Raw genomic sequence first — 56,742 nt, forward strand, 5'->3', positions numbered from 1 at the left:
CGCCGTCGCGGTGCAATCCCTCGTGCTGCTTGAGGAGGGAGGCCGGGCGGGCGAGGTGGAAGGCCGCCTGCGGTAGCGACACGGTCGCTGCTTGATGCGCACGGTCGACGTCGACCTCGAATCCGGACACGATTCCCCCTGGTGTTTCGGGCTGCCGGACCCAGAATGTAGCGACGTGGATGCGTTATGTACGCCGAACGCGGATATGTAGATCGATTGGGCTAACGGCGAACTGCGCGGCCGGGGGCTGGTGGAGGGTCGGGTTCGTCCGCTCCCCGGATGCGGCCACAATAACCGGATGAGCTCTGCGGAGACTGACATCGCGGCCCGGCTGTACCTGGCGATCGGGCGGCTGTCGCGGTCGCTGCGGCGGTCCGGCAGTGCCGGGCTCGGCCACGGGTCGATCTCGGCTTTGTCCACTTTGGTCACATCGGGCGAGCAGCGGCTCGGTGACCTCGCCGCGCGGGAGAACGTGGCCGCGCCGACGATGTCGCGGATCGTGGCCGCGCTCGTGGAGGCGGGCTACGTCGGGCGCGAGCCCGATCCGGCCGACCGGCGGGCATGGCTGGTGAAGGCCACCGAGGAGGGCGCGCGGATCGTCTCCGGCGTGCGCTCCAACCGGGTGCGCGACCTCGGCAAGCGGCTCGACCGGCTCACCGAGGCCGAGCTGGCCACCCTGGTCGCCGCTATCCCCGTGCTGGAGTCGCTGCTGGCGGAGTGAGGAACGCCGCCGCGTCCGGCAGCCGCCACAGCGGCGACACCGGGCCGACGCCCGCCCCCAGCGGGTACGCGTGCCGCACCGACTCCACGATGAACGCCTTCGCCGCGCGCACGGCGTCCGGCAGCGTGTTGCCCTTCGCCAGCGCCGAGGTGACCACCGACGCCAGCGTGTCACCGCTGCCGTGGGTGTGGCGCACGTCGAAGCGCGGACCGTCCAGCTCGACGAACTCCGATCCGTCGTAAAGAAGGTCCACACAGGACGGGTCGGTCCACAGGTGCCCGCCCTTGACCAGCACCCACTCCGGGCCGAACGCGTGCAGCGCCCTGGCCGCCTCCCGCTGCCCGGCCCGGTCGGTCACGTCGATGCCGGTCAGCAGCCGGACCTCGTCGAGGTTCGGGGTGATCAGGGTCGCGCGCGGGAACAGCAGCGTCTTCAGCGCGTCCAGCGCCTCGTCGCGCAGCAGCTGGTCGCCGTGCATCGACGCGGCCACCGGATCGACCACGAGCGGTCCGATGTGGACTTCGTCGACAGCGGCGGCCACCGCGGCGATGGTCTCCGCGGTGGCCAGCATGCCCGTCTTCGCCGCCTGCACGCCGATGTCGGTGGCGACCGCGCGGATCTGCGCGGCCACCACCTCCGGCGGGATCACCGTATAGCCGCTGACGCCCACGGAGTTCTGCACCGTCACCGCGGTCACGGCGGTCATGCCGTGCACGCCGCAGGCGAAGAACGTGCGCAGGTCGGCCTGCAGCCCGGCGCCGCCGCCGGAGTCCGACCCGGCGATCGTGAGCGCCCGCGGCGGGGTCACTTGACCACCGGCAGGTACACCTTGCCGCCCTGGTCGGCGAACTCCTCGGACTTGGCGGCCATGCCCGCCTCGATGGCCTCCGCGGAGTCGAGCCCGTGCTCCTCGGCGTAGCGGCGCACGTCCTGGGTGATCTTCATCGAGCAGAACTTCGGCCCGCACATCGAGCAGAAGTGCGCGGTCTTGGCGGGCTCGGCGGGCAGCGTCTCGTCGTGGAACGAGCGCGCGGTGTCCGGGTCGAGCGAGAGGTTGAACTGGTCGGTCCAGCGGAACTCGAAGCGCGCCTTGGACAGCGCGTCGTCGCGCTCCTGCGCGCGCCGGTGGCCCTTGGCCAGGTCGGCGCTGTGCGCGGCGATCTTGTAGGTGATGACGCCGGTCTTGACGTCATCGCGGTTGGGCAGGCCCAGGTGCTCCTTGGGCGTGACGTAGCACAGCATCGCCGTGCCCAGCCAGCCGATCTGCGCCGCGCCGATGGCCGAGGTGATGTGGTCGTAGCCGGGCGCCACGTCCGTCGCGAGTGGACCGAGGGTGTAGAACGGCGCCTCGCCGCACAGCTCCTCCTCCAGCCGCACGTTCTCGGCGATCTTGTGCATCGGCACGTGCCCGGGTCCCTCGATCATCACCTGGACGTCCTTGGCCCTGGCGATGTGCGTCAGCTCACCGAGGGTGCGCAGCTCGGCGAACTGGGCCTCGTCGTTGGCGTCGGCGATCGAGCCGGGGCGCAGGCCGTCGCCGAGGGAGAAGGTCACGTCGTAGGCGCGCAGGATGTCGCAGAGCTCCTCGAAGTGCGTGTAGAGGAACGACTCCTTGTGGTGGGCCAGGCACCACGCCGCCATGATCGAGCCGCCGCGGGAGACGATGCCGGTGACGCGCCGCGCGGTGAGCGGCACGTACCGCAGCAGCACGCCCGCGTGCACCGTCATGTAGTCGACGCCCTGCTCGCACTGCTCGATCACGGTGTCGCGGTAGACCTCCCAGCTGAGCTTGGCCGGGTCGCCGTTCACCTTCTCCAGCGCCTGGTAGATCGGCACGGTGCCGACCGGCACGGGGGAGTTGCGCATGATCCACTCGCGGGTCTCGTGGATGCGCTTGCCGGTGGACAGGTCCATGATCGTGTCGGCGCCCCAGCGGGTCGCCCACACCATCTTCTCCACCTCCTCCTCGATCGAGGAGGTCACCGCCGAGTTGCCGATGTTGGCGTTGATCTTGACAAGGAACTTCTTGCCGATGATCGCGGGCTCGACCTCGGGGTGGCGGCGGTTGACCGGGATCACCGCCCGGCCGATCGCCACCTCCTGCCGCACGAACTCGGGGTCCATGCCCTCGCGCGCGGCGACGAAGCGCATCTCCTTGGTGATGATCCCGGCCTTGGCGTACGCCAGCTGGGTGACGGCGCCGTTCACCGGCTCACGCTCGGCGATCCAGGACTCGCGCAGCCGCGGGAGTCCGGAGTGGACGTCGATGTGGGCATCGGCGTCGGTGTACGGGCCGGAGGTGTCGTAGAGGTCGAGGTGTTCGCCGTTGGTCAGCTCGACCCGGCGCACGGGGACGCGCAGGCCGTCCACCTCGGTGTAGCGCTTGTGCGAGCCCTCGATGGGCCCGGTGGTGACGGCAGGACGCACGGAACGGTCGTCAAGAGCGGTCACGGGGACGCTGTCCTTCCTACGCCGGCATTACCCGGTCAGGTTCAGCGGTCGGCGACACCGGTGTCGGTCGCCCTCTCAGCCCGCCTTGGCGCGAGCTCCCGCGTTCTGGGTTTTCTCCGAGGCCGACCCTAGCCGGCGGGGGGCGTGGCTGCCAAGTGAGCATTAGGGTTGTCGACCATGGCGCGGCCGTACCCGCCGGGAGCGCGGCTCCTGGCCCGACCCGATGCGGTGCGGCCGTGCGCGGGCTGCGGCGACCCGCTCGGCCGGGGCTACCCGACGTGCGCCACCTGCGCCGATGCCGTCGACGCGTACTGGAAGGCCGACTGGGAGGCCCTGCGCGGCGACGACACCGCCGACCGCGACCTGGCCGCCGACGTGCTCGCCGAGCCAGCCGGGGTGTACCCGTGGACGTGCACCGACTGGGCGCTGCGGCTGATCCCGTGCCCGGCCTGCCGCGCCGAACTCGGCACCGGCGACCCGGGCTGCCTGACCTGCGCCCGCGCCGACCAGTCCCGCTGGGCGTGGGACCACGGCGGCATGCCGGTGGCGATGACGCAGAACGAGCACACCCTGCGGGTGGCCGTCGCCGCACTGCGCGCTGCCGACCGCCACCGCGACACCGTGGTCGCGTTCTGGCGGCTGACGCTGCCGTTCCTGCTCGTCGGCGAGACGTTCACCGCGGCGCAGGCCCGGCGCATCCGCGTCCTGCTGCTGGCCGGGCGGGCCGAGGAACTGGCCGAGTCGCCCGGCTACGCCGCGATGACGGCCCTCCCCGACCTGCCCTGGCGCGCCTAGCCCTCGACGGCGAGCTTGATCCCGAGGCCGACCAGGGCGACCCCGGAGATGCGCTCCAGGACCGTCCGCACCCGGGGCCGCTTCAGGGCGTCCATCACCCGCGTGAGCAGGGCGAGGACGAGCAGGTACCAGATCGTGTCGATGACGACCCAGGCGGCGGCCAGCAGCACCAGCACCCACCGCCCGGCGTCCGGCTCGACGAACTGCGGCAGGAACGACACCGCGAACACGGCGAGCTTCGGGTTGGCGAGGTTCACCACCAGCCCCGACCGGAAGCCGCTCCCGCCCGGCGCCTCCCCCAGCTCCCCGGCACCCCGAGCGAGCAGCGCCTTGATCCCGAACCCAATGAGCACGACCACCCCGGCGATCCGCAACCCCTGGTAGGCGATCTCAGAGGCCACCAACAACACCGACAGCCCCAACGCCGCCGCCAACGCCCACACGGCGACCCCGACCTCCATCCCCACCACGGTCGCCACCGCCGCCTTCCGGCCCCCGCGCACGGACTGTCGCAGCAGCATCGCCGTCCCCACCCCAGGCACCATGGCCAGGGTGAACGACGCGACGAGGAAGGCGACGATGCTGGAACCGGTCATACCCGCAGATGGTGCGTGCGTCGGCCGGTCGGGGGAAAGCGGTTTTCACCGACCCCTCAGAACCACGCCGTCCGCACCGAAACCTCGATGACCTCGGGCGAACCATCGGACTGGAAGAACAGCGTCCAGATCTTCGCGCTCTGCTCGACGTCGCCGTATCCGTAACCGTCATCGCAGGCGTAGTTCATGCGCATCCCGCTGAGCGTGGTCGTCGCGCCGCCCATCATCCCGCAGCGCTGGCCGTCCTCCAGCTCGAGGAACCACGGGTTGCCCGAGGGGGGAGCGTCACCGGGCGGCCCTGACGCATCGGACGTGATGACGATTCTGACCGCGTCGCCGCCCGTGGGGTCCGACAGGCAAAGCGCCTCGTCCGATCCGGCGAAGGGCGACACGTAGCAAGGGTCGAGGACCTGCGAGTCCTCCGTGAAGCACCGGCGGGCCCGGGAGTTCGCCGGGCTGATGCTCGACGAGTGGCAGTCGCCTACCGCCTCCTCGGTGATCCGCCACCGCGCCGTGTCCTCCGGGGCGGACATGGGACTGAGGAGGATGACCTCGGTTGCGCGCAGGGGTTCAGATGACGGGTGCCCGACCACTGCGGTGGAGCAGCCGGAGGCACCGAGCAGGACCATCAGCAGAATCACCACACCGCGCACGCAGGCCCCTTGGTCGTCGGACCTGCTGTGCGTCGTCGGTGAAGCGGTAGGCGTTACCCGTTATCGCCGGGCCTTCGACAGCCTCAGCCCTTGCTTGGGGCGCGCTCGGCCCAGTCCTTGGTGACGATGACGATGACGCCGGGGCTGGCGTTCTCGATGCCTGCGAAGCGGGGTTCCACGCGGATCTTGAAGGCGGCGGCGAGGGCGCGGGCGGCGGCCTCCTCGTCGGTGCCGGGGCGGAAGTACACCGTCGTCTCGTGGAGCCTGCCCTGGTGGTTGCCGACCTCCACGACGTTCCAGCCCGCTGCCCTGAGGTCGGCGGCGGCGCGGTCGGCGAGGCCGCTGATGGTGCTGTTGTTGTAGACCCGGACCTGCATGTCCGGATAGGACGGCCGGTTGTCGGGGGAGCCGGGGGCGCCCGGGCCGCCGGTGGTGCCGGGGCCGCCGCCGGGGGCGGTGGGCACGGCGCTGGGCTCGGTGGTGGCCGTGGGGGGCTGGGTCGCGCCGGTCGTCGGGGGGAGCGGGGTGGTGGTGCCGGGGCCGGAGATCTCCGTGGTGGCGCCGGTCGGCGGGGTGGTGCTGCCCGCGGGCAGGGTGATGCTCGTCTGACCGGCGCTGGGCTCGCCGTTGCCGCCGAGCAGCGTGACGACGCCCAGCACGGTGGCGACCGCCGCCACGCCGAGCAGCGCCAGTCCCGCTATCCGCGCGGGGCGCATCGGTTCGGTGGTCATCGGGGCTCCAATCCCAGCCGTCGGGCGCGTCGGGTGGCTCGTAGCCTGCGCAGCCGCTTGACCAGCATGGGGTCGGCCGCCATGGCCTCCTGCGTCTCGAGGAGGGCGTTGAGCAGCTGGTAGTAGCGGGTGCTGGACAGGCCGAAGGTCTCGCGGATCGCCTTGTCCTTCGCGCCCGCGGCCTTCCACCACTGGCGCTCGAAGGCGAGGAAGGCTCGGTCCCGGTCGCTGAGACCGGGGGCCTCGGCTGGCACTTCGGCGGCGTCCATCTGCTCCTCGCGGGCGACTTCGCTGGCGCGTGCGGTCATTACACCACGTGAGCGGGCCAGGTGATCGTCACGTCCCCCGGCGCGTCCCGGTCATCTCCTTCTACCCTGCGGGTATGACAGTTCACCCGATCCGGATCGTCGGCGAGCCGGTGCTGCACCAGCCCACCAAGCCGGTCGAGGCGTTCGACGCCGAGCTCAAGGCCCTCGTCGACGACATGTTCGAGACCATGGCCGCCGCCAGAGGGGTCGGCCTCGCCGCGAACCAGATCGGGATCGGCCTGCGCGTGTTCGTCTACGACTGCCCCGACGACGAGGGCACCCGCCACTACGGGCACGTGGTCAACCCGGTGCTGACCACCAGTGAGGTCCCCGAGGGCATGCCGGACCCGGAGGACGACCTGGAGGGCTGCCTGTCCGTGCCCGGCGAGGCGTTCCCGACGGGCCGCGCGTCCTGGGCCAAGGTGACCGGGCAGGACGTCGACGGCAACCCGATCGAGGTCGAGGGCACCGGCTTCTTCGCCCGGTGCCTGCAGCACGAGACCGACCACCTCGACGGCCTCCTCTACCTCAACCGCCTGGTCGGCCGGAACTCCCGCGATGCCAAGCGCATGCTCAAGGCCAACAAGTGGGGCACCCCCGGCCTGTCATGGGACCCCGCCACCAGCGACGACCCCTTCGCCTGACCACCCGGATGGTCGCATCATCCGGATGATCTGACCATCCCGATGACGCCGTCATATGACGCGATCATCTGGATGGCCTGATCATATGATCGCATCATCTGGCGCGGTCGATCGGATGATGGCATCATCTGACATGACCGCCCAGATGATGCCGTCATCTGGAATTGACTACGCGCGGCTTTGGGCGTATGCCTCCAGGGCTGCCAGCTGCGCGGGGTCCAGTGACGGGCGGACCCGGTCGCGGGCCGTCGCCAGGTGGGCGGCGGTGACGATCTTGGCGTCCAGGGACTCGCGCATCGCGGTGAGCGCGGCCTCGCGGATCAGGGCGGCGCAGTCGGCGGCCGAGTAGCCCTCCAGCTCCTCGGCGTACGCCGCCAGGTCCACGTCCTCCGCCAGCGGCGTGTTGCGCGCCGTGGCCGCCAGGATCGCCGCGCGCGCCTCGGTGTCCGGCGGCGGGACGTAGATCAGCCGCTCCAGCCGTCCCGGCCGCAGCAGGGCCGGGTCGACCAGCTCGGGCCGGTTGGTCGCGCCCACCACGATTACGTCCCGCAGCGGCTCCACACCGTCCAGTTCGGTCAGCAGGGCCGCCACGACGCGGTCGGCGACGCCGGAGTCCGACGACTGCCCGCGCCGGGGCGCCAGCGCGTCGACCTCGTCGAGGAAGATCAGCGCGGGGGCGGCGTCCGCGGCCCTGCGGAACAGGTCGCGCACCGCCCGCTCGGACTCGCCGACCCACTTGTCCATCAGCTCGGCGCCCTTGACCGCGAGCACGTTCAGCTGGCCCGTGCCCGCCATCGCGCGCAGCAGGAACGTCTTGCCGCCGCCGGGCGGCCCGTACAGCAGCACCCCGCGCGGCGGGGCCACGCCGAGGCGGGCGAAGGAGTCCGGGTAGCGCAGCGGCCACAGGACGGCCTCGGTCAGCGCCTGCTTGGTCTCGGCCATGTCGCCGACGTCGTCCAGGGTGATCCCGCCGGTGTTCAGGCTCGACGACATCGACGTCGGCCGGATCGTCTGCACGGCCCCCATCAGGTCGTCCTGCACCACCCGGGGCTCGTCGGCGTCGCGGTCGCGCAGGGCGGCGCGGATCGCGGCCTCCCGGCGCACGGCGATCAGGTCGGCGGCGACGAAGCCGGGCGTGCGCGCGGCCAGCGCGCCGAAGTCCACATCGGATTCCACCGGCACGTCCCGGAACAGCACACGCAGCAGCTCGGTGCGCCCGCGCGCGTCCGGCAGCGGCACGGACAGCTCGCGGTCGATCAGGTCCGGCCCGCGCAGCCGCCGGTCGACGCCCTCCGGGTGCGCGGTCGTGGCCACCAGCGCCAGCCGGGGGTGCTCGACCGCGGCCCGCAGCGCGTCCAGCACGACCGGCGCGACCGGCGGCTGGTCGGCGGCGGGCAGCAGCGCGTCGACGTCGGTGATCAGCAGCACCGACGGCGTCGCGGCCTGCGCGGCCTCGATCGCCGAGCGCACCCGGGCCGCGGCCGCGTTGGGCTCCAGCACGGCCACCGTCGGCGCGGTCAGCTCCACCACCCGGGCCTCCGCGGCGTCGGCCACCGACCGGACCAGCGTCGCCTTGCCCACACCCTCCGGGCCCGTCACCAGCACCCCGAGCCGGGCCGCCGCGCCCAGCCGCGCCAGCAGCTCCGGCCGGGTGAACGCCAGCTCGAACCACTCGCCGAGGGTCCGCGCTGCCTCCCGGGCGCCCACCAGGTCGGTCAGGGGGACCGGGGTCTCGGTCCGCTCCGGCGCCACCACCTCGGCGTCGATCACCTGCTCGGCGGCGCGCGACACCGGCGCGCTCCCGCCCACGGCCACCGCGGCCCGCTCGCCCGTGCGGGCGCCGTCGCGCCAGCCCACGACCGTCGTCGGGTGGACGGTGACCGCGCCGGTCGGCTCGGTCGCGGTGATCGTGAGCAGCTCGTTGGTCCAGGTCATCCCGATGGCGCGGGACAGCTTGCCGCGCACGGCGCCGACGTCCGCGCCCGGCGGCGGGGCCAGGTCCTGCGGCAGCAGCGACACCGCGTCGCCGACGGTGAGGACCTTGCCCATCAGCGCCGACCGCACCGTCTCCGGGGACAGCGCCGTGCCCGCCAGCCGCGACCCCGCGACCGTGACCGAGCGCGCGGGCGCGACCTCGACCGGCGCGACGACGACCTCGCCGCCCTCGGTGACGCCCACGTTGGACATGGTGATGTCATCGAGCAGGACAACCCCGGTCGGACCGTCCACACCGGCCTCGGCGGCGAGGGCGGCGCTGACCCGGGCGCCGGTCAGCCGCACCCCGTCCCACGGCCGCAGGCCCAGCGCGTCGAGCACTTCCGGGTGCAGCCGGACGACACCGCGCCTGCTGTCGAGAGCGGACGGGGACAACCGGACGGTCAGGGTGATCTGAGGGCTCACGCGCCCAGGCTATTGCTCCCGCGAGCGCTGCGTCCGGCGAAGTCCCGTACGCCGCCACGACCGGGCCATCGGCGCGCGCGCCTCGCGCAGCCGCTCGCCGCGCCTGCCGACCGCGCGCCGGGCCGCGCCCGCGACCTTGCCGAACCCCGGCGGCCGCAGCCCCAGGCGTCGACCGTGGGCGCGGCGAATCGCCCGGCGCTCGCGCGGCGGGACGTCCCACGCCTCCGGGTGCTTGGCCAGCCAGTGCTTGCGGCGCACCGCGTACGGGATGTGCAGCAGGTACAGCACCAGCGCGACCGACAGCGCCAGCCACGGGTAGGTGATCACCGCGGCCGCCAGCAGGCCGACACCGACCAGCAGCGGCGCGACGGCGCGCGCGGGTACCCGCACGGTCTTGAGCGACATCGTCGGGATGCGGCTGATCAGCAGCGCCGACACCGCGACCATCCAGACGCTGACCACGGCCTCGGACTGCCACCACTGGCCGTCCCCGCCGACCTGGATGGCCACGATCAGCGGCAGCAGCGCCAGCAGGCCGCCTGCGGGCGCGGGCACGCCGACGAAGAACTCCTTGGCGTACGGCGGCTGCTCGGCGTCGTCGAGCAGGGTGTTGAACCGCGCCAGGCGCAGGATCATGCACACCGCGAAGATCAGCGCGATGACCCAGCCGAAGCGGTTGGCGCTGTCGAACTTCCAGACGTAGAGCACCAGCGCGGGCGCGACGCCGAAGGAGATCGCGTCGGCCAGCGAGTCCAGCTCCGCGCCCATCTTGCTGGTGGCGTCGAGCAGGCGGGCGATGCGGCCGTCGAGGCTGTCGAGCACCGCGGCCACGCCGATCGCGGCGATCGCGCCCGCGGGCTGGCCGTTGAGCGCGAAGTGCACCGCCGACAGGCCCGCGCACACCGCGAGCACGGTGATCGCGTTGGGCAGCAGGCGGACGCCGGGCCCGGCGGGGGCCATCAGGAGGCCAGTTCGGCGAGCACGGTCTCCCCGCCGATCGTGCGCTGCCCCGGCTCGACCAGCACGCGGCTGCCCGTCGGGACGTAGAGGTCGACCCGGGAGCCGAAGCGGATCAGCCCGTAGGTCTGGCCAGCGAGCACCTTGTCGCCGTCGTTGACCGAGCAGATGATCCGGCGCGCGACCAGGCCTGCGATCTGCACGACGGCGAGGTCGTGGCCGTCGTCGGTGCGCAGGTGGACGCTGGTGCGCTCGTTGACCTCGCTGGCCTCGTCGAGGTCGGCGGAGAGGAACTTGCCGGGAACGTGCACGGCGCTGACGACCACGCCGGTGGCGGGGGTGCGCTGGACGTGCACGTCGAAGACCGACAGGAAGACGCTCACCCGCAGCATGGGGGTCTCGCCCAGGCCGAGCTCGGCGGGCGGGACGGCCTCGACGACGTGCGACACCGTGCCGTCGGCCGGGGCGACGGCGATGCCGGGCCGCTTCGGCGTGACCCGCCTCGGCTCGCGGAAGAACCAGGCCAGCCAGGCGGTGAAGATCCCGGCGAGCACGCCTGCGCGGCGGGACTTCGCCCGGACGAGCAGCGCGGCGAGCGCACCGCCCGCGACGAACGGCCTGCCTGCGGGGTGCAGCGGCGGGATGATGCTCTTGGTCAGCGCGACCGCGTGGGCCAGCGCGCCGGGCTTCTCGGGTGCGGCGCTCATCGGATGCGTGGTTCCCCAACGTCTCGACAGGGTTTGCGGCACACGCTACGCCTGCCAGGGCCCGGACAACGCGTGCGCCCCCGACGTCGCACGCGGTGCCCGGACGGCAGCCTGATCCTACGCTTTGCGAACAACCGAATCACTTCCGCTGACCAGCATCTGGACGCCCGCCGCCCCCGCCACAGTCAGATGATCTGAACATATGACGCCATCATCTGGATGATGCGATCATATGACGGCATCATTCGAGCTGACGCTCCAGATGGTGCCATCATATGTTCAGGTCATCTGACCGGGGAGTTCAGTCGAGCAGGACCAGATCGACCTCGTCGCCCGCGGCGATCTCGGCCACGCCGACCGGCAGCTCGATCAGGCAGTTGGACTCGGCGAACGAGGCCAGCAGATGGGAGCCCGGCCCGCCCACCGGAACCACCTCGACCACCCCCGCGTCGTGACGGCCGCGCCGGTACTGTACCTTGTCCGACGGCGACCGCAACGCCTCCGTCGTACGCGCCCTGGCCCGCGGCCGGTCCACAACGGCGTGCCCCGCCGCCCGCAGCAGGGCGGGCCGGACGAACAACTCGAACGACAGCGCCGCGCTCACCGGGTTGCCCGGAAGGGTCACCACCGCCAGCCCGCCCCCGGAATCCCCGGCACCCGACCCAGCCGCGGCGGACCCCAGCGCAGCCGCCCCGCCCGCCCCCCGATCCGGACCAGCCGACTCAGCCGCAGCGTGATTCAGCGCGGCCGACCCAGCCGCCCGGTGGTCCGAGTCGGCTGATCCGGCTGCGGCCGGACCCTCCAGGGCCTGCCTGACCTCGGCCCCGCGATTCGGAGCTGTCGGCCCAGCTGCGGTGGGGCTCAGCGCGGCCGACCCGGCCGCTGTCCCGCGGTCAGGAGCAGCTGGCCCGACCGCTGCCGACCCAGCTGCCGTCGCGCGGTCCGGACCTGTCGGCTCGGTCGCGCCTGTGTGGTGGAAGGCAGTCGAGTCAGCCGGGAACCGGATCCGGCCGCAGCCCTGGGGGCCGCCCGGCTGCATCGCGACCCTGACGAACTCCACGCCGCGGTCGGACAGTGCGTCCCTCACCACCTCGTACGCGCCCGCGCTCACCCCTCCCGAGGTGATCAGCAGGTCGGCGTCGCGGTAGGGCTCGATGGCGGACAGGAAGGCGGGCACGTCGTCCGGCACGAACCGCAGGACGGTCGCCTCGCCGCCTGCCTCGTGCACGGCGGCGGCCAGGAGCACGCTGTTGGACTCGTAGATGCGGCCCGGGGCCAGCGGCTCGCCCGGCGGGGTCAGTTCCGTGCCGGTGGACAGCACGACCACCCGGGGGCGCCGCCGGACCGGCAGCTCGCCCAGGCCGACCGCGGCGGCCAGGCCCAGCCGCGCCGAGCCCAGGACCGTCCCCGCCCGCAGCACGACCGTCCCGGCGACGACGTCCTCGCCCGCGCGCCGGATGTGCTTGCCCGGCTCGACCCGGCCGCGCAGGGTCACCGTGTCCATGCCGCCGTCGGTCAGCTCGACCTGCACGACCGCGTCCGCGCCCGGCGGCAGCGGGGCGCCGGTCATGATCCGCTGGGCCGTCCCCGGCTCCAGCGGCCGCACGTCGGTGCGCCCGGCCGGGATGTCGTCGGCCACCGGCAGCACGGTCGTCTCGCCGAGGTCCGCCGCCCGCACGGCGTAGCCGTCCATCGCGGAGTTGTCGAACGGCGGCAGCGACACCCCCGCCACCACGTCGGCGGCCAGCACCAGGCCGAGGCAGTCGGCCAGCGGCGCGGACACCACCGGCAGGGGCGGCACCAGGGCGGCGACCCGGTCCCGGTAGTCCGAAGCGCTCCACATCACGGGCCCATCTTGCCCGCGTGCGAGACTCCACGGCGCATTCGCTCGGGGGAGGGAACACGATGCAGGTCCGCACGCGGCACACGCAGGCGTTCGCGGTGGCGCGGCTGGTGCTCGCGCCCGGCGAGGCCGTCCAGGCCGAGTACGCCGCCATGGTCGCCACCAGCTACGGCGTGGTCATCGACTCCGGCAGGGGCCGGGGCCGGGCGCGTCCCGCGGTGTTCACCGCGCCCGCCGAGGGCGGCTGGGTCGACCTCGCGCCCGCGCACGCAGGCGACGCGCACGTGCTGGAGCTGGACGGCTCGCAGGGCTGGTGCGTGGCCCGCGGCGCCCGGCTCGCCCTGCCCGTGACGCTGCGCGCCGACCCCGGCTGGGCGGGCTTCCACCCGCTGTTCGGCGTCGAGCACGGCTTCCTCGAACACCTCTCCGGCATGGGCGTGACCGTGCTGGCCTGCGGCGGCGCCCTCGACGCCATCGCGCTCGACCCGGGCGAGGCGATCACCGTCGAGCCCGCGCACCTGCTCGCCTACTCCGACACCACCCAGGTGCGGCTGCGGGCCGTCGACCCGTCCGGACCGCAGTCGCTGCGCACCGGGGACGGCCTGCTGCTCGACCTCGCCGGGCCGGGTCAGGTTCTGGTGCAAACCCGCAGGCCGCGCCCAGCGGCCGGGCGTTGACCGTTACGCTGCCGAGCGTGTCGGAGGATCTCACCGGGCGGCGTCTGGGTCATTACCGCATCGACGGCGTGCTCGGTAAGGGCGGGATGAGCGTGATGTACCGCGCCACCGACGTCCGGCTGGGGCGCAAGGTCGCGCTGAAAATCATCGCCGAGCACCTGACCGCCGACCCCGAGTTCCGCGAGCGCTTCGTCGACGAGGCCCGCAACACCTCCGCCATCGACCACGCGAACGTCGTCCCGCTGTACGACTTCGGCGAGGTCGACGGCCTGCTCTACATCGCCATGCGGCTGGTCGACGGCTCGGACATGGCCAGCCTGATCGCCGACGGCCCGATGTCGCCGCAGCGCACGCTGGCCCTGCTCGCCCAGGTCGCCGAGGCCCTGGACAACCTGCACGACCGCGGTCTGGTGCACCTCGACGTCAAGCCCGCGAACGTGCTGGTCACCGCGCGCGAGTCGACCGCAGAGCACGTCTACCTCGCCGACTTCGGCCTGACCAGGCGCGGCGCGACCGGCCACCGCACGCGCGGCGGGGACTTCCTCGGCTCGCCGACCTACGCCGCGCCCGAGCACCTGCGCGGCGAGCCCGTCGACGGCCGCACCGACGCGTACTCGCTGGCCTGCGTGCTGTTCGCCTGCCTGACCGGCCGCCCGCCGTTCACCGGGCAGGTGCCCGACGTGATCCAGGGCCACCTGCACCGCGAGGTGCCCGCCGTGACCGACCAGGTCGTGCTGCCCCCGGCCATCGACGACATCGTGCGCCGGGGCATGGCCAAGACGCCGGGGCAGCGCTTCGCCAACTGCCGCGAGCTCGTCGCCGCCGCCCGCCAGGCGCTCGGCGCCGCCGCGCAGTCCACCGCCCCGCCCGCGCGCCGCCCCGCAGGGCCGCGCCCGCCGCAGGGCCAGCCGATGCGCGCGCCCCAGCCGCCGCCCCGGCCGCCGCACCGCCCCGCGGAGCCGGTCCGGCTGCGCCCGCCGACGCCCATCGGCGCGTCGGCCTTCCGCGAGGAGAAGACCCGCGCCCGCTGGGTCGCGCCGGTCGCCGTCGGCGCCGTCGCCATCGGCGTGATCGTCGCGGTCGTGCTCATCCTGACCTCATCCGACGGCGGCACCGAGCCCGGTCCGAGCACCACGGCGCCGTCGATCCAGGTCGGTCCGGGCGGGGAGAGCGCGGAGCAGACGACCACCACCACCCCGCGCGCCACGCTGCCCGACATCTCCATCGTCACCCGCACGCCCTGACCCGTTGGCTTGCACTCGCCGTCGGAGAGTGCTAAACACGACGTTGGCACTCGGGCTCATCGAGTGCCAACGAGGTCGGGACGGTGAGGCAGGCCAAAGTCGCCTGTCGTCCGTCGCGGGCACCGAGCCTGGCCACTCGTGTTTCCACCCGACGGAGGACTACACCGCAATGGCCAAGTTGATCGCGTTTGACGAGGAAGCGCGCCGCGGCCTCGAGCGCGGCCTGAACACCCTCGCCGACGCCGTCAAGGTGACGCTCGGCCCCCGTGGCCGCAACGTCGTGCTCGAGAAGAAGTGGGGCGCGCCGACCATCACCAACGATGGCGTGTCGATCGCCAAGGAGATCGAGCTCGAGGACCCGTGGGAGAAGATCGGGGCCGAGCTCGTCAAAGAGGTCGCCAAGAAGACCGACGACGTCGCCGGTGACGGCACCACCACCGCAACGGTGCTGGCCCAGGCGCTGGTCCGCGAGGGCCTGCGCAACGTGGCCGCCGGTGCGGACCCGCTGTCGCTGAAGCGCGGCATCGAGCAGGCCGTCGAGGCCGTGATCGAGCAGCTGCACAAGAGCGCCTCCGAGGTCGAGACCAAGGAGCAGATCGCCGCCACCGCGTCGATCTCCGCTGGCGACACCACGATCGGCGAGCTGATCGCCGAGGCGCTGGACAAGGTCGGCAAGGAAGGCGTCATCACCGTCGAGGAGAGCAACGCGCTCGGCATGGAGCTTGAGCTCACCGAGGGCATGCGCTTCGACAAGGGCTACATCTCCGGTTACTTCGTGACCGACCCCGAGCGCCAGGAAGCGGTCCTGGAGGACCCGTACATCCTGCTGTTCGGCTCCAAGATCTCGTCGGTCAAGGACCTGCTCCCGCTGCTGGAGAAGGTCATGCAGGCCGGTAAGCCGCTGCTGATCATCGCCGAGGACGTCGAGGGCGAGGCCCTGGCGACCCTGGTGGTCAACAAGATCCGCGGCACCTTCAAGTCGGTCGCCGTCAAGGCGCCCGGCTTCGGCGACCGCCGCAAGGCGATGCTGCAGGACATGGCCATCCTGACCGGCGGCCAGGTCATCAGCGAGGACGTGGGCCTCAAGCTCGACAACGCCGACATCTCGCTGCTGGGCCGCGCCCGCAAGGTCGTGGTGACCAAGGACGAGACCACGATCGTCGAGGGCTCCGGCGACGCCGAGCAGATCGAGGGCCGGGTCAACCAGATCCGCGCCGAGATCGACAAGTCGGACTCCGACTACGACCGCGAGAAGCTGCAGGAGCGCCTGGCCAAGCTGGCCGGTGGCGTGGCGGTCATCAAGGCCGGTGCGGCGACCGAGGTCGAGCTCAAGGAGCGCAAGCACCGCATCGAGGACGCGGTGCGCAACGCCAAGGCCGCCGTCGAGGAGGGCATCGTCGCCGGTGGTGGCGTCGCCCTGCTGCAGGCGTCCAAGACCGCGTTCGAGGGCCTCAAGCTGACCGGTGACGAGGCCACCGGCGCCAACATCGTCAAGGTCGCCGTCGAGGCCCCGCTCAAGCAGATCGCCGTCAACAGCGGTCTCGAGGGCGGCGTCGTCGTGGAGAAGGTCAAGAACCTCCCCGCAGGCCACGGCCTCAACGCCGCCACCGGCGAGTACGAGGACCTGGTCAAGGCGGGCGTCCTCGACCCGACCAAGGTGACCCGCTCGGCGCTGCAGAACGCCGCCTCCATCGCGGCGCTGTTCCTCACCACCGAGGCCGTCGTCGCCGACAAGCCGGAGAAGGCCTCCGCCGCCCCCGGCGGCGGCGACCCGACCGGCGGCATGGACTTCTGATCCACGCCTCCAGCACCACGGCGAAGGCCCGGTCCACTCGGACCGGGCCTTCGCCCTTTCCGGGTCAGCGGCTTCGCGGTGGGCAGTCCGCGGGCCCGCGGCGGGCGACCTAGGCTGGCCGCATGGACAGCCTGCGTCTTCTCAGTGAGTGGCCGGTCGACAACGTGGCCGCGGCGGTCGTGGGCGCCGACGGGGCCGTGCTGGGGACCTACGGGGACACGGGCCGGGTGTTCAAGCTCGCCTCCGTCACCAAGCCGCTGACGGCGTACGGGGTCCTGCTGGCCGTCGAGGAGGGCGCGGTCGAGTGGGACGAGCCCGCCGGGCCCGCGACCGTGCGGCACCTCGTCGCGCACACCTCCGGGCTGGCGTTCGACTCCGATGCCGTGCAGGCCCGGCCCGGCACCCGCCGCATCTACTCCAACACCGGCTTCGCCGTGCTCGCCGAGCACATCACGAAGGCGACCGGGATCGCCTTCGCCGACTACCTCGCCGAAGGCGTCTTCGCCCCGCTCGGCATGGCGGACACGCGGCTGGAGGGCAGCGCGGGCGCCGGGGCCGTCTCCACCGTCGACGACCTCGCCCGGTTCGTCGCCGAGTTGCAGAACCCCACCCTGACCGGCACCCTCGCCGAGGCCACCTCCGTGGCCTTCCCGGGGCTCAACGGCGTCCTGCCCGGCTACGGCATGCAGAAGCCCAACGACTGGGGCCTCGGCTTCGAGATCCGCTCCGCCAAGTCACCGCACTGGACCGGCACGACCAGCTCGCCTCGCACCTACGGCCACTTCGGACAGTCCGGCACGTTCCTGTGGGTCGACCCGGACGCCGGGGCCGCGTGCGTCGTGCTCACCGACCGGCCGTTCGGGGAGTGGGCGGTCCAGGCGTGGACGCCGTTCACCGACGCCGTGCTAGCCGATCTCCGGTAGCGGGCCCAGCAGGTCGTCGGCGTCGCAGATGCGGTAGGCGTAGCCCTGCTCGGCCAGGAAGCGCTGGCGGTGGGCGGCGTAGTCGGTGTCGAGGGTGTCGCGGGACACCACCGAGTAGAAGTGCGCCTGCCTGCCGTCGCCCTTCGGGCGCAGCAGGCGGCCCAGCCGCTGGGCCTCCTCCTGCCGCGAGCCGAACGTCCCGGACACCTGGATCGCCACCGACGCCTCCGGCAGGTCGATGGAGAAGTTGGCAACCTTGGACACCACGAGCCGGGGCAGCTCCCCGGACCGGAACGCGTCGAACAGCTGCTCGCGCTCGGCGTTGCGGGTCGAGCCCTGGATCACCGGGCAGTCCAGCGCCGCGCCCAGCTCCTCCAGCTGCTCGAGGTAGGCGCCGATGACCAGCGTCGGCTCGCCGGGATGACGGTCCAGGATGGACCGGACCACGGGGATCTTGGTCCGGGCCGTGGCGCACAGCTTGTAGCGCTCCTCCGGCTCGGCCGTGGCGTACTCCAGCCGCTCGCGGTCGGTCAGCGTGACGCGGACCTCGGTGCACTCCGCTGGCGCGATCCAGCCCTGGTTCTCGATGTCGCGCCACGGCACGTCGTAGCGCTTGGGGCCGATGAGGGAGAACACGTCGCCCTCGCGGCCGTCCTCGCGCACCAGCGTGGCCGTCAGACCGAGGCGGCGCCGGGACTGCAGATCGGCGGTCATCCGGAACACGGGCGCGGGCAGCAGGTGCACCTCGTCGTAGACCACCAGGCCCCAGTCGCGGGAGTCGAACAGCTCCAGGTGCTTGTACTCGCCCTTCGACTTGCGGGTGATGACCTGGTACGTGGCGATAGTGACCGGCCGGATCTCCTTGCGCTCGCCGGAGTACTCGCCGATCTCCTCCTCGGTCAGCGACGTGCGCGCGATCAGCTCGCGCTTCCACTGCCTACCCGCCACCGTGTTGGTCACCAGGATCAGCGTCGTGGCCTTCGCGTGCGCCATCGCGGCCGCGCCGACCAGGGTCTTGCCCGCGCCGCAGGGCAGCACGACCACGCCGGAGCCGCCGTCCCAGAACGCCGCCGCCGCCTGCCGCTGGTAGTCGCGCAGTGACCAGCCGTCCTCGCGCAGGTCGATGGGGTGCGCCTCGCCGTCGACGTAGCCCGCGAGGTCCTCGGCGGGCCAGCCGACCTTGAGCAGCACCTGCTTGAGGCGGCCGCGCTCGCTCGGGTGCACGACGACGGTGTCGGGGTCGATGCGCGCGCCCAGCATCGGGGCGATCTTCTTGTGCCGCAGCACCTCCTCCAGCACCGCCCGGTCCGTGGTGGACATCACCAGGCCGTGCGCGGGGTGGTTGTGCAGCGTGAGGCGCCCGAACCGGGCCATGGTGTCGACGATGTCGATCAGCAGCGGCTGCGGCACGGGGTAGCGCGAGTGCGTCGTCAGCGCGTGCACGACCTGCTCGGCGTCGTGCCCGGCGGCGCGCGCGTTCCACAGCGCCAGCGGCGTCACGCGGTAGGTGTGCACGTGCTCGGGCGCGCGCTCCAGCTCGGCGAACGGCGCGATGGCCGTCCGCGCGTCATCGGACAGCGGGTGGTCGACCTCCAGCAGGAGCGTCTTGTCCGACTGCACGATCAGCGGTCCGTCGGTCACGTTCTCCAGTGTCGCAGAGTCCGGTACCGTGCGGCCTCGTCCGTACCACGAGCGCGGAGGCGACATGACGGAGCAGGAGCCGAAAGCCCAGGCCAGGAAGGTGCTGGGGCTGCCGCTGGTGGCCGTCGCGGTGATCGCCGCCGTCGTGCTGGCCGCGGCCGGGGTCGGGGTCTACCTCGCGCTCAGGCCGGGCGCGACCAGCGCCTCGGGCGCCTGCATGGCCGTCACCGGCCCCGACGACACGGCCAAGGCCGAGACGGTCGACTGCGCCGCGCCCAACGCCACCTTCAAGCTGGCCTCCACCCGCTCGCTCGACGAGGTGGGCTGCCCCGAGGGCGCCTACCGCGAGGTGCGCACCGGCACCGAGCTGCTGTGCCTGATGCCCAATTTCGTCGCGGACACCTGCTACGACCCCGACGACGCCAACAGCGCGTTCGTCGTCGCCGACTGCTCGTCGGAGAACGCCATCCGCATCTCCGAGGTGATCGAGGGCACAACCGACCCCTCGGGCTGCCCGGACGGCAGTGGCCTGGGCTATCCGGAGCCGCCGGTCGTCTTCTGCATCGAGACGCCGGGGGCCTGACGCCCGGAATGTCCAAACGCAACCCGCTGTCGGGCCGCTCGGGTTAGATTGCACCGCCAAACCCGGGAATCCCTCAGAAGGTGCCTATGTCCAGCCCCCAGCCGCCCTACGGGCAGCAGCCGCCTCCCGGCGGACCCCACCAGCAGGGCCAGCCCTACCCGCAGCAGGGCCAGCCCTTCCCGCCCCAGGGCCAGCCGTACCCGCCCCAGGGACAGCAGTACCCGCCGCAGGGGCAGCAGTACCCGCAGCAGGGCCAGCCGTACCCGCAGGACCAGGGCTTCCCGCAGACGCCCCCGCAGGGCCAGCCCTACGGCCAGACGCCGCCGCCCGGGCAGCCCTACGGGCAGCAACAGTTCCCGGCGGCCCCGCCGGAGGGCGCGGCGCCCCCGCCGCGCAAGTCCAACTCCAAGCTCATCCGCGCCATCGTGGTGATCGTCGGCATCCTCGTGGTCGGCGGCGTCGGCGTCTACTTCTTCACCAAGTCCCCGGCCAGCGCGAACGTCGGCGACTGCATCAAGGTCAAGAAGGCCAGCTCGACCGACGCCGACGTCGAGAAGATCGGCTGCGACAGCCCGGACGCGGTGTTCAAGGTCGGCAAGAAGCTCGACAGCGACACCGCCAGCTGCCCCGACGGCGACTACACCCAGTACTCGCAGTCCGGCCGCGGCTCGGACTTCTCCCTGTGCCTGACGGTCAACGCCACCAAGGGCGAGTGCCTGACCGGCCTCGACAGCCCGGAGAAGACCAAGAAGGTCGCCTGCGGCGGCTCCGACGTCGAACTGGAGATCGTCGAGGTGCTCGACGGCAAGACCGACGTCGAGGAGTGCGCCTCGGTCGAGGGCGCGGTCAACGGCCTGAGCTACACCGAGCCACCCAGCGTCGTCTGCGTGAAGCTGCCGTGACGGCGGAAGGGCCCGGGGTCGCCCCCGGGCCCTTCCTCACGCCTCGACCGGCTCCCTGGCCTGCAGCAGCCCGGCCACCCTGGCCCGCAGGTCGACGAACTCCTCCGACGCCCGCGTGGCGATCTGCTCGCGCTCGGCGCCCAGCGGGACGTCCAGCGCGGCCACCGCGGTCGCGGGCGACTTCGACAGCACCAGCACCCGGTCGCCCAGGTAGACGCTCTCGTCGATGTCGTGGGTGACCAGCATGACGGTGGTCTCCTGCTCGCGCCGGACCCGCAGCAGCAGGTCCTCGAGCTCGAAGCGGGTCTGCGCGTCCACCGAGGCGAACGGCTCGTCCATCAGCAGCAGCGCGGGCCGGTAGGCCAGCGCGCGGGCGATGGCGACCCGCTGCTGCATGCCGCCGGAGAGCTGCCACGGGTGCTTGCGCGCCGCCGCGGACAGCCCGACGGCCGCCAGCGCCTCCTCGGCCCGCTCGTGCCGCTCGGCGCGCGGCAGGTCCCGCAGCGGGAACTCCACGTTGCGCTGCACGGACAGCCACGGGAACAGCGAGCGGCTGTAGTCCTGGAACACCACGGCCAGGTCGGCGGGCACGCCCTCGACCGGCGTCCCGTGCAGGCTCACCGTGCCCTCGCTGGGCCGGATGAGCCCGGAGATGGCGCGCAGCAGGGTCGACTTCCCGCAGCCGGACGGGCCGACCACGCACAGCAGCTCGCCGTTCTCCACGGTGAACGACAACCCGGAAATCGCGGTGTGCGCCCCGTCCTTGGCCTCGTATGTGTGGCCGAGGCCGGTGACCTCGAGCATGGGGCTCACATCATCCTCCAGTCGCCAGCGTCTGGGCTTCGAGGGAGTGCCGCGGCTGCCAGGCCAGCGCACGGCGCTCGGCGGCCAGCAGCAGCGAGTTGAACAGGTAGCCGAGCACGCCGAGGGTGACGATCCACGCCCACATGACCGGCAGGTCGTAGAACTGCTGGGCCTGCACGAGCAGGTACCCGATGCCGTTGACCGAGCCGACCAGCTCGGACACGACCATGACGACCACCGCGATGGACAGGCTCACCCGCAGCCCGGCGAACACCTTGGGCAGCGCCGCGGGCAGCACCACCCCGAGCGTCCACTGCGCGGGGGAGAGCCGGAACACCCGCGCGGTGTCCACTTTGGTCGCGTCGACGCCGCTCGCGCCGTCGACGGTGTTGAGCAGCACCGGCCACAGCGCCCCGAAGACGATCGTGGGCAGCTGCATGTCGGTCACCCCGACCGCCGCCACGAAGAACGGCACCAGCAGCGGCGGCGGGATCGAGCGCATGAACGCGAACAGCGGTCCCAGGTAGGCGATCGCGCGCGCCGAGCGGCCGAGCAGGATGCCCAGCGCGACGCCCAGGACCGCGGCCAGCGCCCAGCCCAGCAGCATCCGCCCGACGCCGGGGACCATGTGGTCGAAGAACGTCGCGGAGAACCACTGGTCCACCATGATCGGCGCGATCGTCGACGGCGGCGGGAAGAACGGGCTGCCCGCCAGCCGGGTGAGCAGCTCCCACGCCGCGACGGCGACCAGGAAGACCGCCCAGTGCTGGGTGAACCGGGTCAGCAGGTTCACTGGTCGACCCCCTTGGGCGTGCTCCACGAGAACAGCCGCCGGTGCAGCCGCTCCAGGCCTGCGTTCGCCGCGTAGCCGATCAGCCCGGCCAGCACGGTGCCCGCCAGCACCTCGTCCATGTAGGACCCGGAGCTGTTGGCCACCATGATGTAGCGGCCGATGCCCGGGGTGCCGCCGCTGAGCAGCTCGGTGCTGACCACCACGGCCAGCGCCATCGCCGCGGACAGCCGGACGCCGGTGAGCACGAACGGCGCCGCGCTGGGCAGCGCCACCCGGGTCAGCACGCCGACCCGGCTGGTGCCGAACGCGCGCGCTGTGTCCACATGCAGCGGGTCCAGCTCGTCGAGGGCGTAGATGGTGTTGAACAGGATCGGCCACACCGCCGCGTAGACGGCGAGGGTGATCTTGGTTTCCGGCCCGGTGCCGAAGGTCATCATGGCCAGCGGGATCAGCGCGACCGACGGGATCGGCCGCAGGAACTCCACCAGCGTCATGGCGGCCCGCCGCACGGCGGGGACGCTGCCCAGGACCAGCCCGGCGGGCACGGCGACGGCGACGGCGATCGCCAGCGCGATCACCGCGGCCAGCACGGTGGCGATCACCGCGCGCAGGAACTCGATGTCGCCCAGCATGGAGACCATGGTGGGCAGGACGATGCTTGGGGGGACGAGATAATTGCTCGGGACCACCTCGGACCTGCTCGCCGCCTCCCAGACGGCGAACAGCCCGACCATCCCGACCAGGCCCGAGGGCACTCGGCGGATACGCCTCACAACGCGCGGCCCCGGGGCGCGACGGCCCCGGGGCCCACCTCCTGACTCAGCCGCTCGCCGGGGAGCTGATGATCATCGGGGCCACCTCGAGCTTGCCCTTGATCGCCCCGAACTGCTCCAGCAGGTTGGCCACCCGCTGCAGGCGGTTGGCCTCGAGCGTGGTCGAGTAGGTCGCGATCGTCACCAGCCGCGCGGTGGGCTCGTCGATCTTGGCGTACTTGACGAACATCGGCTCCATCTTGGACCGGTCGGTCGCCTCGGCCTGCGCCCTGGCCAGCGCGCGCTGGAACGCGGCGATGGTGTTCGGGCTGGTGGTGGCGAACTTGCCCGGGCCAGCGACGGCGATGTAGCCGGACATCGGCAACTCGGCCGTCGGGCCGGAGGCCGCGTCGAGCACCGGGACCGCGCCCGCCTCCTTCATCGCCTTGGTCACCCAGGGCTCCACGACCACGGCGGCGTCGACGGAGCCGTCCAGCATCGCGGGCAGCATCTGCGGCAGGCCCATCGAGATCCACTCGATCTCGGAGTAGTCGATGCCCTGCACGTTCATGACGGCCATCGGGGCCAGGTCGGTGAAGGTGTTCTGGGCGGTGATGGCGACCTTCTTGCCCGGCAGGTCGGTGGCCTTCTTGACCTTGGAGTTCGGGGTCGCCACGACCATCAGGTGGTTGGGCTTGGCCGCGAGGCCGTCGGCGACGACCTTGAAGTCGGCGATCCGCTTGCTCTGCGCGGTGAAGGTGGCCGCGTAGGTGGAGAAGGTGATGTCGAGGGTGCCGCTCATGATGCCGTTGAGCGCCTCGTGGCCGCTCTTGACGACCTCGGCCGTGACCTCAAGGCCCTCGGCCTTGAAGTAGCCGTTGTCGATCGCGTAGTGCAGCGGCGCGACGTCGACGACGGGGATGGTGCCCACCTTGATCTGGGTCTTCTCCAGCCCGCCCGGGCCGGGGTTGGCGGTGCCGCCGTCGTCGTCCCCGCCCAGCAGGCCGCAGCCGGTGAGCGTCGCGGCGAGCGCCACGGCCAGGGCCGCGATCGGCAGGCGGGCGCGGGCGGTCCGCCTGGTAACGCTTCGGAGCATGAAGCTCTCCTCGTAGGAGGTTGGCAATTGTCGAGGTTGTGGGCCCCCCTGGCACCAGGTGGCACTCTAGAGACTTAGCACCGTTGTCACAATGAGTGCGCACCACTCTCCACCCGGTGAACTCTCTCACTGAATCAGGCGATGTCGTTGCCCCACTTGGCGCAATTACTCCCCGGGGCTGACCTGGGGTTTACCGAACGTCACCGATTCAGTGAACGGGCGTTCACAATGTGGCCATTCGGGGGAACCTTGACGTCGGAATACGGCTTTTGGATCACTGGCTGAAGATGTTGCCGACGCTAACTACCTGATACGGCGTGTGATGATGCCCTGGAAGGGTTACATCGTGGCGTAGACTTCGCTACCTTCTGTGCCCACAGCGTGGGTGCAGATCCATCTGTAGCGGTAGGAGCGGTCTTGATGCGCGGAGGCCACGTCGGTCCGAGGTCGGCCGGGGGCGTACTGCATCATGGAGCGTCGGGGGCGTCCGCATGGATTGACCGGTTAGAGCTGGACACCGAGTAACGGGCACGGCTCAGATGCAGGGAGTGCGCATGCAGTGCCCGACCACCCCGGTGGGGTCGACGCAGGCCAAGGGAAAGACGGTGGTGCTGCCGTGTCCGAGGTAGAGACGGGCGCGCCCGCGCCCCGGTTGCCTGCCCGCAAGTCCGTCGAGGGCGGATCGCGCTGGAAGCTGCGCAACTGGCGGCTGCGCACGAAGCTGATCGCGGTCCTCATGGTGCCGGTCGTGACCGTCATCGCGCTGGGCGTGCTGAGGGCCACCAGCGAGCTGGAGCGGGCCCAGACCTTCGACGACGCCCGCACCGCGGTGACCTCGACCCTCGACGTCGTCGCGCTCGTGCACGACCTGCAGTACGAGCGCACGCTCGTGGTCGACTACGTCGCCCGCGGCCGCACCGGCGACACCGGGCAGATGCAGGGTCAGATCCAGAAGACCAACGCCTCGCTGACCCGCCTCAACCAGGCGGCGGCCAACGTCTCCACCGAGCGCGGCGGCCTGCTGGTCGGGCTGCGCGACCGGCTGCTGGCCATCGAGGCCGTCCGCCTGGCCGCCATCGAGAGCGACTACCCCGACGTGGGCGTCTACCGCTCCTACACGACGCTGCTGGCGTCGGTGCTGGGCGCGGGCGCGGAGTTCACCTCCTCGCTGGTCCAGTCGGAGATCTCCCGCCTCGGCGCGGCCTCGCTGGCCATCGTCGAGGCCAAGGAGTTCCTCAGCCAGCAGAACGCCGCGCTGACCATCGCCGCGCAGCGCAACGCCTTCCCGCCCGGCTTCCTCGACCTGACCCGCGCCGCCGACGCCAGCTTCGCCGCGTCGATCAACAACTTCCGGGCCAACGCCGAGAACGCCGAGGCGCAGTTCTTCGCCGACACCTACACCGGCGCCGAGGTCGACGCCCGCGAGCGGATCAAGCTGACCGCGATCAGCCGCGCCGAGCGCGACCTCGGCCTGCAGATCGACCGCAAGGACCTCGCCGACTCCGCCCGCGCCGCCAGCGAGGCGCTGCGCAAGGTCGAGATCACCCTGCTGGAGAAGCTGGGCAACGCGGCCAGCACCGCGGCCGACGACGCCATGGCCAACGCCTGGCGCGACGCGATCATCGTGCTGCTGGCCATCCTGGCCGCGATGGTCGTCACCTTCGTGGTCGCCCGCTCGCTGCTGGTGCCGCTGCGCGTGCTGCGCCGCGACGCCCTCGACGTCGCCAACCGGCGCCTGCCGGAGACGGTCCAACGCATCCTCGCCGACCCCGACCCGGTCGAGGCGGCGAAGAACGCCGTCGAGCCGGTGCCGGTGTTCACCCGCGAGGAGACCGGCCAGCTGGCCCGCTCCTTCGACGCGGTGCACGACCAGGCGGTCCGGATGGCGACCGAGCAGGCGCTGCTGCGCGACAACATCAACTCGATCTTCGTCAACCTGTCCCGCCGGTCGCAGACCCTGGTCGAGCGCCAGCTGGCGCTGATCGACCGGCTGGAGCAGGACGAGCAGGACCCCGACCAGCTGGCCTCGCTGTTCGAGCTGGATCACCTGGCCACCCGCATGCGGCGCAACTCCGAGTCGCTGCTGGTGCTCTCCGGCTCCGGCCTGTCCCGCCAGCTCTCCCGCCCGGTGCCCGCCGCCGAGGTCGTCGGCGCCGCGGTGTCCGAGGTCGAGCAGTACGCCCGCATCGAGGTGCTCTCCGCCCCGGAGATCTCGGTGCAGGGCCGCGCGGTCTCCGACCTCGTGCACCTGATCGCCGAGCTGCTGGACAACGCCACGTCGTTCTCCGAGCCGGACAAGAAGGTCTACGTCCGGATGGCCGTCACCCGCAAGAAGGAGCTGGCGGTCCAGATCACCGACTCCGGCGTGGGCATGTCGGCCGACGAGATCGAGGCGGCCAACCTGCGCCTGGCCGACCCGCCGGACCTCGACGTCGCCGTGACCAGGCGCATGGGCCTCTACGTGGTCGCGCGGCTGGCTAAGCGGCACGACATCAAGGTCAGGCTGCGCGAGAACGAGGACATCGAGGGCGGCCTGATCGCCCGGATCACCGTGCCCGCCGCCCTGGTCCACGGCAACCCGAACGCCTCGGCGCCGACGATGGGCTCGCTGTCGCTGCCGTCGATGCCGTCGCAGACGTCCATGCCCTCGATGCCGTCGATGCCCTCCTCGGTGTCGTCCGCGTCGTCCGCGTCCTCGGTGGCCTCGCCCGCGACGCCGTCCGGCGGCTTCCCGCTGCCCCCGGCCGCCGACGAGACCGCCGCAAGGGCCAGCGGCATCGCGGGCGCCTTCACCGGCAGCACGCCGCGCGTGCGCACCGAGGGCGGCTTCCTCAGCGAGTCGCAGGTCGACCGCCCTGCCGACGAGGTCGCGGGCTTCCCGCCGTTCCAGGTGGGCGGCGGCGAGCCCGACGACACCGGCGGCTGGGGCCCGCCCGCCTCCCCCGAGGAGATCCGGGCCCGGCTCAACGGCCACCTGGTCGACACCGAGGGCGCGCACGCGCTCTTCGGCGCCCCGCTGGCGGGCGAGCCGGAGCCGCAGCCCGAGCCGCAGCGGCCCGAGTCCGGCGCCGCGCCGAGCAACGGCATCGCCACGGCGTTCATGAAGCCCGCCGAGCGCGTCCTCGACGCCCCGACCGAGCGGCTGCCGATCTACGAGGCCGTGCTGTCGCAGTGGTTCGAGGCGGGCGAGACCGGGTCCCAGGACAAGGTCGGCCAGGACGGCGCCGTGCAGGCCGAGGCCGAGCCCGCCGCCGAGCCCGCGCCGGAGGAGAACGGCTGGACCTCTCCCGGCGACGACGGCTGGCGGCGCGCCCGCGCGCTGCTGGACTCGCCGCCGGAGACCACCAGCACCAGCGCCGGGCTGCCCAAGCGGGTGCCCAAGCAGCACCTGGTGCCCGGCTCGGCGGCCCCGCGCGAGACCCCGGCGGCGGCCACCACGGCCGAGCAGCCGATCGCGCCCGCCCTGCCGCCACGCACGGCCGACGCGATCCGCGGCCGGATGTCCAGCTTCCAGCAGGGGGTGCGCCGGGGTCGACACGCCCTCATCGACGCCTACGCTGGTGACCAGAACGGTTCCGAGGAGAGCCGCCGAGACGAGGAGCAGGAGTGACCGCGTCCGCACAGCAGCCCGGCAGTTTCGGGTGGCTCATCACTGATTTCGTCCGCCAAGTGCCCGGCGTCGCCCACGCCGTCGTGGTGTCCGCCGACGGCCTGCTGCTGGCCAGCTCGCAGGGCCTGCCCCGCGACCGCGCCGAGCAGCTCTCCGCCGTCGCGTCCGGGCTGGTCAGCCTCACCCAGGGCGCCGCGCGCTGCTTCGAGGCCGGTGGCGTCAACCAGACCGTCGTGGAGATGGACCGCGGCTACCTGTTCCTGATGTCCATCTCCGACGGCTCGTGCCTGGCCGTGCTGGCCGCGCCGAACTGCGACATCGGCCTGGTCGCCTACGAGATGACGCTGCTGGTCGAGCGGGTCGGCCAGCAGATGACGCCGGAGCTGCGGGCGCAGCTCCAGGGCACCCAGCGCAGGTAAGGGGCGGGCGATGACGACGGGTCGTAGAGCCGCCGACAGGCGTGCCGAGGAGGACTACCCGTACCGGGACCTGTTCGACTCGGACACCGGACCGGACTACGACAGGCCCGAGTACGACCAGGCCGAGCGGAGGGCTGCGGACATGTCGGAACGCGGTTGGGAGGACTTGCCGGAGCACGGCGAGCCGCCGAACAGGTTCGACATCAACGGCTTCCAGGCCAGGCTCTTCGGCGGCCCCTCCGCGGGCCTCTACGGCGACTCGGGCATCCCGGCGCAGTCGGACTGGGACTCCAAGGAGATCCCGGCCGTCGAGCCGGACCCGGTCCCCGACCCGGCCGAACCCGCCCCGCACGAGACCGGCTCGCTGGTCCGCCCGTACACCAAGACCGGGGGCCGCACCCGCTCGGACTACGATCTGGCGATCGAGGCCCTGGTCTCCACCAGCGACCGCGGCCGCATGCCCGACCCCTCGGTGCGTGCGGAGCACCGCACCATCTGCGGGCTGTGCATGGACACCCGCTCGGTCGCCGAGGTGGCCGCCTACCTTCGGCTGCCGCTGGGGGTGGCCAGGGTGCTCATCGGCGACATGGCCGGGCTCGGGCTGGTCTCCATCCACCAGAGCGGCATGGTCGTCGGTGACCGGCCTTCGATCGAATTCATGGAAAGGGTGCTCAGTGGGCTCCGCAGGCTCTAGTCCCCTCAGCGCGCACGACGCGGCGCCGCAGCCCACCACCTCGGCCAAGATCGTGGTCGCTGGCGGGTTCGGTGTCGGCAAGACGACGTTGGTCGGCTCGGTCTCCGAGATCGTCCCGCTGACCACCGAGGCCGTCATGACCGAGGCCAGCGTGGACGTCGACGACCTGTCGTCGACCCCGAACAAGGTGACCACGACCGTCGCGATGGACTTCGGGCGCGTGTCCCTGGACTCGGATCTGATCCTGTACCTGTTCGGCACGCCCGGCCAGCACCGCTTCTGGTTCATGTGGGACGACCTGGTGCGCGGCGCGATCGGCGCGGTCGTGCTGGTCGACACCCGCAGGCTGGCCGACGCGTTCGCGTCCATCGACTTCTTCGAGGACCGCGGGCTGCCCTACATCATCGCGCTGAACTGCTTCGACCGCGTGCTGCACCACCGGATCGACGACGTCCGCGAGGCGCTGACGATCGATGTGGGCGTGCCGATCGTGACCACCGACGCGCGGGACCGCGAGTCGACCAAGGAGGTCCTGATCACCCTGGTCGAGCACGCGATGCAGCAGCGGATGTCGCGCGCGGGCTGAGCCTTCCGGGCAGGCCTGCCCCCGGTTGAGGGGGCAGGCCCGCTCCGCTCAGTCGGCCGACATCGCGCCGAAGCCGGCGAGTTCCGCCGCGCCGTCCTCGGAGCGCTCGCCGAGCCCGACGGCCACGCCCTCGGACAGGAACCCGACGCCCGGCGCGGGCTCGCCGGAGCCGTCGTCGGCGCCGTTGTGGACCATCTCGCAGGCGATGGCGACCTCGGGGGACAGCGAGCTGAAGCCCATGCCCTCCGGGATCAGGTCCAGCACCGCCACGTCCCCCTCCGCCTGCACGGCCTCGCCCGCGGCGTCGACCAGGGACTCGATGCCGGTCAGGGTGACGTCGAAGTCGACGAGGCGCAGGCCCTGGGCGCTCCACTGCTGCCACTTCTCCAGGAAGCTCGTCCAGTCGGAGTTGACCCACAGCCCGTAGCCGCCGGTCCCGGCGCGGAAGACGCCGGAGTAGCGGGGCTGGCCGTTGATCTCGGTGATGTCGAGGTCGACCAGCCGCAGGCCCTGGCCGCTCCACTCCTGCCACTTGGCGGCGAAGCTGGTCCAGTCGGCGTTGACCCAGAGGCCGTAGCCGCCCGAGCCCGCGCTGAAGACTCCGGAGTAGCGCACCTGGCCGTTGAACGTGGTGATCGTGAGGTCGTCCAGGCGCAGCCCTTGAGCGCTCCACTCCTGCCACTTGGCCACGAAGTTGTTCCACTCCGCGTTCACCCACAGCCCGTAGCCGCCGGTCCCGGCGCGGAACACCCCCGAGTAGCGGGGCTGGCCGTTGACGTCGGTGATGTCGAGGTCGACCAGCCGCAGCCCTTGGCCGCTCCACTCCTGCCATTTCGCCACGAAGCTGTTCCAGTCCGCCAGCGCCCACAGGCCGTAGCCGCCGGTTCCCGCGCTGAAGACGCCGGAGTAGCGCAGCTGCCCGCCCGGCTTGCTGATCTCCAGCTCGTCGAGCCGCAGGCCCGCGCCGCTCCACTCCTGCCACTTGGCGACGAAGTGGTTCCAGTCGGCGTTGACCCACAGCCCGTACCCGCCGCCGCCCGCGGTGAACACGCCCGAGTAGCGCTGGCCCTGCGGGAATCCCAGGTGGTACGGCGTGTGGTTGCAGACCTCCCACGAGTTGGACTTCATGATGCAGGGCACGGGATCGGTCGCGCAGTTGTCGCAGTTGGCGTTGGGCTTGCCGAAGAAGCCCCACGACCCGCCGCACGTGCAGCCGGAGGAGGCGTACTCGTCGGGCGCGCCGAAGACGTGCCCGGTCTCGTGCGCGAAGACGCGGTCGATGTTGTCCGGGCCCCATCCGTCGTTGGCGTAGGCCATGACCAGGCGCGGACCGCCGATGGACGCGTAGCCGAAGTGCTTGAGCGGGTACTTGGTGAAGAACGCGACGTAGGCCCAGTCGGTGCGCAGGCTGGTGCGCAGGGACTCGGCGTAGGCGGTCACGCCTGCCATGCCGGCGGGGAAGCCGAGCGCAGCCATCGCCGGATCGCGCCAGTGCGCTTCCTTCTGGTCGTCCGGCAGGCTCGCGTCGGCCTGCACGGTCAGGTTGACGGTGCGGATGCTGTGCACCCACGTGACACCGCCCGGGGAACTCTGCGCCCCCAACCAGCTCAGCCCGTTCTGCACCTCGGCGACGACCTTGGTCCGCTCGTCCGCGCTGAACCGCAACGCGTCCGTCGGCCCTTCCACGATCACCACCCCGACCGCGACCCGCCCGGTGAGCCGCGCGCTCAACGCCGCACCCGCCTCCGCCCGCGGCTCGTCGTCATCGAAGTGGTCGGGGGCGTCCCCATCGCCCCAGTCCACCCCGTCCAGCGGCCGATTCGCCTTCGCCGAGGCGAACTCCTCCGACTCCCGCAACGCGAACGCCGCCACCCCCAACGCCCCGGTCTCGTCCAGGTCAGCGGCGTCCCCCATCCCCTGCGGCACCACCACCCCGTCCGGCGCCGCGGCCACCACCACCCTCGGCCCGTACTCGTGCACCACCCCACCCGGCACCCCCGCCGGGTCCGCCGCTGCTTCCAAGCTCCGCACAAGCACCCGCTCGCGCATCCCGATGTCGCCAGCCACTCCGCACCTCCCGGTCGAAGGGACCCCTCCAGCGGAACCCACCGCCCCGCCACCCCCGACATTCGGCCCACAACGAGTCTCCAGAAGCCACAACCGAAATCGCTGCCCAAAGGTGCAAACCCCCGGACACACAACCCCACACAACGGCCACCCAGTCGACCGCTCTGCCCCCTTGCCCCCTCGTCCTGGCCGTCTTTAACCCTGGGATGGCGGTGTCAAGGGCAGGCGAAGCCTGTCGCGCAGCGACGCCGAAGGCGCCCTTTACTCCGCCATCCCAGGGTTAAAGACGGCCAGGACGAGGGGAGCACACCCCGAGAGCAACGCGACGCCCGATCGCCTCAACAACGCGACGCCCGCGAAGCCCGACCCCCGTCACTCCTCAACCAGCGACACCGCGGAAATCCGATGCAGCGGCAACCGATGCGTCTGCTCCCCCGCGGTCCCCTCCACCACTCCGGCCCCGACCCGCACCGGCTGGATCACATGCCGCGACGCCACCCCATGAGCGTCCACAAGCGACACAACCACCCGCTGCCGAGCCCGGACAGCCTCACTCAGCAGCGCGACCGTCTGCGCCGAGTTCCCGCCCAGCCCGGCCCCCGCCGTCACCGTCCGCCCGGCCCGCGCCGACACCGCCTGGTCCCCGAGCCGCATTCCCCGGACCAGCTCCGTCAGGGTTTCCGCGTCCACCTGCCGGGACGCGGCGGGCCGCTGCGCGGACCGCGGGGGAGCGGCGACCCGCCGTCCCGCGGGCCGCAGGTCGACGATCTGCCCGTCGGCCCCCTCGGCGGCGGGCGCGAACCCGGCCGCGCGCAGTTCCTCCAGCACCTCCAGCAACGGCACCGGCGACACCAGCACCGTCGGCGCGATCCGGCGCAGCCGCAGGCCCAGGGCGGCCGGGCTGGCCGCCACCTCGGCCAGCAGCGCCGGGTCGTCGCAGCGCAGGAAGCAAGCCGCCGCCCCGCCGCGCAGCCGTCCGTGCCTGCGCGCCACGTCGTCGATCAGGTACGTCAACCCCTGCGGCACGGGCGTCCTCGACCGGGTGCGGAACAGCTCGTGCAGGTCCTCCGCCGACCTCCCGGCGTCCAGCGCGCGCCGCAGCGAGGCCTCCGTGACCCGGTACACCGTGGCCGCCCCTGCCGACTCCAGGTCGGCGGCCTCGGCCACCCGCGCCGCCAGGTGCGGCTCCAGCGGTCCCGGCGCGACCACGGTCAGGTCCGCCTGCACCAGCACGTGGTCCACCGGCTGCGGCATCGCCTCGGCCATCCGCTTCGCCGCTGCCGACACGTCCTCGTCCAGCAGCGCGTGCCCCGGCCCGCTCAGCGCGCCCAGGGCGACCACGCCCAGGGCGGTCGCCTCGGCCATCGTCCACCGGACGACGTCGTCGCGCAGCCGCCCGCCCCGGCGCGGCGCCCGCCAGGCCAGCACGGCGGCGAGCTCGTCCGCCGAGACCACACCGCCGTCGGACGGCAGCGCGCGCAGCACGCGCATGCGCTCCACCGGGGCCGTCGGGCGGCGCAGGTCGTCCGACAGCGGCGCGAGCAGCTTGTCGCGGGCGTCCTTGCGCCCGCCCAGCCCCGGCAGCCGGGGCAGGTCGATCCAGGCCGAGGCCAGCGCGGCCCAGCGGTGGGCGGCGGTCGCGGCCAGCCAGGAGTCGGCCAGCGTCGTCGGCATCCACTCCGGTTCGAGGTCGCCGCTGTCGGCGACCAGCCCGGCGCCCGCGGCGAGCTCCATCAGCAGGCCCGCCCTGGCCTCGGACACGTCGGCGGCCTTGGCCAGCCTGCGGATCTCCCGCACGCCGACCCCGCCCGCCTTGCGCACCGGCGCGGGCTCGTCCGACCACAGCCGCAGCAGGGTCTCGACGTGGCGCACCAGCTCCATCGCCTCGCCCGCCGCGGTCCCGTCCACGGTCGCGCGCTGGTGCGGCGTCGTGCGCAGCCGCGGCTCGACCAGCGCGGTCGGGGCGCCGCGCAGGACGGCGGCGACCTGTCCGGGCAGCGTCACGGTCTCGCCGTCGCGGCGGACGAGCAGGCCGCGGGCGAGCAGCCGCTGGATGGGCGTCACGGCGTCGTCGAGGCTGCCCGCGAAGTCGGCGTCCTTGGTCTTGCCGACACCGGTGCCGTGCGCGAGCGTGTCCAGCACCTGCCGCTCGTCGCCGCCGAGGGCGGCCAGCAGGCCCGGGACGTCGGCGGGCGCGGGGGAGGGCGTCGACGGGGGCAGGTTGCCCACCTCGCGGGCCGCGGGCACCAGGGAGACCTCCGGCTCGCCCCAGGCCAGCGCCAGCCCGCGCAGCACGGCCACGGCTGCCCGGACCCGCTCCGGGGGCAGGCCGATGTCCAGCGCGTCCGGCGAGACCGGCGCGTGGTCGGCCCCGGCGACCAGCAGCGCGTCCAGCACGGCCAGCGTCGCGGTGTCCAGGCCCTCCGCCGCCCTGGCCACCGAGGCCCGGCTGGCCGCCCGGGCCGCGAGCACGGTGGTGTCCGCCGGGCGGGGGGTGGCCAGGTCCGGGCGGGCGCGCAGGAGCGCGACCACGTCGGCCTCGTCCGCCTCGCGCAGCCAATCGGTGAGGGTGGACACCCTGACCACGGTATACGGAGTCCGGTAACCTCCGTACTGCCGCTCAGTCGAGGAGGAACAGTGGGCAAGGTAGCCAAGTCCGACCGCGTCGACCCGCACTGGAAGGGCGTTGACGACAACGGCTCCCACCCTGTCACCGAGTTGACCGCCGACCGCCAGGGCGCGCTGTCGCCCTACGGCGACGTCACCTTCCCGCTGGAGACCGTGCCGTACGTGCACCCGGTGACCGAGATCAACAAGTAGGTATAGGGTCGGCAAGGCCGCACAAGTCCGTCCACTTCGGAAGGCCAGCCGCCATGCCAGTCCCCGGTCCCGGTTACTCCATCACGATCCGCGTCGCGGCCCCGCCGTCGGCCAGCGTGGCCGGGGACCTCACCAGCGCAGTAGGGCACGTCGGCGGGGTCATCACCGCCTTCGACGTCGTCGACTCGCACGCCGACAGCGTCGTCATCGACATCACCTGCAACGCCCTGTCGGCCGACCACGCCCGCGACATCACCGAGGCGCTGCGCGCGCTGCCGGGCGTGGACGTCCGCAAGGTCTCCGATCGCACGTTCCTCGTGCACCTCGGCGGGAAGATCGAGATCAGCGCCAAGGTCGCCCTCCGCAACCGCGACGACCTCTCCCGCGCCTACACCCCCGGCGTCGCCCGCATCTGCCAGGCGATCGCCGACAACCCCGACGACGCGCGCCGCCTGACCATCAAGCGCAACACCGTCGCCGTCGTGACCGACGGGTCGGCCGTGCTCGGCATGGGCAACATCGGCCCGGCCGCCGCGCTGCCGGTGATGGAGGGCAAGGCGGCGCTGTTCAAGAAGTTCGCAGGCGTCGACGCCTGGCCGGTCTGCCTGGACACCCAGGACACCGAGGAGATCATCCGCGCGGTCGAGCTGATCGCCCCGGTCTACGGCGGCATCAACCTCGAGGACATCGCCGCGCCGCGCTGCTTCGAGATCGAGCGCAGGCTGCGCCAGAAGCTCGACATCCCGGTCTTCCACGACGACCAGCACGGCACCGCCATCGTCGTCGTGGGGGCCCTGCGCAACGCCCTGCGCGTGGTCGGCAAGGACATGGCGGACGCCAAGATCGTGGTGTGCGGCGTCGGGGCTGCGGGCTCGGCGATCATCCGCCTGCTGCTGCAGCGCGGGCCCGCCGACATCGTGGCCGTCGATGTGGACGGCATCGTCCACCGCGACCGCGGCGACACCGACGCCAACCTGCGCTGGGTCGCGCTCAACACCAACCGCGAGAACAAGGCGGGCCGCCTGCACGACGCCCTGGTCGGCGCGGACGTCTTCATCGGCGTCTCGGCCCCGAACCTGTTCGGCGCGGAGCAGGTCGCCACGATGGCCCCCGACGCGGTGGTGTTCGCCCTGGCCAACCCGGACCCGGAGATCGACCCGCTGGAGGCGCAGAAGCACGCCGCCGTGGTCGCCACCGGCCGCTCGGACTACCCGAACCAGATCAACAACGTGCTGGCGTTCCCGGGCGTCTTCCGCGGCCTGCTCGACGCGCAGGCGCACACCATCACCGACGCCATGCTGCTGGCCGCGGCCGACGCCATCGCCGACGTGGTGGACGGGGAGCGCCTCAACGCCTCGTTCATCGTCCCGTCGGTGTTCGACGCGGCGGTCGCGCCCGCGGTGGCGGAGGCCGTCCGGAAGGCAGCGGGCGGGCACTAGCATTCGGTTGTGGGTGAACTGAGCCACGTCGACGAGTCCGGCGCAGCGCGGATGGTCGACGTCTCCGGCAAGTCCGTGACCGCGCGCTCGGCGGTGGCCACCGGTGTCCTGCGGACCACGCCCGAGGTGATCGGCCTGCTCCGGCGCGACGGCCTGCCCAAGGGCGACGCCGTGGCCACCGCGCGCATCGCCGGGATCATGGGCGCGAAGAAGACGCCCGAGCTGATCCCGCTGTGCCACCCGATCGCGCTGTCCGGGGTGAAGGTGGCCTTGGAACTGCGGGAGTCCGAGGTCGCCATCACCGCGACGGTGCGCACCAACGACCGGACGGGCGTGGAGATGGAGGCCCTGACGGCGGTCGCGGTCTGCGGGCTGACCCTCCACGACATGATCAAGGCCGTCGACCCCAGAGCCGTGCTGGGCGACGTGCGCGTGGAGCACAAGGACGGCGGCAAGAGCGGGGCGTGGGACCGATGACCCGCACCGCCCGCGTGGTGACAGCGTCCAACCGCGCCGCGGCGGGGGTGTACGCCGACAAGACGGGCCCGCTCATCGTGGCGTGGCTGCGCGACCGCGGTTACACCGTGCCGGACGCCCAGGTGGTGCCCGACGGCGCCCCCGTCGAGTCCGCCCTCCGTGCTGCGGTCGCCGCGGAGGTGGACGTCGTGGTGACCACCGGCGGCACCGGCGTGACCCCCACCGACCGCACCCCGGAGGCGACCCGGGCGGTCCTGGACTACGAGATCCCCGGCCTGGCCGACGCGATCCGGGCGGCAGGCCTCCCCAAGGTCCCCACGGCCGCACTGTCCCGCGGCCTGGCAGGCGTCGCGGGCCGCACCCTGGTCGTCAACCTGCCCGGCTCCACCGGCGGCGTGAAGGACGGCCTGGCCGTCCTGTCGGACGTCCTCGACCACGCCGTCGATCAACTCCGCGGCGGCGACCACCCGCCGTCGCCGGAGCAGGCACAGCCGCAGCCCTCGCGGCCTGCCGACGAGGCTCCCGGGCCGGAGCAGCCGCAGGTCTCGCGGTCCGCGGATCAGGCGTCGGAGCCTGCGCAGCCGCAGGTCTCGCGGTCCGCCGACCACCCGTCGTCGCCGGACCCGGCACAGCCGGGAGCCGTCGCCTCGCAGGCCGCAGGCCAGGCGCCAGCGAGCGCATCCGACTTGTCCACCAGCCCGCGAAGCCCCGCTGACCCGGTGGACAGCAGCGCAGGTGCGGCCGAGGGGTCGCGGACCGAGGCGTCCGACCCGCGCTTCGCCATGGACGGCCCCGCCGAGAGCGGTCCTGCGGGCGTGGCTTGGGCATCGGCCGCGGAGGGTCGTGCCGAGAACGCCGTGGGGGTGACGCCTGCGGAGGTCCCGCGGGCGGCTAGCGAGGGTCCCGCCGGGAGCGGCGCCTCGGGTTTGGCCCGGGTGTCGCCCGGGGATGTCTCTGGTTCCCGCGGTGAGGCGGAGGGCCACGCGGAGTCCGGCTCCGCGGGTTCGGCTCGGGTGTCGTCAACCGAGGTCTCCCGCTCACGCGCTGGTGTGGAGGGCCACGCCGCGAGCGGTGGGGCCCGGGTGTCGGGCGCGGAGGCCGCTGGTCCGCCGGGTGGCGAAGGGCCGTCCGCGTCGGTGGAGAACGGAGGTGTGGCTCGGGTGCTGCGGGCGGAGGTCTCCGACGCGCCCATCGACGTGGAGAGCCATGCCGCGTTGGTGGAGAACGCCGCCGCGGGGGCCGTGGTGACCTTCGCCGGAGTGGTCCGGGATCACGACCACGGGCGGGGGGTGACCGCCCTGGATTACGAGGGGCACCCGTCGGCCGGGGAGGTGATCGCCGAGGTCGCCGGGGACATCGCTGTCCGGCATCCGGGGGTTCGGGCGTTGGCCGTGTCGCACCGGGTCGGGGCGTTGGCCATCGGGGACGTCGCGCTCGCCTGCGCGGTCTCCGCCGACCACCGCCGTGCGGCCTTCGACGCGTGCGCCGACCTCGTGGACGAGGTCAAGGCCCGCCTGCCCATCTGGAAGCACCAGGTCTTCACCGACGGCACCGACGAGTGGGTCAACTGCCCGTGAGTTCCAGATGACGAGATCATATGTCGCGATCATATGATCTCGTCATCCAGATGTTCATGTCATATGACCTCAGCATTCCGATGGTCTCGTCAGATGATCTGACCATCTGAAAACGGCCGAACCCCATCCGCCGGGGGATCGCGGATGGGGTTCGGGGAGGGAGGGTCTAGCTAGACAGGCAAGGGCCTACTTCGTGGCGATCTTCTGACCCACGAGGATCAGGTCCGGGTCGCCGATGTAGTCCTTGTTCTTCTCGTAGAGGTCCTGCCAGCCGCCCTTCAGCTTCAGCTTGCCTGCGATCTTGGACAGCGAGTCGCCCGCGACCACGGTGTAGTCGCCCTTCGGGTTGTCCTTGGCCAGGACGGAAACCGGGGCGCTGGTGCGCGGCGCCCGCTGCTTCGGGGCGTCCGCCGTCGACCGCTGCTGAGTGGTCGACTTGGTGTACGACGGCGAGCTCTTGGCCGGAGCCGCGGAGCCGCCGCGCTTGCCGCACACGGGCCACGCGCCGATGCCCTGCGTCTGCAGGACGCGCTCGGCCACCGCGATCTGCTGCTCGCGTGAGGCCTGGTGTGGCATGCCCTGACCACCGTGGGCGCGCCAGGTACTCGGCAGGAACTGCAAGCCACCGTAGTAGCCGTTGCCGGTGTTGATGTTCCAGTCGCCGCCGCTCTCGCACTGCGCGATCGCGTCCCAGTTGACGCTGCTGTCGGCGGACGCCGGGGAGGCGGCCACGGCCATCGACGCGCCGAGGGCGACACCGGCCACGATCACGCGGGCCAGGAAGCGCTGGACGGCCGACTTGCTGTGCTTACCTCGATTACCCATTGCCATCTCTCCTCCCGCGCCTGCGTGCTGCTCGGGTGGATCCGGACTTGCCGGACCGTCCGGGACCGCCGTCCCGGCCGCCACGCCTCGCGGCTCGTGCCAGCCCGCTCGTCATGGTCCCTCGTCCCCTGTCCGGAGGTCGCTTTCGCTCGGGGTTGGTTCCCAGGAGGCCGCCGGACAGGGGCTCGGCGCTGCGGACTCCCGGGTCTTGCTCGGCTGATCGGGGATCAGCCGCTAGCGACGGTACGTAATCGAAATAGGAAGGGAAAATTATGCGGTGTGTGACCGTAATCACAGTAACAGGGCGGATCTTGCATCGATCCGCAGGAAAACCGCAGGTGAGGCGGTCTGAACCGGGTCGTGATATCGCCGTGTCTTACTCGAGATAATTCACTCTAAGTGAGTTCTGAGTCACGTCGGAACCGGCGTCTTGGGCCATTCGATGTTTAGCCGCCAGCGAAGGGGGGTAGGACGTCGAGCGCGTCGCCATCACCCACAAGTGTCGATCGGTCACGCACCGCGATCGCATTCAAGAGGTAGCTCGACGCCGTCAACACCCGGCGGAGGGGTTCCCCGTGACGGTCCCCGACGGCGGTCAGGGCATGGTCAACGGTCGCGGGAACGGCCAGCGCGACATCCTCTTCCGCGACCCCGGCCGCGGCGCGTGCGCCCGCGAAGTAGCGGACCCTGACGGTGATCAAGGAAACTCAGCCCCCGATGGCGCTCATCGGCCGGATCGGCTGCGCGAACCCGGCGTCGTTGATCCGGTGGCCCGCCAGTTTGGCCCACATCGTCGCGCGCCACGACTCGGCGAGCTCGGCGTCGGACGCGCCCGCCCGCATCGGCCCGCGCAGGTCGGTCTCCCGCTCGCTGAACAGGCACGAGCGCAGCGCGCCGTCGGCGGTCAGACGGGTGCGGTCGCAGTCGGCGCAGAACGGCCGCGTCACCGAGGCGATCACGCCGACCTCGGCGGGTCCGCCGTCGACCAGCCAGCGCTCGGCGGGCGCGCCGCCGCGCGGGCGCGGGCTCTCGGTGAGCCGGAACTCGGCGCCGAGCAGGTCCAGGATCTCGGCAGCGGTGACCATGTTCGCCCGGTCCCAGCCATGCTGGGGGTCCAGCGGCATCTGCTCGATGAACCGCAGGTGGTAGCCATGATCGAGGCAGTAGCGCAGCAGCGGTACGGCCTCGTCGTCGTTGATCCCGCGCAGCAGCACGGCGTTGACCTTCACCGGCGTCAGCCCGGCGTCGCGGGCGGCGGCCAGCCCGGCGAGCACGTCGGCGAGCCGGTCCCGGCGGGTGATCGCGGCGAACCGCGCGGGGTCGAGGGTGTCGAGGGAGATGTTGACCCGGTCGAGGCCCGCGGCGGCGAGGTCGCGGGCGCGGTGGACGAGGCCGATGCCGTTGGTGGTCATCGAGATCCTCGGCCGGGGCCGCAGTGCCGCGGTCGCGGCGACGAGGTCGGTGATCCCCTTGCGGAGGCTGGGCTCGCCGCCGGTGAACCGGACGTTCGTCACGCCCAGGTGCTCCACGGCGATGCGGATCAGCCGGGTGAGCTCGGCGTCGGTGAGCAGGTCGCCCCGGGGCAGCCAGTCGAGGCCCTCGGCGGGCATGCAGTAGGTGCAGCGGAGGTTGCACCGGTCGGTCAGGGAGACCCGCAGATCCGTGGCGGCCCGCCCGAACCGGTCCACCAGGCCGGGCGTGTCCGGGCGGTCTTTCCTGCCCGGCAGGCCGGGAAACCCGAGGTCAACGGGGGTCACCCGATCAAGCGTAGTCGCCGTTTCACCGAATGGGTCGAAGGATGCGACCCTCCGCTATCGGCGGTTCTCCGCATCTGCGGAGTTTTGGTGGTTGAGGGTGCGTACTTGCGGACATAAAGTGGGTTGTTGTGCCGCAGTATCGGTTTTCCGAGGCCGCCCGCCTGATGGGCGTAAGCGACGACACGGTCCGCCGCTGGTCCGACGCGGGCCTGCTGCCCGCCGCGACCGACGCGGCCGGACGCAAGGTGGTCGACGGCGCCGCCCTCGCCGCCTTCGCCCGCGCCCAGGCCGACGCCATCCCGGACCCGACCGGCGTCGCCCGCTCGGCCCGCAACCGCTTCGTCGGCCTGGTGACGCGGGTGGTCGCCGACAAGGTCATGGCGCAGGTCGAGATGCAGTGCGGCCCGCACCGGGTGGTCTCGCTGATGAGCGCGGAGGCGGTGGAGGAGCTGGGCCTGGAACCGGGCGTGCTCGCGGTGGCGCTGACCAAGGCGACCCATGTGGTGGTGGAGACGCCGTGAGGTGGGCGTTGGGGGTGTTGTTGCTGGTCACGGCGTGTTCGCCGGGATCGGGTCGCACGGTGGTGACGGTCTTCGCCGCGGCATCCCTGACGGAGTCGTTCACGGCGCTGGAGAAGACCTTCGAGTCGATCCACCCGGACGTCGACCTCCGCATGAACTTCGCCGCGTCGTCGGCGCTGGCCCAGCAACTGCGCACGGGCGCGCTGGCCGACGTCTTCGCGTCCGCCGACGAGGCCACGATGGCGAAGGTCGCCCCGCCGTCGTCGCGGGTGTTCGCCACCAACCGCCTGACGATCGCGGTCCCGTCGGGCAACCCGGCCCAGGTCACCGGCCTCGCCGACCTGCCCCGCGTCGTGACGGTGGTCTGCGCCCCCCAGGTCCCGTGCGGCGCGGCGACCACCACGGTCCTCACCGCCGCGGGCGTGACACTGCGGCCTGCGAGCGAGGAACAGGACGTCAAGGCGGTCCTGACGAAGGTCGCGGCCGACGAGGCGGACGCGGGCCTGGTCTACGTAACCGACGTACGCGGGGCGGCGGTGACGGCGATCGACTTCCCGGAGTCGACGAAGGCCATCAACCGCTACCCGATCGCCGTCCTCGCGGACGCCCCACACCCCACCCTCGCCCGCGAGTTCGTGGACCTGGTGCTGAGCCCCGAAGGCCAAGCCATCCTGGCCGACCACGGCTTCGGCCCACCGACCCAGGCGACCCCATGACCGGCGGGACCACGCGGCCGATGCGATCAGGGCCTGGACGGAGCAGCAGCCGGAGACGCCCGCTGGCACCGCGCAGTGTTGTGGTCACCGCCGCAGCCCGGCAGGCCAACGTCGACTGGCAGGCGGGGCGGCCGCTTGGAGGGTGCCCGGGAGCTGAAGCCAACGGGACGCGCAGAGCGCCCCTGGGTGGTGGAGGGGTGGACCGGGCATTGCGGGTCAGACGGGGCATGGCCGCAGAGGCAGAGGCGGGTCAGGCCAGCGGTGGTGCGGCTGTGGGGCCGGGTCAGGGCAGCGGCGGTGTCGCTGTAGGGCGGCCGGGCCGGGTCGGTGGTGGTGGTGGTGTGGCTGTGGAGTCGGGGCGGGTCAGCGTTGGTGTGGCTGTGGAGCCGGTTGGGTCGGCGGGTGGTGCCGCCTTGGAGTCGGGTCGGCGGGTGGTGCCGCCTTGGAGTCGGGTCGGCGGGTGGTGCTGCCTTGGAGTCGGGTCGGTGGAGTGTGGCCGTGGGGCCGGGTTGGGGCGACGGTGGCGTGGTTGTGGGGTCGGGTTGTGTCAGCGCTGGTGCGCCTGGGGCGGTGGGTGGTGCGGTTGCGGGTTCGGGTGGGTGGGGTGTGGCCGTGGGGTCGGTTGGTGCAGCGTTGGTGTGGTTGTGGAGTCGGTTGGGTCGGTGGGTGGTGCGGCCGTGGGGTCGGGTCGGTGGGGTGTGGCCGTGGTCCGGGTGGATGGGGTGTGGCCGTGGGATCGGGTTGGGCGGCGTTGGTGTGGTTGTGGAATCGGTCGGGTCAGCGATGTGTGGTTGTGGAGTTTGGGGTGGGCTGGGTCGGTGGGGGTGGGTGTGGGGAATGGGGTGGGCTGAGCCGTGAGTGGTAGGGATCGGCAGGTGGCGGGGGTGGCTGGGCGAGCCGTGGAGCACGGGCGCGGCCGGATGGGGCATGGGCGCGGGCGGATGGGGCATGGGCGGTTGGGGCGTGGGCGGATAAGGCGTCGGCGGTTGGGGCGTGGGCGAGGCGGGCGTGGGTGGGGGTGGGGAGCCTCGGGGGCGGTGGGGGAGCATGGGCGGGCGGTTGTGCCTGGGGTGCTCTGGGTGCCTGCCGTTCTGGGGTTGGGGCTTGTCGCCTTGCCTGTGCTGGGGCTGGTGGTTCGGACTGATCTTGGGGAGTTCCCCGAGCACGTCAGCAGTCCGGGGGCGGTGTCGGCGTTGTGGCTTTCCGTGCGGACCGCGGGGGTCGCCACTGTGTTGTGTTTGGTGTTGGGTGGGCCGCTTGCCGTGGTGTTGGCTCGGGTGAGGGGGCTTCGGGTGGTGCGGGCGCTGGTGTTGTTGCCGCTGGTCCTGCCGCCCGTCGTCGGGGGGTTGGCGTTGCTGTACCTGCTGGGGCGCAGCGGGCTGGCGGGGGAGGTGCTCGACGCGGCGGGGATTCGGGTGCCGTACACGACCGCGGCTGTCGTTCTGGCGCAGACGTTCGTCGCGATGCCCTTCCTGGTCGTCGGGCTCGAAGGGGCGCTCAGGACCGCGGGCGCCCGCTACGAGGCCGTGGCCGCCACGCTCGGGGCGCGGCCGTGGACGGTGTTCCGCCGCGTCACCGTCCCGCTGGTGCTGCCCGCGCTCGGGTCGGCGCTCGTGCTCTGCTTCGCCAGGGCGCTCGGCGAGTTCGGGGCGACCATCACCTTCGCGGGCAGCCTCCAGGGCGTCACCCGCACCCTCCCGCTGGAGGTCTACCTCCTCGGCGAGACCGATGTGGACGCCGCCGTCTCCGTCTCGCTGCTGTTGGTCGTCGTCGCCGTCGCGGTGGTGGCGCTGGTGAAGCCGAGGACGCAGTGAGGGCCGAGTTCACCGTCACCCGGGGCGCCTTCCGGCTCGACGTGCGCATAGCCGCCGACGATGTCGTCGCCGTCATGGGACCGAACGGCTCGGGCAAGTCGACGCTGCTCGACGTGCTCGCGGGCCTGGTCCGCCCCGACGCGGGCCGGGTCGAGATCGGGGACCGCGACGTCACCGCGCTGCCCCCGCACCAGCGCCGGGTCGGCCTGCTCGCCCAGGACCCCCTGCTGTTCCCGCACCTCACCGCGCTGGCCAACGTCGCGTTCGGACCGCGGGCGCGCGGGCTGCCCGACCCGCACGCCGCCGCCCGCCGGTGGCTGGCCGAAGTAGACGCCGCCCACCTCGCCGACCGCAGGCCCAGGGCGCTCTCCGGCGGCCAGGCCCAGCGCGTCGCCATCGCCAGGGCGCTCGCCGCCGAGCCCGACCTGCTGCTGCTCGACGAGCCCTTCGCCGCCCTCGACGTCGACGCCGCCCCCGCCCTGCGCGGCCTGCTCCGCCGGGTCCTGCGCGGCCGCGCCGCCGTCATCGTCACCCACGACCCGCTCGACGCGCTCGCCCTCGCCGACCGCGTCATCGTCATCGAGGACGGCCGCGTCGTCGAGCAGGGCGCGACCCGCGCCGTGCTCAGCCGCCCCCGCACCGCCTTCACCGCGCGCGTCGCCGGGCTCAACCTCATCCCCGGCATCGCCCAGCCCGACGGCCTGCACACCGACGGCAGGGTGATCGCGGGCACGGTCGACGCCGAGCCCGGCGAGCCCGCCGTCGCCGTGTTCCGGCCAGCCGACGTCTCCGTCTACACCGAGCCCGTCCACGGCAGCCCGCGCAACGTCTTCGCCACCACGGTCACCGCCCTCGAACCGCACGGCGACCTCATCCGCGTCCGTACCCCGGAGCTGGCCGCCGACCTCACCGCGGCTGCCGTCGCCGACCTCGCGCTGGAGCCCGGCGCCGCCGTCTACCTCAGTGTGAAGGCGACAGAGGTCACCGTGCATGCCGCCACTGGGTAGCCTGCGCAGCATGTGGGCGTACCTGATGGACATGGACGGCGTGCTCGTGCACGAGGAGCACCTGGTCCCGGGAGCGGACAAGCTGGTCGCCGAGCTCACCGCGAACGGGACGCCGTTCCGCGTGCTCACCAACAACTCGATCTACACCCCGCGCGACCTGCGCGCCCGCCTGCTGCGCAGCGGGCTCGACGTGCCGGAGCAGTCGATCTGGACCTCGGCGCTGGCCACCGCCCGGTTCCTCGACACCCAACGCCCCGGCGGCTCCGCGTTCGTCATCGGCGAGGCGGGCCTGACCACCGCGCTGCACGAGATCGGCTACGTCCTCACCGACCGCGACCCGGACTACGTCGTCCTCGGCGAGACCCGCACCTACAGCTTCACCGCGATCACCCGGGCCATCCGGCTGGTCGAGGAGGGCGCGCGGTTCATCGCCACCAACCCCGACGCCACCGGGCCGAGCCGGGAGGGCTCGCTGCCCGCGACCGGCTCGGTCGCCGCGCTGATCGAGCGGGCCACCGGCCGCTCGCCGTACTACGTCGGCAAGCCCAACCCGCTGATGATGCGCTCGGCGCTGAACTCGCTCGGCGCGCACTCGGAGACCACGCTGATGATCGGCGACCGGATGGACACCGACGTGCGCAGCGGCCTGGAGGCGGGCCTGAAGACCATCCTGGTGCTCACCGGCATCTCGACCCGCGACACCGCCGAGCTCTACCCGTACCGGCCCACGCGGGTGATCGACTCGGTCGCCGACCTGGTGGGCCGCTCGCACGACCCGTTCGGCGAGGGCGCGTGACGGAGGGCTCGCCTATGGTCAGTGCCGTGGAGACGTACGTGGTGGGCGACGTGCACGGCCACCGCGCCGAGCTGGCCGCCGCGCTGCGCGGGCGCGGCCTCCTCGACGAGCGCGACGCCTGGGCGGGCGGCACGGCCCACCTGTGGTTCCTCGGCGACTTCGTCGACCGCGGCCCGGACGGGATCGGCGTCATCGACCTGGTCATGAGCCTGTCCGAGCAGGCGCGCGAGCAGGGCGGGCGGGTGGAGACCCTGCTCGGCAACCACGAGATCCTCCTGCTCGGCATGCGCCGCTTCGGCGAGACCGAGGTGCCGTCGGACTTCGGCCCGCGCAGCTTCGCCCGCAGCTGGGAGATGAACGGCGGCCTGCGCTCCGACCAGGACGGCCTGACCGACGCGCACGTCGCCTGGCTCGTCGAGCGCCCGGTGCTGGCCCTGGTCGGCGACCACCTGCTCATGCACTCCGACACCCTGGAGTACCTGGCCTGGGGCGAGGAGATCGAGGAGATCAACGCCACCGTCCGGGCCATCCTGCGCTCGGACGACATCGTCGAGTGGTGGGAGGTGTGGCGGCGGATGACCACCCGCTACGCCTTCCGCGGCCCCGACGGCGAGGAGATCGCCGACGAGCTGCTGGGCGTCCTGGGCGGGCGCCAGGTGGTGCACGGCCACAGCGTCATCGCCGACCAGCTCGGCGTGCTGCCCGCCGACATCGACGGCCCCTACGAGTACGCGGGCGGCAAGGCCCTGGGCATCGACGCGGGCCTGTTCGTCGGCGGGCCGTGCCTGGTGGTCCGGTTAGGTGCTGACGATCCGGCTGCCGAGGGGGACCAGGGAGACCGGGACCATCTTGAAGTTGGCGATCCCCAGCGGGATGCCGATGACGGTGACGCAGAGCGCGATGCCGGAGACGATGTGCCCGATCGCCAGCCACCACCCGGCGACGACGATCCACACGACGTTGCCGATCACTGACGCGACGCCCGCCTCCCGCCGGGTCTCGATGGTCCGCCCGAACGGCCAGAGCGCGTAGTTGGCGATCCGGAAGGACGCCAGGCCGAACGGGATGGTGATGATCAGCACACAGCAGATGATCCCGGCGAGGACGTAGCCGATCGCCATCCAGAGCCCGGACAGGACAAGCCAGATCACGTTCAGCAGCGTTCGCATGGCCCCATTGTCCCGGAAGCGGACATGTGCTTGCGTGAGACGGCGCACACCGTCGAAGGGACCGTCGATGACCAGCTACGCCTCCGGGACCTCGGACGTCCCGCTGCTCGGCGACACCATCCCGGCCAACCTGATCGCGACCGCTGCCCGCTTCCCCGACCGCGACGCCCTCGTCGAGTTCGCCACCGGCCGCCGCTGGACCTACGCGGAGTTCGCCGCCGACGTCGACCGCGTCGCGCACGGCCTGCTCGCCCGCGGCGTCGGCAAGGGCGACCGGGTCGGCGTCTGGGCGCCGAACTGTGCCGAGTGGACGCTGGTGCAGTACGCGACCGCGCGCGTCGGCGCGATCCTGGTCAACATCAACCCCGCCTACCGCGTCTCCGAGCTGAAGTACGTGCTCAACCAGGCGGGCGTGCGCATGCTCGTCGCCGCCGAGTCGTTCAAGACGTCGGACTACCGGGGGATGATCGATGAGGTCCGCCCGCAGTGCCCGGCGCTGCGCGACGTCGTGCTCATCGGCGTGGACTTCGACGACCTGCGCGTGGACGGCGACGCCGCGGCCCTGGACGCCATCGAGCTGTCGTCGGACGACCCGATCAACATCCAGTACACCTCCGGCACCACCGGGTTCCCCAAGGGCGCGACCCTGTCGCACCACAACATCCTCAACAACGGCTTCTTCGTCGGGGAGCTCTGCGGGTACACCGAGACCGACCGGATCTGCATCCCGGTGCCCTTCTACCACTGCTTCGGGATGGTCATGGGCAACCTGGCCGCCACCAGCCACGGCGCGTGCATGGTGATCCCCGCGCCCGCCTTCGACCCGGTCGCCAGCCTGCGCGCCTGCGCGGAGGAGCGGTGCACGTCGCTCTACGGCGTCCCCACGATGTTCATCGCGATGCTCGCCGAGCTGGGCGAGCTGGACCTGTCGTCGCTGCGGACCGGGATCATGGCCGGGTCGCCGTGCCCCGCGGAGATCATGAAGCAGGTGATCGACCGGATGGGCATGACCGGGGTGACCATCTGCTACGGCATGACCGAGACGTCCCCGGTGTCCACCCAGACCCGCGCCGACGACACCATCGACCGCAGGGTGGGCACGGTCGGGCGGGTCCACCCGCACCTGGAGATCAAGATCGTGGACCCGGCCGCCGGCCGGACCGTGCCGCGCGGGGAGCCGGGCGAGTTCTGCACCCGCGGCTACTCGGTGATGCTCGGCTACTGGGACCAGCCGGACAAGACCGCGGAGGCCATCGACTCCGCGCGCTGGATGCACACCGGCGACATCGCGGTGATGGACGCCGACGGGTACGTCCAGATCACCGGCCGCATCAAGGACATGGTCATCCGCGGCGGGGAGAACATCTACCCGCGCGAGATCGAGGAGTTCCTCTACACCCACCCGGACGTGCTCGACGCCCAGGTCATCGGGGTCCCCGACCAGCGGTTCGGCGAGGAGCTGATGGCCTGGATCCGCATGCGCCCCGGCACGACCCCGCTGACCGCCGAGTCGGTCCGCGAGTTCTGCGCCGGCAAGCTCGCCCACTACAAGATCCCCCGCTACGTCCACGTCGTGGACGAGTTCCCGATGACGGTGACCGGCAAGATCCGCAAGGTCGAGATGCGGGCGGCGGCGGTGGAGATCCTGGGCCTGGAGTAGCCCGCGGGTAGCGTCGGTCGGGTGCGCGAGGACTTGGCGGTCGGCTTCGACCTGGACATGACGCTCATCGATCCCCGGCCGGGCATGGTGGCGGCCATGAACGCGCTCGCCGCGGAGAGCGGGCTGGCCCTCGACGGCGAGCGCTTCGCCGCCGCCCTGGGCCCGCCGCTGGACGTGGTGTTCCGCGGCTTCGAGGCGCCCGAGGAGCGCATCCCCGGCCTGGTCTCCCGCTTCCGCGCGCTCTACCCGGACGTCGTGGTGCCCGCCACGGTCCCCATGCCCGGCGCGGCGGACGCGCTCGCGGCGGTCAAGGCGCTCGGCGGGGTGAACCTGGTGGTCACCGGCAAGTTCGAGCCGAACGCGATCCTGCACGTCAAGACGTTCGACTGGCCGGTGGACGTCGTCGCGGGCGGGCGGTGGGCCGAGGCGAAGGGCGGCGTCCTGCGCGAGCACGGGGCGCGGGTGTTCGTCGGCGACCACGAGGGCGACGTGCTGGGCGCCAAGGCGGCGGGCGCGATCGCCGTCGGCGTCCCCACCGGGCCCTGCGACGCGGACTCGCTGCGCGCGGCGGGCGCGGACGTCGTGCTCAGCGACCTGACCGAGTTCCCCGCCTGGCTGCGTTCGCTCTGACGATGTGCGCCACGGCCACGCCGAGGCCGATCGGCAGCGCCATCGAGACCGCCCACAGCCAACTGGCTTGCCGGTCGAGCGCGCCGAGCACGAAAATAGCGATCACCGCCAGCAGACCGACGGTGAACAGCGCCACGGCGGCGATCATGGTCCGGGGAACGCTCATACCCGGGAGGATAGTTCGCCGTGCGCGGACCCCTTCCGGCGATGACACCCGGAGGGGGACAAGCCGAGCCGCGCCCCGCCGGTTTAGGCTGGACGGACGCGCGTCCTGCGGTGGTGTCCCAGGACGCGTTCGTCTTGCGGGGCGGGTGCGCAACGGCGGTTGAAGACGACGAGGGAATGGTGAGTGCGGTGCCGACCGGCAGGGTCAAGTGGTACGACACGGCGAAGGGTTTCGGGTTCGTCACCCAGGACGGCGGGGAGGACGTCTACGTCCGCGCGTCCGCCCTGCCCGCGGGCGTCTCCGGGCTCAAGGCGGGCCAGCGCATCGAGTTCGGGGTGGCCGACGGCCGCCGGGGCCCGCAGGCGCTGTCCGTGCGGCTGATCGACGCCCCGCCGTCGGTGGTCGAGGCGCGGCGCAGGCCTGCCGAGGAGCTGCACGGCCTGGTCGAGGACATGATCAAGATGCTGGAGTCGACGGTGCAGCCCGACCTGCAGCGCGGCCGCTACCCCGACCGCAAGGTCACCAAGCGGGTCGCGGAAGTGGTCCGCGCCGTCGCGCGGGAGCTCGACCCGTAACCCCCTGCGCGCCTAGGCCTCGGCGCGCAGGATCCAGTACCCGGTCGGCACGGGCGTGTCGCCCTGCACGATGGCCAGCCGCTGCACGGCGGCGAACAGCAGGCGGTCGTCCTCGTTGGGCAGCTCCAGCGTGTACGCGTACTGCCGGAACTGGCCGGGGACGAAGATGCGGCTGCTGCCGTCCACCCGCTCGCCGTCGGGCGTGAGGTAGGAGAACACCACGCCCCACGGCTCGCGGGCCAGCGCGGCGGGCACCGAGATCTGCACCGGGTAGCCGGGGCGCACGGCCAGGGTGACCACGGCGTCCTCGTCCTGCTCGCAGGTGAGCGTCGCCAGGTCGCACAGGATCTGCGGGTGGGCGCGGACGGCGTCGCCGTCGGCGTAGAAGGTCACCTCGGGCGGCGGGACGGCGCCGCAGCCCGCCAGTGCGAACGCGGCGGCCAGGATCGCGATGGTCTTACGCACGGAGCCGACCCTACGGGGCCGGATTCGGCGGACCCTCGTGCAGGGTCGCGGGCCGCCAGCCCGCCGAGCGCGGGATCGGGTGCTCGCTGGTCTGGTCCGGCCGGATCGGCCGGTCGCCGCCCAGGCCGGGGATCAGCGACTGGCCGCGCCGCGACAGCAGCGTCTGGGCGATGCCCACGGCCAGCAGCACCGACACGACCAGGAAGCCCAGCCACCAGGTCGGCGGCAGCAGCACGCCGACCGCGCCGCCGAAGACCCAGCTGAGCTGCAGCACCGTCTCCGAGCGGCCGAAGCCGGAGGCGCGCGACTCCTCGGGGAGGTCGTCCTGGATGACCGCGTCCAGGCTGTTCTTGGCCAGCGCGCTGGCGATCGCGCCGACGAGGCCGACAATCGCCGCCGTGGTGATCCCGGCGGCGAACGTCGCCACCACCGTGGACGTCAGGGCCGCGAACGCGCAGCCGATGACCACCTGTTCGGGCTTGCCCACGTGCACGCGCGCGCCGATGGCGTTGCCCACGAAGCTGCCGATGCCCGCCGCGGCCGCGATGACGCCGAGCAGCAGCACCTGCTGGAACGGCTCGGCCTCGTACTCCGCGCGCACGGCGAACGCGGCGAACATCATCAGGAAGCCGGTCAGCACCCGGATCGTGCCGTTGCCCCACAGCGAGACCACGATGTGGCGGCCCATGGGTTGTCGGCGCCCCTTGCCGGGGTGCGCCTTGATCGAGGCGGGCACCTCGCCCTCGGTGACCTCCACCCACGCCGGGATGCGCAGCGCCTGCACCGCCCCCACCGCGCTGATGACGACGGTGAACCACAGCGCGCCCGCCGAGCCGAACGGGGCCGCGAAGGCCGCCCCGATCCCGCCGAACACCGCGCCAGCGAACAGCCCGAACACCGTCAGCCGGGCGTTGGTCTTGGCGAGGGTGATCTCCTGCGGGAGCACGCGTGGCGTGACCGCGGCCTTGAGCACCGTGAACGACTTGGACAGCACCATCTTGCCCAGCGCGGCCGGATAGAGCAGCCAGGTGTCGAAGTTCAGCGCCATGATCAGGCACATCAGCGCCTGGCCAGCCGAGACCGCGGACATCGCCAGCCTGCGGCCGCGCTGGATGCGGTCCAGCGCCGGGCCGATGACCGGGGCGATCAGGGCGAACGGCGCCACCGTGATCAGCAGGTAGAGCGCGACCTTGCCCCTGCTCTCGCCGCTGGCCGCGGAGAAGAACAGCGTGTTGGCCAGCGCGACGGCCATCGCCGCGTCGCTGGCGTAGTTGAGCATCGTGGCGTAGGTGAGCGCGGTCAGGCCGGACTTCTCCGCGCCGTCGGCGCCCGCCGCCCTGCGGAACGCGCTGACCGCCTGCGTGGTCAGCTGCCTGCTGCGCAGCGCGGCGACCCGGGTGACGGTGAGCTTCTTCGGGAAGCGCGGCGCGCCGGGCACCTCGTCGGTCGGCCGCTCGGCCGGGTCGTCGGGGTGGCGCGGCGGCTCGTCGCGGTGGCGCTCGTCATACCGGGGCCGCTCGTCGTCGCGGTACGGGCCATCGCGGTATGGGTCCTCCCGATACGGGTCGTCTCGGTAGGGGTCGTCGCGGTACGGGCCCTCGTGGTGGTGCTGCTCGCGCGAGCGCGGCGGGTCCGCCCAGCCCCGGGGGGCGTCGTAGCGGTCGGCGTAGCGGTCGTCCCGCCACGGGGGGCGGGGCCGCCGCGGCGGGTAGTCGTTCGGGTAGCGGTCGCCGAAGGTCTCGAACTCCGGCTCGTCCTGGCGCTCGTACGGCCGGGTGGGACGGTTGCGCGGGGGCGGGTCGGCGGGGCGCCAGGCGGGCTGCGGCGCGTCCGTCCAGCCCTTGCGGCCCCGCTTGGGCCGCCGCGGGGGCTGATCAGGGGAGCCGGAGCGCATCACCCGTCCCATCCTGCCGTATCAGGGGTCTTGACACCGAAACCGGACGTGCTCGGGCTCAGCCCGGTCCCGGGGCGAACCGGACCCGGAACATCGACGGCCACAGCTTGCCGGTGACCAGGAACTCGTCGGTCCCCGGCACGTGCGCGATGCCGTTGAGCACGTCCGTCGCCGCGCGCTCGTCGGGGGACAGCAGGCCGGACATGTCGACCACCGCGGTCACCGCGCCCGTGCCGGGGTCGATGCGCACGATCCGGTCGGTCTGCCAGACGTTGGCGTAGACCGACCCGTCGACGCACTCCAGCTCGTTGAGCCGCAGCACGGGCTCGCCGTCGTGGTGGACGTCGACTGTGCCGACGGGCTCGAACGTCTCCGGGTCGCGGAAGGTGAGGGTGGCGCTGCCGTCGCTCATCACCAGCCGCTCGCCGTCGTGGCACAGGCCCCAGCCCTCACCCGGGTAGGTGACGCGGCGCAGCTCGGCCAGGCTCTCCCGGTCGCGCTCGATGGCCACGCCGTGCTGCCAGGTGAGCTGCCAGATCCGGTCGCCGACGACGGTGATGCCCTCGCCGAAGAGGTCGCCGGGCAGGGCGGTGCGGGCCCGCACCTGGCCGGTGGCCGGGTCGGTGGCGCGCAGCTCGGAGCGGCCCACCAGGCCGGTGCCCTCGTAGAGCACGCCGTCGACCAGCTCCAGGCCCTGGGTGAACGCGGTCGGGTCGTGCGGGATCTCGGCCACCACGTCGACGCGCAGCTCCACGACCTCGGTGGACGGCTGCTCCGCCGTGCACGCGGCGACAGGGAGGACGGCGGCGATCAGCGGGGTGCTCACGAGCAGGGACAGCGCACGCACCGGCCTAGCGTGACACGGCTGAGCGGGCGCGCGCAGGCGTGCGGCACAATCGGACGGTGATGACGCCGACGCCCGCACCCCAGGACGTGACCGACCCCGCGCTGCTCGCGGCGGTCGACCTCGCACGCGCCGCAGCGGAGGCGGAGGCGGGCGACGAGGTGGGCGCGCACGTCGCCGTCGCCCCGGAGGACGCGCACGCCGCCACCCACCTCTTCGAGGCCGACAAGCCCGGCTACGCGGGCTGGCGCTGGGCGGTGACCGTGGCCCGCGCGCCGGAGTGCGAGGTGACCGTCAGCGAGGTCGTGCTGCTGCCCGGCCCGGAGGCGCTGGTCGCGCCCCCGTGGGTGCCGTGGCAGGAGCGGGTCCGCGCGGGCGACCTCGGCGTCGGCGACCTGCTGCCGACCGCGCCCGACGATTTCCGGCTCGTGCCCGGCTACGCCGCCTCCGACGACCCGGCCGTGGAGGACCTGGCCCGCGAGGTCGGCCTGGGCCGCAAGCGGGTGATGTCCCGCGAGGGCAGGCTCGACGCCGCCGACCGGTGGATGTCCGGGGAGTTCGGGCCCGCGTCGGACATGGCCCGCAGCGCCCCCGCGCACTGCGGCACGTGCGGGTTCTACCTGCCCGTCGCGGGCTCGCTCGGCGCGGCCTTCGGCGTGTGCGGCAACGAGATCGCGCCCGCCGACGCCCGCGTGGTGCACGCCGAGTACGGCTGCGGGGCGCATTCGGAGGCCGAGGTCGAGCAGGTCTCCCCGGTCCTGGTCGCCGACCTGATCTACGACGACGCCCAGCTGGACGTCTCCGAGCCGGAGCCCGCGGACTCCCCGGAGGAGGACGAGGCCGTCTCCGAGGTGGCCGACGCGCCGCTGCCCGCCGCCGAGGCCGACGAGGACGAGTCCGAGCCGACCGTCGACGTCGAGTCGGACGAGTGAGCGCGGACCCCTTCGACACCGCCGCCTTACGCGCGTCGGTGCTGGGCGCGTGGACGTCGTCGCCCACCCGGTTCCGCGAGGACGCCAACGCCGAGGAGGACCTCTACCTCGGCGGCTACCGCGACCGGCTGCTGGTCGAGCTGGCCCAGAACGCCGCGGACGCGGCCGGGGCGGGCGGCACGCTGCGGGTCGACGTCGTCGACGGCGAGCTGCGCGCGGCCAACACCGGCAGGCCGCTGGACGCCGAGGGCGTCGCGGCCCTGTCGTCGCTGCGCGCGTCGGCCAAGCAGCGCGGGGTGGGGCAGTTCGGCATCGGGTTCGCCGCCGTCCTCGCCGTCACCGACGCCCCGCGCGTGGTGTCGACCTCCGGCGGGGTCGCCTTCTCCGCGACGCGGACCACCGAGGCCATCGCCGACCACCCGGAGCTGGCCGCCCGGGCCGCCGAGCGCGCTGGCCGCGTGCCGGTGCTGCGCATGGTGTGGCCGACCGACGAGGCAGCGCCGCCCGCCGGGTTCGCCACCGAGGTCCGGCTGCCGCTGCGCGCCGACGTCGACGGCCCCGCGCTGCTGGCCGCGTTCGCCGACGAGGCGGCCGACCTGCTGCTGGCGCTGCCCGCCCTGTCCCGCATCGAGATCGCGGGCACGGTGTGGTCGCGGACCGAGGACGGCGACCGGCTGAGCATCCACGGGCCCGGCGAGGCGCTGTCCTGGCTCGTGCACCGGGTGTCCGGCTCGCTGTCGGCCGAGGTGCTGGCCACGCTGGGCGTCGAGTCCCGCGAGCGGTCACAGTGGACGGTCACGTGGGCGCTGCGGCTGGACTCCGACGGCGCGCCGCACCCGCTGACCGAGGACGTGCTGCACGCCCCGACGCCGACCGACGAGCGGCTGTCGCTGCCGGTCCGCCTGGTCGCCACCGTGCCCATCGAGCCGAGCCGCAGGCGCGCGCGCCCCGGTCCGGCCGCCGACGAGGTGCTGGCCGCGGCCGCGGCGGCCTACCCCGGCCTGGTCGCGAAGCTCCCGGGCAAGCGGCGGACGGCGCTGGTGCCCAGGACCGGCTTCCCGCTGTCCGAACTGGACGATCGGCTGCGCGCGCTGGTGCTGGCCGCGCTGCGCCGCGCCGAGTGGCTGCCCGCCGCGGGCTCCGGCTGGCTGACCCCGGCCCGCGCCCGGGTGCTCGACACGGCCGCGCCCGGCCTGGCCGACCTGCTGTCCGAGGTCCTGCCCGACCTGGCCGACGGCGCGCTGTCCGACGCCGCGCACACCGGGGCGCTGAACGCGCTGGAGGTGACGCGGCTGCGCATGGCCGAGGTCGTGGCCGCCATCACCGGCACGACCCGCCCGCCGGAGTGGTGGCACCGGCTCTACACCGCGCTCGCGCCGATCGTGGAGACCGACTCCACAGCGCGCGAGGAGCTGGGCGGGCTGCCCGTCCCGCTGGCCGACGGCCGCACGCTGCCCGGCCCGCGCGGCGCCCTGCGCTACGACGGCGATCCCGAGTTGCTCGACCTGCTCACGCACACCGACGTCGGCGCCCTCCGGGTGATCCACCCGGTGGCCGCGCACCCGGTACTCGACCGCCTCGGCGCCCAGCACGGCACGGCCGCGGACCTGCTGGAGAACCTGCGCGACGCCGTCGAGCGCAGCATGGACGACCACGAGTCCGGGGTGGACATCGCCGCCCTCGCGCCGATCGTCCTGCGCCTGGTCCAGGAGTCCGGCGCGGTCGCGATGCCGTGGCTGGGCGCGCTGGCCCTGCCCGACTCGGTGGGGGACTGGCGGCGGGCCGACGAACTGGCCCTGCCCGGCTCGCCCCTGCTCGACGTCCTCGACCCCGACTCGCCCATCGGCGTGCTGTCCTCCGCGGTGGCCGAGCAGTGGCCGGAGTCGGTGCTCACCGCCGCGGGCGTCCTCGACGCGTTCGCCGTGGTCGTCGACGAGTCGCCGACCGGGCCGGACCACGACCTCGCCGACGAGGCCGACTGGTGGGACGCGCTGCCGGAGCCGCCGAACCGGCTCGTCGGCATCCGCGACCTCGACCTGGTCGCCCCCGACGCGTGGCCGATGGCCCTGCGCCTGCTGGCGGCGAACCCGGAGACCTGGCGCGCCTTGGTCGACCCGGACGGCTATCCGGCGTGGTGGATCGGCAGGCACGCCGTGCTCGCGGGCGCGCCGCCCACGTCATGGCGCATGCCGGACGCCGTGGAGCTGACCGGCATCTACGACCCGCTGCCCGATGTCGACGTGGACGCCAGGGTGCTGACCGCGATCGGCGTGCGCACCGAGCTGGCCGTCCACAACGGCGCGGACGCCGAGGACCTCGCCCACCGCCTGGCCGACCGCGACCGCGAGATCCCGCCGGGCATCGTCCTGCGCGCCCACACCGCGCTCGCCGAAGCCCTGCGCGACGAGGTGATCGTGCTGGAGGACCTGTCCCCGCCGGACGAGTTCCGCACGCTGGCGGGCACGCCCTCCGACGACTGCGTCGTGGTCGACGGCCCGTGGCTGCTGGCCGTCCTCCCGGACTCCGCCGTGGTCTCGGCTGGCCCGGACTTCGCCCTCGCCGAGCCCCTCGCCGACCTGCTGGACATCCCGCTGGCCACCGACGAGGTCGAGGCCGAGCCGGTCTCCGATGGGGAGTACGTCCCGTGGGCGGAGCTGGGCGCGGTCGCCGCGGCCTGCGACCTGTTGGGCGAGGAGGTCCCGCCGGGCGGGCCGATCGTCCACGACAAGCTCGTCGTCCGGACCGACACCGGCGAGCACCAGGTCCCCTGGTGGATCACCGACGACGGCGTCGCGCACTGCGAGGACACCCCGGAGGCGCTGGCCAGGACCCTGGCCTGGACGACCCGGCGCTGGCCGGAGCGGCACACGTTCACCGCGCTGATCGAGGACCCGGCGCTCTACCTGAGCTGATCCGAGCAGGTCGGGCGGGTGCGCTTGCCGTACGACCCGGCCGCCACGAGCAGCCCGGACCCGAGGCCGCCGAACGCCAGCCCGCCGAAGGCGACCATCCAGGTCGTGTCGGCCGAGGTCGGGAACGGCTCGGCGGGCGCGATGGCGGGCAGCACGCCCAGGGCGCTGAGCGCGGCGTAGGCCACGAGCAGCGGCCCGTACACCGACAGGCCGACCGCGGTCAGCCACGCGGGCAGCAGGGGCAGCAGGCGGGGGACGCGCCGCCCGGCCACCGGGAACGCCCACCGGGGGAACACCTGCCCCCACCGGAACGTCAGCCCGGCCACCAGGACGAGCGCGGCCGCCGCGGCCAGC

At 72.7% G+C, this 56,742-nt stretch carries 53 protein-coding genes, 3 pseudogenes and 1 riboswitch (2 of these 57 cut by a window edge); of the genes and pseudogenes, 29 read left to right on the plus strand and 27 right to left on the minus strand.

Features of this window, described 5'->3' with window-relative positions; all coding sequences use genetic code 11:
- A protein-coding gene (locus Actkin_RS02255; protein WP_258905682.1) for a hypothetical protein crosses the window boundary here: on the minus strand, positions 1–130 show its start. 161 nt of this gene lie to the left of the window's left edge; only the first 130 of its 291 coding nucleotides appear in the window; its start codon is at positions 128–130; its stop codon lies off the left edge, out of view.
- Between the two features lie 168 nt (positions 131–298).
- Here Actkin_RS02255 and Actkin_RS02260 point away from each other — a divergent pair, with 168 nt between their 5' ends.
- Positions 299–721 (plus strand): MarR family winged helix-turn-helix transcriptional regulator, encoded by a 423-nt coding sequence (locus tag Actkin_RS02260; protein ID WP_189208649.1) that lies wholly within the window; start codon positions 299–301, stop codon positions 719–721.
- On the opposite strand, the gene thiD is transcribed toward Actkin_RS02260, so the two are convergent.
- A complete protein-coding gene (gene thiD, locus Actkin_RS02265) occupies positions 687–1,529 on the minus strand; it encodes a bifunctional hydroxymethylpyrimidine kinase/phosphomethylpyrimidine kinase (protein WP_258905684.1) in 843 nt (280 codons plus the stop codon). The two genes, Actkin_RS02260 and thiD, sit on opposite strands and share 35 nt — an antisense overlap.
- Positions 1,526–3,172: a phosphomethylpyrimidine synthase ThiC gene (gene thiC / locus Actkin_RS02270; RefSeq protein ID WP_309569104.1), complete on the minus strand. Its 1,647-nt coding sequence runs from the start codon at positions 3,170–3,172 to the stop codon at positions 1,526–1,528. The genes thiD and thiC overlap by 4 nt, the downstream gene beginning before the upstream one ends.
- A riboswitch (TPP riboswitch) is annotated at positions 3,169–3,284 on the minus strand. Its footprint overlaps the gene before it by 4 nt.
- Before the next feature lie 65 nt (positions 3,285–3,349).
- Here thiC and Actkin_RS02275 point away from each other — a divergent pair.
- Complete coding sequence (locus tag Actkin_RS02275) at positions 3,350–3,967, plus strand: hypothetical protein (protein WP_189208646.1); 618 nt, start codon at positions 3,350–3,352, stop codon at positions 3,965–3,967.
- On the opposite strand, the gene Actkin_RS02280 is transcribed toward Actkin_RS02275, so the two are convergent.
- From Actkin_RS02280 to Actkin_RS02295, 4 genes are all read right to left on the minus strand, one after another.
- Complete coding sequence (locus Actkin_RS02280; protein ID WP_258905685.1) at positions 3,964–4,563, minus strand: LysE family translocator; 600 nt, start codon at positions 4,561–4,563, stop codon at positions 3,964–3,966. The genes Actkin_RS02275 and Actkin_RS02280 overlap by 4 nt on opposite strands.
- A gap of 56 nt (positions 4,564–4,619) precedes the next feature.
- The gene (locus Actkin_RS02285; RefSeq protein WP_258905687.1) at positions 4,620–5,216 is read right to left on the minus strand and encodes a hypothetical protein; all 597 of its coding nucleotides are present in this window, start codon (positions 5,214–5,216) and stop codon (positions 4,620–4,622) included.
- An 83-nt stretch (positions 5,217–5,299) separates the two neighbouring features.
- Positions 5,300–5,947, minus strand: a complete 648-nt coding sequence (locus Actkin_RS02290; RefSeq protein ID WP_189208642.1) for a LytR C-terminal domain-containing protein — start codon at positions 5,945–5,947, stop codon at positions 5,300–5,302.
- Positions 5,944–6,216, minus strand: coding sequence for a DUF3263 domain-containing protein (locus tag Actkin_RS02295; protein WP_189210002.1), 273 nt, complete (start codon positions 6,214–6,216; stop codon positions 5,944–5,946). Before Actkin_RS02295 ends, Actkin_RS02290 begins: the two co-directional genes overlap by 4 nt.
- A gap of 113 nt (positions 6,217–6,329) precedes the next feature.
- Here Actkin_RS02295 and Actkin_RS02300 point away from each other — a divergent pair, with 113 nt between their 5' ends.
- Entirely contained in the window at positions 6,330–6,899 is a 570-nt protein-coding gene (locus Actkin_RS02300) for a peptide deformylase (protein WP_189208641.1), read from the plus strand.
- A 168-nt stretch (positions 6,900–7,067) separates the two neighbouring features.
- Here Actkin_RS02300 and Actkin_RS02305 read toward each other — a convergent pair whose 3' ends face one another.
- The 4 genes from Actkin_RS02305 to glp all read right to left on the minus strand — a co-directional run bounded on the left by Actkin_RS02305 (position 7,068) and on the right by glp (position 12,806).
- Positions 7,068–9,299 carry an AAA family ATPase gene (locus tag Actkin_RS02305; RefSeq protein ID WP_258905689.1) on the minus strand — a complete coding sequence of 744 codons (2,232 nt, stop codon included), beginning with the start codon at positions 9,297–9,299 and terminating at the stop codon, positions 7,068–7,070.
- Positions 9,300–9,308: 9 nt separating this feature from the next.
- Positions 9,309–10,259: a CDP-diacylglycerol--serine O-phosphatidyltransferase gene (gene pssA / locus Actkin_RS02310; protein ID WP_189208639.1), complete on the minus strand. Its 951-nt coding sequence runs from the start codon at positions 10,257–10,259 to the stop codon at positions 9,309–9,311.
- The gene (locus Actkin_RS02315; protein WP_258905690.1) at positions 10,259–10,963 is read right to left on the minus strand and encodes a phosphatidylserine decarboxylase; all 705 of its coding nucleotides are present in this window, start codon (positions 10,961–10,963) and stop codon (positions 10,259–10,261) included. The genes pssA and Actkin_RS02315 overlap by 1 nt, the downstream gene beginning before the upstream one ends.
- Before the next feature lie 301 nt (positions 10,964–11,264).
- Positions 11,265–12,806, minus strand: coding sequence for a molybdopterin molybdotransferase MoeA (glp, locus tag Actkin_RS02320; protein ID WP_258905692.1), 1,542 nt, complete (start codon positions 12,804–12,806; stop codon positions 11,265–11,267).
- 62 nt (positions 12,807–12,868) lie between these two features.
- On the opposite strand from glp, the gene Actkin_RS02325 reads away from it, so the two are divergent.
- The 4 genes from Actkin_RS02325 (at position 12,869) to Actkin_RS02340 (ending at position 17,445) form a co-directional block, all read left to right on the plus strand.
- Positions 12,869–13,483, plus strand: a complete 615-nt coding sequence (locus Actkin_RS02325; protein ID WP_189208636.1) for an AIM24 family protein — start codon at positions 12,869–12,871, stop codon at positions 13,481–13,483.
- A 17-nt stretch (positions 13,484–13,500) separates the two neighbouring features.
- Positions 13,501–14,727 (plus strand): serine/threonine-protein kinase, encoded by a 1,227-nt coding sequence (locus tag Actkin_RS02330; protein WP_258905693.1) that lies wholly within the window; start codon positions 13,501–13,503, stop codon positions 14,725–14,727.
- 169 nt (positions 14,728–14,896) lie between these two features.
- The gene (gene groL / locus Actkin_RS02335; RefSeq protein WP_189208634.1) at positions 14,897–16,522 is read left to right on the plus strand and encodes a chaperonin GroEL; all 1,626 of its coding nucleotides are present in this window, start codon (positions 14,897–14,899) and stop codon (positions 16,520–16,522) included.
- Positions 16,523–16,644: 122 nt separating this feature from the next.
- Complete coding sequence (locus Actkin_RS02340; protein WP_258905694.1) at positions 16,645–17,445, plus strand: serine hydrolase domain-containing protein; 801 nt, start codon at positions 16,645–16,647, stop codon at positions 17,443–17,445.
- Here the strand turns inward: Actkin_RS02340 and Actkin_RS02345 are convergent.
- Positions 17,428–19,086: a DNA repair helicase XPB gene (locus Actkin_RS02345; protein ID WP_189208632.1), complete on the minus strand. Its 1,659-nt coding sequence runs from the start codon at positions 19,084–19,086 to the stop codon at positions 17,428–17,430. The genes Actkin_RS02340 and Actkin_RS02345 overlap by 18 nt on opposite strands.
- A gap of 64 nt (positions 19,087–19,150) precedes the next feature.
- Here Actkin_RS02345 and Actkin_RS02350 point away from each other — a divergent pair, with 64 nt between their 5' ends.
- A complete protein-coding gene (locus Actkin_RS02350) occupies positions 19,151–19,669 on the plus strand; it encodes an LppU/SCO3897 family protein (protein WP_258905695.1) in 519 nt (172 codons plus the stop codon).
- Positions 19,670–19,755: 86 nt separating this feature from the next.
- Positions 19,756–20,571, plus strand: coding sequence for an LppU/SCO3897 family protein (locus tag Actkin_RS02355; protein WP_258905696.1), 816 nt, complete (start codon positions 19,756–19,758; stop codon positions 20,569–20,571).
- A 36-nt stretch (positions 20,572–20,607) separates the two neighbouring features.
- Here the strand turns inward: Actkin_RS02355 and Actkin_RS02360 are convergent, their stop codons facing one another.
- The 4 genes from Actkin_RS02360 to Actkin_RS02375 are packed head-to-tail and all read right to left on the minus strand — an operon-like array spanning position 20,608 to position 24,016.
- Entirely contained in the window at positions 20,608–21,384 is a 777-nt protein-coding gene (locus tag Actkin_RS02360) for an ABC transporter ATP-binding protein (protein ID WP_189208629.1), read from the minus strand.
- A 1-nt stretch (position 21,385) separates the two neighbouring features.
- Positions 21,386–22,168: an ABC transporter permease gene (locus Actkin_RS02365; RefSeq protein WP_229786498.1), complete on the minus strand. Its 783-nt coding sequence runs from the start codon at positions 22,166–22,168 to the stop codon at positions 21,386–21,388.
- Positions 22,165–22,932 (minus strand): ABC transporter permease, encoded by a 768-nt coding sequence (locus Actkin_RS02370; RefSeq protein ID WP_373292348.1) that lies wholly within the window; start codon positions 22,930–22,932, stop codon positions 22,165–22,167. The genes Actkin_RS02365 and Actkin_RS02370 overlap by 4 nt, the downstream gene beginning before the upstream one ends.
- 55 nt (positions 22,933–22,987) lie before the next feature.
- Positions 22,988–24,016: an ABC transporter substrate-binding protein gene (locus Actkin_RS02375; RefSeq protein WP_189208628.1), complete on the minus strand. Its 1,029-nt coding sequence runs from the start codon at positions 24,014–24,016 to the stop codon at positions 22,988–22,990.
- Positions 24,017–24,632: 616 nt separating this feature from the next.
- On the opposite strand from Actkin_RS02375, the gene Actkin_RS02380 reads away from it, so the two are divergent.
- From Actkin_RS02380 to Actkin_RS02395, 4 genes are read left to right on the plus strand one after another with little or no spacing between them, the layout of a single operon-like run.
- A complete protein-coding gene (locus tag Actkin_RS02380) occupies positions 24,633–27,626 on the plus strand; it encodes a sensor histidine kinase (protein WP_229786496.1) in 2,994 nt (997 codons plus the stop codon).
- The gene (locus Actkin_RS02385; RefSeq protein WP_189208627.1) at positions 27,623–28,045 is read left to right on the plus strand and encodes a roadblock/LC7 domain-containing protein; all 423 of its coding nucleotides are present in this window, start codon (positions 27,623–27,625) and stop codon (positions 28,043–28,045) included. Before Actkin_RS02380 ends, Actkin_RS02385 begins: the two co-directional genes overlap by 4 nt.
- Before the next feature lie 10 nt (positions 28,046–28,055).
- Positions 28,056–28,739, plus strand: a complete 684-nt coding sequence (locus Actkin_RS02390) for a DUF742 domain-containing protein (RefSeq protein ID WP_189208626.1) — start codon at positions 28,056–28,058, stop codon at positions 28,737–28,739.
- Positions 28,720–29,325, plus strand: coding sequence for a GTP-binding protein (locus Actkin_RS02395; protein WP_189208625.1), 606 nt, complete (start codon positions 28,720–28,722; stop codon positions 29,323–29,325). The genes Actkin_RS02390 and Actkin_RS02395 overlap by 20 nt, the downstream gene beginning before the upstream one ends.
- Before the next feature lie 48 nt (positions 29,326–29,373).
- Here Actkin_RS02395 and Actkin_RS02400 read toward each other — a convergent pair whose 3' ends face one another.
- Together Actkin_RS02400 and Actkin_RS02405 are read right to left on the minus strand one after the other, a co-directional pair.
- A complete protein-coding gene (locus Actkin_RS02400; protein WP_258905697.1) occupies positions 29,374–31,392 on the minus strand; it encodes a hypothetical protein in 2,019 nt (672 codons plus the stop codon).
- A 372-nt stretch (positions 31,393–31,764) separates the two neighbouring features.
- On the minus strand, positions 31,765–33,978 hold the full coding sequence (locus tag Actkin_RS02405; RefSeq protein ID WP_258905698.1) for a helicase-associated domain-containing protein: 2,214 nt from the start codon (positions 33,976–33,978) through the stop codon (positions 31,765–31,767).
- Positions 33,979–34,029: 51 nt separating this feature from the next.
- Here Actkin_RS02405 and Actkin_RS02410 point away from each other — a divergent pair, with 51 nt between their 5' ends.
- The 5 genes and pseudogenes from Actkin_RS02410 to Actkin_RS32535 form a co-directional block, all read left to right on the plus strand.
- Positions 34,030–34,212, plus strand: a complete 183-nt coding sequence (locus Actkin_RS02410) for a hypothetical protein (protein ID WP_189208622.1) — start codon at positions 34,030–34,032, stop codon at positions 34,210–34,212.
- A 53-nt stretch (positions 34,213–34,265) separates the two neighbouring features.
- Entirely contained in the window at positions 34,266–35,651 is a 1,386-nt protein-coding gene (locus Actkin_RS02415) for an NAD-dependent malic enzyme (RefSeq protein ID WP_258905699.1), read from the plus strand.
- Positions 35,652–35,660: 9 nt separating this feature from the next.
- Complete coding sequence (moaC, locus tag Actkin_RS02420; RefSeq protein WP_258905700.1) at positions 35,661–36,128, plus strand: cyclic pyranopterin monophosphate synthase MoaC; 468 nt, start codon at positions 35,661–35,663, stop codon at positions 36,126–36,128.
- Positions 36,125–36,619, plus strand: a pseudogene (locus Actkin_RS02425) (molybdenum cofactor biosynthesis protein B); the annotation flags it as partial. The gene moaC and the pseudogene Actkin_RS02425, both read left to right, overlap by 4 nt.
- A 699-nt stretch (positions 36,620–37,318) precedes the next feature.
- Positions 37,319–37,705: pseudogene (locus tag Actkin_RS32535) on the plus strand (molybdenum cofactor biosynthesis protein MoaE); the annotation flags it as partial.
- Positions 37,706–37,891: 186 nt separating this feature from the next.
- Here the strand turns inward: Actkin_RS32535 and Actkin_RS02435 are convergent.
- From Actkin_RS02435 to moaA, 3 genes are all read right to left on the minus strand, one after another.
- Positions 37,892–38,530 carry a LysM peptidoglycan-binding domain-containing protein gene (locus Actkin_RS02435; protein WP_189208619.1) on the minus strand — a complete coding sequence of 213 codons (639 nt, stop codon included), beginning with the start codon at positions 38,528–38,530 and terminating at the stop codon, positions 37,892–37,894.
- A 446-nt stretch (positions 38,531–38,976) separates the two neighbouring features.
- Complete coding sequence (locus tag Actkin_RS02440; RefSeq protein ID WP_308425817.1) at positions 38,977–39,231, minus strand: MoaD/ThiS family protein; 255 nt, start codon at positions 39,229–39,231, stop codon at positions 38,977–38,979.
- A 6-nt stretch (positions 39,232–39,237) separates the two neighbouring features.
- Positions 39,238–40,287, minus strand: a complete 1,050-nt coding sequence (gene moaA, locus Actkin_RS02445; RefSeq protein ID WP_258905701.1) for a GTP 3',8-cyclase MoaA — start codon at positions 40,285–40,287, stop codon at positions 39,238–39,240.
- 128 nt (positions 40,288–40,415) lie between these two features.
- Here moaA and Actkin_RS02450 point away from each other — a divergent pair, with 128 nt between their 5' ends.
- From Actkin_RS02450 to Actkin_RS02475, 6 genes and pseudogenes are all read left to right on the plus strand, one after another.
- Complete coding sequence (locus tag Actkin_RS02450; protein ID WP_189208617.1) at positions 40,416–40,808, plus strand: TOBE domain-containing protein; 393 nt, start codon at positions 40,416–40,418, stop codon at positions 40,806–40,808.
- Positions 40,805–41,524 carry a molybdate ABC transporter substrate-binding protein gene (gene modA, locus Actkin_RS02455; protein WP_396122931.1) on the plus strand — a complete coding sequence of 240 codons (720 nt, stop codon included), beginning with the start codon at positions 40,805–40,807 and terminating at the stop codon, positions 41,522–41,524. Before Actkin_RS02450 ends, modA begins: the two co-directional genes overlap by 4 nt.
- Before the next feature lie 1,061 nt (positions 41,525–42,585).
- Entirely contained in the window at positions 42,586–43,338 is a 753-nt protein-coding gene (locus Actkin_RS02460; RefSeq protein ID WP_258905702.1) for an ABC transporter permease, read from the plus strand.
- Positions 43,335–44,345: a sulfate/molybdate ABC transporter ATP-binding protein gene (locus tag Actkin_RS02465; protein WP_258905703.1), complete on the plus strand. Its 1,011-nt coding sequence runs from the start codon at positions 43,335–43,337 to the stop codon at positions 44,343–44,345. Before Actkin_RS02460 ends, Actkin_RS02465 begins: the two co-directional genes overlap by 4 nt.
- Positions 44,346–44,355: 10 nt before the next feature.
- Positions 44,356–45,141 (plus strand): HAD-IIA family hydrolase, encoded by a 786-nt coding sequence (locus Actkin_RS02470; protein WP_189208615.1) that lies wholly within the window; start codon positions 44,356–44,358, stop codon positions 45,139–45,141.
- Between the two features lie 14 nt (positions 45,142–45,155).
- Positions 45,156–45,941: pseudogene (locus tag Actkin_RS02475) on the plus strand (metallophosphoesterase family protein); the annotation flags it as partial.
- Here Actkin_RS02475 and Actkin_RS02480 read toward each other — a convergent pair.
- On the minus strand, positions 45,939–46,310 hold the full coding sequence (locus Actkin_RS02480) for a YccF domain-containing protein (RefSeq protein WP_258905705.1): 372 nt from the start codon (positions 46,308–46,310) through the stop codon (positions 45,939–45,941). The pseudogene Actkin_RS02475 and the gene Actkin_RS02480 sit on opposite strands and share 3 nt — an antisense overlap.
- A gap of 67 nt (positions 46,311–46,377) precedes the next feature.
- Here Actkin_RS02480 and Actkin_RS02485 point away from each other — a divergent pair, with 67 nt between their 5' ends.
- Positions 46,378–47,970, plus strand: a complete 1,593-nt coding sequence (locus Actkin_RS02485; RefSeq protein ID WP_258905707.1) for an AMP-binding protein — start codon at positions 46,378–46,380, stop codon at positions 47,968–47,970.
- A 57-nt stretch (positions 47,971–48,027) separates the two neighbouring features.
- Entirely contained in the window at positions 48,028–48,600 is a 573-nt protein-coding gene (locus tag Actkin_RS02490; protein WP_189209994.1) for an HAD family hydrolase, read from the plus strand.
- Here Actkin_RS02490 and Actkin_RS02495 read toward each other — a convergent pair.
- Positions 48,557–48,766, minus strand: a complete 210-nt coding sequence (locus tag Actkin_RS02495) for a hypothetical protein (protein ID WP_189208612.1) — start codon at positions 48,764–48,766, stop codon at positions 48,557–48,559. The genes Actkin_RS02490 and Actkin_RS02495 overlap by 44 nt on opposite strands.
- 188 nt (positions 48,767–48,954) lie before the next feature.
- Here Actkin_RS02495 and Actkin_RS02500 point away from each other — a divergent pair, with 188 nt between their 5' ends.
- On the plus strand, positions 48,955–49,341 hold the full coding sequence (locus Actkin_RS02500; protein ID WP_189208611.1) for a cold-shock protein: 387 nt from the start codon (positions 48,955–48,957) through the stop codon (positions 49,339–49,341).
- Between the two features lie 12 nt (positions 49,342–49,353).
- Here the strand turns inward: Actkin_RS02500 and Actkin_RS02505 are convergent, their stop codons facing one another.
- Genes Actkin_RS02505 through Actkin_RS02515 form a run of 3 tightly spaced genes read right to left on the minus strand, consistent with a single transcriptional unit; the run spans position 49,354 to position 52,547 of the window.
- The gene (locus tag Actkin_RS02505) at positions 49,354–49,806 is read right to left on the minus strand and encodes a DUF2771 family protein (RefSeq protein WP_189208610.1); all 453 of its coding nucleotides are present in this window, start codon (positions 49,804–49,806) and stop codon (positions 49,354–49,356) included.
- Positions 49,807–49,816: 10 nt separating this feature from the next.
- Entirely contained in the window at positions 49,817–51,712 is a 1,896-nt protein-coding gene (locus Actkin_RS02510) for an MFS transporter (RefSeq protein ID WP_258905710.1), read from the minus strand.
- 46 nt (positions 51,713–51,758) lie between these two features.
- Positions 51,759–52,547 (minus strand): glutaminyl-peptide cyclotransferase, encoded by a 789-nt coding sequence (locus tag Actkin_RS02515; RefSeq protein ID WP_373292301.1) that lies wholly within the window; start codon positions 52,545–52,547, stop codon positions 51,759–51,761.
- Between the two features lie 59 nt (positions 52,548–52,606).
- On the opposite strand from Actkin_RS02515, the gene Actkin_RS02520 reads away from it, so the two are divergent.
- On the plus strand, positions 52,607–53,476 hold the full coding sequence (locus tag Actkin_RS02520) for a DUF3027 domain-containing protein (protein ID WP_189209991.1): 870 nt from the start codon (positions 52,607–52,609) through the stop codon (positions 53,474–53,476).
- A complete protein-coding gene (locus tag Actkin_RS02525) occupies positions 53,473–56,388 on the plus strand; it encodes a sacsin N-terminal ATP-binding-like domain-containing protein (protein ID WP_258905711.1) in 2,916 nt (971 codons plus the stop codon). The genes Actkin_RS02520 and Actkin_RS02525 overlap by 4 nt, the downstream gene beginning before the upstream one ends.
- On the opposite strand, the gene Actkin_RS02530 is transcribed toward Actkin_RS02525, so the two are convergent.
- On the minus strand, positions 56,376–56,742 hold the end of the coding sequence (locus tag Actkin_RS02530) for a hypothetical protein (RefSeq protein WP_258905712.1). The gene runs 668 nt beyond the window's last position; only the last 367 of its 1,035 coding nucleotides appear in the window; its start codon lies off the right edge, out of view; the stop codon is at positions 56,376–56,378. The genes Actkin_RS02525 and Actkin_RS02530 overlap by 13 nt on opposite strands.

It is taken from the genome of Actinokineospora sp. UTMC 2448 (genome assembly GCF_024760565.1).
Classification (GTDB): Bacteria; Actinomycetota; Actinomycetes; order Mycobacteriales; family Pseudonocardiaceae; genus Actinokineospora; species Actinokineospora fastidiosa.

What these genes read in the sequence shown, in the direction of transcription:
- Actkin_RS02260 (WP_189208649.1), top strand. Translation starts at nt 299, where the DNA reads ATGAGCTCTGCGGAGACTGACATCGCGGCCCGGCTGTACCTGGCGATC.
- Actkin_RS02275 (WP_189208646.1), top strand. Translation starts at nt 3,350, where the DNA reads ATGGCGCGGCCGTACCCGCCGGGAGCGCGGCTCCTGGCCCGACCCGAT.
- Actkin_RS02280 (WP_258905685.1), bottom strand. Translation starts at nt 4,563, where the DNA reads ATGACCGGTTCCAGCATCGTCGCCTTCCTCGTCGCGTCGTTCACCCTG.
- Actkin_RS02290 (WP_189208642.1), bottom strand. Translation starts at nt 5,947, where the DNA reads ATGACCACCGAACCGATGCGCCCCGCGCGGATAGCGGGACTGGCGCTG.
- Actkin_RS02295 (WP_189210002.1), bottom strand. Translation starts at nt 6,216, where the DNA reads ATGGACGCCGCCGAAGTGCCAGCCGAGGCCCCCGGTCTCAGCGACCGG.
- Actkin_RS02300 (WP_189208641.1), top strand. Translation starts at nt 6,330, where the DNA reads ATGACAGTTCACCCGATCCGGATCGTCGGCGAGCCGGTGCTGCACCAG.
- pssA (WP_189208639.1), bottom strand. Translation starts at nt 10,259, where the DNA reads ATGGCCCCCGCCGGGCCCGGCGTCCGCCTGCTGCCCAACGCGATCACC.
- Actkin_RS02315 (WP_258905690.1), bottom strand. Translation starts at nt 10,963, where the DNA reads ATGAGCGCCGCACCCGAGAAGCCCGGCGCGCTGGCCCACGCGGTCGCG.
- glp (WP_258905692.1), bottom strand. Translation starts at nt 12,806, where the DNA reads ATGTGGAGCGCTTCGGACTACCGGGACCGGGTCGCCGCCCTGGTGCCG.
- Actkin_RS02325 (WP_189208636.1), top strand. Translation starts at nt 12,869, where the DNA reads ATGCAGGTCCGCACGCGGCACACGCAGGCGTTCGCGGTGGCGCGGCTG.
- groL (WP_189208634.1), top strand. Translation starts at nt 14,897, where the DNA reads ATGGCCAAGTTGATCGCGTTTGACGAGGAAGCGCGCCGCGGCCTCGAG.
- Actkin_RS02340 (WP_258905694.1), top strand. Translation starts at nt 16,645, where the DNA reads ATGGACAGCCTGCGTCTTCTCAGTGAGTGGCCGGTCGACAACGTGGCC.
- Actkin_RS02350 (WP_258905695.1), top strand. Translation starts at nt 19,151, where the DNA reads ATGACGGAGCAGGAGCCGAAAGCCCAGGCCAGGAAGGTGCTGGGGCTG.
- Actkin_RS02355 (WP_258905696.1), top strand. Translation starts at nt 19,756, where the DNA reads ATGTCCAGCCCCCAGCCGCCCTACGGGCAGCAGCCGCCTCCCGGCGGA.
- Actkin_RS02375 (WP_189208628.1), bottom strand. Translation starts at nt 24,016, where the DNA reads ATGCTCCGAAGCGTTACCAGGCGGACCGCCCGCGCCCGCCTGCCGATC.
- Actkin_RS02390 (WP_189208626.1), top strand. Translation starts at nt 28,056, where the DNA reads ATGACGACGGGTCGTAGAGCCGCCGACAGGCGTGCCGAGGAGGACTAC.
- Actkin_RS02415 (WP_258905699.1), top strand. Translation starts at nt 34,266, where the DNA reads ATGCCAGTCCCCGGTCCCGGTTACTCCATCACGATCCGCGTCGCGGCC.
- Actkin_RS02435 (WP_189208619.1), bottom strand. Translation starts at nt 38,530, where the DNA reads ATGGGTAATCGAGGTAAGCACAGCAAGTCGGCCGTCCAGCGCTTCCTG.
- Actkin_RS02470 (WP_189208615.1), top strand. Translation starts at nt 44,356, where the DNA reads ATGTGGGCGTACCTGATGGACATGGACGGCGTGCTCGTGCACGAGGAG.
- Actkin_RS02480 (WP_258905705.1), bottom strand. Translation starts at nt 46,310, where the DNA reads ATGCGAACGCTGCTGAACGTGATCTGGCTTGTCCTGTCCGGGCTCTGG.
- Actkin_RS02485 (WP_258905707.1), top strand. Translation starts at nt 46,378, where the DNA reads ATGACCAGCTACGCCTCCGGGACCTCGGACGTCCCGCTGCTCGGCGAC.
- Actkin_RS02490 (WP_189209994.1), top strand. Translation starts at nt 48,028, where the DNA reads ATGACGCTCATCGATCCCCGGCCGGGCATGGTGGCGGCCATGAACGCG.
- Actkin_RS02495 (WP_189208612.1), bottom strand. Translation starts at nt 48,766, where the DNA reads ATGAGCGTTCCCCGGACCATGATCGCCGCCGTGGCGCTGTTCACCGTC.
- Actkin_RS02510 (WP_258905710.1), bottom strand. Translation starts at nt 51,712, where the DNA reads ATGGGACGGGTGATGCGCTCCGGCTCCCCTGATCAGCCCCCGCGGCGG.
- Actkin_RS02520 (WP_189209991.1), top strand. Translation starts at nt 52,607, where the DNA reads ATGACGCCGACGCCCGCACCCCAGGACGTGACCGACCCCGCGCTGCTC.